Annotated in this window: 53 protein-coding genes, 2 tRNA genes and 1 riboswitch (2 of these 56 only partly in view); of the genes, 31 read left to right on the top strand and 24 right to left on the bottom strand. The window is 47.7% G+C overall.

Going from position 1 to position 57,671, the window contains the following annotated elements:
- The 4 genes from ASG16_RS17910 to ASG16_RS17895 form a co-directional block, all read left to right on the top strand.
- Positions 1-59, top strand: the 3' end of a protein-coding gene (locus ASG16_RS17910; RefSeq protein ID WP_056489801.1) for a hypothetical protein. Its footprint begins 208 nt before the window's first position; only the last 59 of its 267 coding nucleotides appear in the window; its start codon lies beyond the left edge, outside the window; its stop codon occupies positions 57-59.
- Between the two features lie 243 nt (positions 60-302).
- Positions 303-1,388, top strand: coding sequence for a ribosome small subunit-dependent GTPase A (gene rsgA / locus ASG16_RS17905; protein WP_082517220.1), 1,086 nt, complete (start codon positions 303-305; stop codon positions 1,386-1,388).
- A gap of 136 nt (positions 1,389-1,524) precedes the next feature.
- A riboswitch (purine riboswitch) is annotated at positions 1,525-1,626 on the top strand.
- A gap of 233 nt (positions 1,627-1,859) precedes the next feature.
- Positions 1,860-2,450, top strand: a complete 591-nt coding sequence (locus ASG16_RS17900) for a xanthine phosphoribosyltransferase (RefSeq protein ID WP_056489798.1) — start codon at positions 1,860-1,862, stop codon at positions 2,448-2,450.
- A 32-nt stretch (positions 2,451-2,482) separates the two neighbouring features.
- A complete protein-coding gene (locus tag ASG16_RS17895) occupies positions 2,483-3,793 on the top strand; it encodes a nucleobase:cation symporter-2 family protein (protein WP_056489795.1) in 1,311 nt (436 codons plus the stop codon).
- A 362-nt stretch (positions 3,794-4,155) separates the two neighbouring features.
- Here the strand turns inward: ASG16_RS17895 and ASG16_RS17890 are convergent, their stop codons facing one another.
- The 5 genes from ASG16_RS17890 to ASG16_RS17870 form a co-directional block, all read right to left on the bottom strand.
- A complete protein-coding gene (locus tag ASG16_RS17890; protein ID WP_056489793.1) occupies positions 4,156-4,473 on the bottom strand; it encodes a YciI family protein in 318 nt (105 codons plus the stop codon).
- On the bottom strand, positions 4,470-5,354 hold the full coding sequence (locus ASG16_RS17885) for a VOC family protein (RefSeq protein ID WP_056489790.1): 885 nt from the start codon (positions 5,352-5,354) through the stop codon (positions 4,470-4,472). Before ASG16_RS17885 ends, ASG16_RS17890 begins: the two co-directional genes overlap by 4 nt.
- Positions 5,355-5,378: 24 nt before the next feature.
- A complete protein-coding gene (locus ASG16_RS17880; protein ID WP_056489787.1) occupies positions 5,379-6,347 on the bottom strand; it encodes a fumarylacetoacetate hydrolase family protein in 969 nt (322 codons plus the stop codon).
- A 119-nt stretch (positions 6,348-6,466) separates the two neighbouring features.
- Positions 6,467-7,180: a FadR/GntR family transcriptional regulator gene (locus tag ASG16_RS17875; protein WP_056489784.1), complete on the bottom strand. Its 714-nt coding sequence runs from the start codon at positions 7,178-7,180 to the stop codon at positions 6,467-6,469.
- 120 nt (positions 7,181-7,300) lie between these two features.
- Positions 7,301-8,020 (bottom strand): SDR family NAD(P)-dependent oxidoreductase, encoded by a 720-nt coding sequence (locus ASG16_RS17870; protein WP_056489781.1) that lies wholly within the window; start codon positions 8,018-8,020, stop codon positions 7,301-7,303.
- A gap of 378 nt (positions 8,021-8,398) precedes the next feature.
- Between ASG16_RS17870 and ASG16_RS17865 the strand changes: the two genes are divergently transcribed.
- Both ASG16_RS17865 and ASG16_RS17860 read left to right on the top strand, forming a co-directional pair.
- On the top strand, positions 8,399-9,043 hold the full coding sequence (locus ASG16_RS17865) for an isochorismatase family protein (RefSeq protein WP_056489778.1): 645 nt from the start codon (positions 8,399-8,401) through the stop codon (positions 9,041-9,043).
- A gap of 545 nt (positions 9,044-9,588) precedes the next feature.
- Positions 9,589-10,698, top strand: a complete 1,110-nt coding sequence (locus ASG16_RS17860; protein WP_056489775.1) for a chymotrypsin family serine protease — start codon at positions 9,589-9,591, stop codon at positions 10,696-10,698.
- Positions 10,699-10,703: 5 nt separating this feature from the next.
- Here the strand turns inward: ASG16_RS17860 and ASG16_RS17855 are convergent, their stop codons facing one another.
- The 3 genes from ASG16_RS17855 to ASG16_RS17845 form a co-directional block, all read right to left on the bottom strand.
- Positions 10,704-12,425, bottom strand: coding sequence for a protoglobin domain-containing protein (locus ASG16_RS17855; RefSeq protein WP_056489774.1), 1,722 nt, complete (start codon positions 12,423-12,425; stop codon positions 10,704-10,706).
- Between the two features lie 154 nt (positions 12,426-12,579).
- Positions 12,580-13,005 carry a metallothiol transferase FosB gene (gene fosB, locus ASG16_RS17850; RefSeq protein WP_056489772.1) on the bottom strand — a complete coding sequence of 142 codons (426 nt, stop codon included), beginning with the start codon at positions 13,003-13,005 and terminating at the stop codon, positions 12,580-12,582.
- Positions 13,006-13,105: 100 nt separating this feature from the next.
- Complete coding sequence (locus tag ASG16_RS17845) at positions 13,106-13,330, bottom strand: hypothetical protein (RefSeq protein ID WP_007722024.1); 225 nt, start codon at positions 13,328-13,330, stop codon at positions 13,106-13,108.
- A gap of 134 nt (positions 13,331-13,464) precedes the next feature.
- On the opposite strand from ASG16_RS17845, the gene ASG16_RS17840 reads away from it, so the two are divergent.
- The 3 genes from ASG16_RS17840 (at position 13,465) to ASG16_RS17830 (ending at position 14,263) form a co-directional block, all read left to right on the top strand.
- Complete coding sequence (locus ASG16_RS17840; protein ID WP_056489771.1) at positions 13,465-13,971, top strand: hypothetical protein; 507 nt, start codon at positions 13,465-13,467, stop codon at positions 13,969-13,971.
- Between the two features lie 115 nt (positions 13,972-14,086).
- Positions 14,087-14,163: transfer RNA gene (locus ASG16_RS17835), tRNA-Pro, on the top strand.
- A 17-nt stretch (positions 14,164-14,180) separates the two neighbouring features.
- Positions 14,181-14,263: transfer RNA gene (locus ASG16_RS17830), tRNA-Leu, on the top strand.
- A gap of 177 nt (positions 14,264-14,440) precedes the next feature.
- Here ASG16_RS17830 and ASG16_RS17825 read toward each other — a convergent pair.
- On the bottom strand, positions 14,441-15,325 hold the full coding sequence (locus ASG16_RS17825; RefSeq protein ID WP_056489769.1) for a carboxylesterase: 885 nt from the start codon (positions 15,323-15,325) through the stop codon (positions 14,441-14,443).
- A gap of 377 nt (positions 15,326-15,702) precedes the next feature.
- Between ASG16_RS17825 and ASG16_RS17820 the strand changes: the two genes are divergently transcribed.
- Together ASG16_RS17820 and ASG16_RS17815 are read left to right on the top strand one after the other, a co-directional pair.
- Positions 15,703-16,227 (top strand): type 1 glutamine amidotransferase domain-containing protein, encoded by a 525-nt coding sequence (locus ASG16_RS17820; protein ID WP_056489767.1) that lies wholly within the window; start codon positions 15,703-15,705, stop codon positions 16,225-16,227.
- Positions 16,228-16,312: 85 nt separating this feature from the next.
- Positions 16,313-18,280: an AAA family ATPase gene (locus tag ASG16_RS17815; RefSeq protein WP_056489764.1), complete on the top strand. Its 1,968-nt coding sequence runs from the start codon at positions 16,313-16,315 to the stop codon at positions 18,278-18,280.
- A 221-nt stretch (positions 18,281-18,501) separates the two neighbouring features.
- On the opposite strand, the gene ASG16_RS17810 is transcribed toward ASG16_RS17815, so the two are convergent.
- The 3 genes from ASG16_RS17810 to ASG16_RS17800 are packed head-to-tail and all read right to left on the bottom strand — an operon-like array spanning position 18,502 to position 22,414.
- The gene (locus tag ASG16_RS17810) at positions 18,502-19,740 is read right to left on the bottom strand and encodes a Ger(x)C family spore germination protein (RefSeq protein WP_056489763.1); all 1,239 of its coding nucleotides are present in this window, start codon (positions 19,738-19,740) and stop codon (positions 18,502-18,504) included.
- Complete coding sequence (locus ASG16_RS17805; RefSeq protein WP_056489761.1) at positions 19,733-20,839, bottom strand: GerAB/ArcD/ProY family transporter; 1,107 nt, start codon at positions 20,837-20,839, stop codon at positions 19,733-19,735. The genes ASG16_RS17810 and ASG16_RS17805 overlap by 8 nt, the downstream gene beginning before the upstream one ends.
- The gene (locus ASG16_RS17800) at positions 20,840-22,414 is read right to left on the bottom strand and encodes a spore germination protein (protein ID WP_056489759.1); all 1,575 of its coding nucleotides are present in this window, start codon (positions 22,412-22,414) and stop codon (positions 20,840-20,842) included. It abuts the gene before it with no gap.
- Between the two features lie 221 nt (positions 22,415-22,635).
- Here ASG16_RS17800 and ASG16_RS17795 point away from each other — a divergent pair, with 221 nt between their 5' ends.
- Together ASG16_RS17795 and ASG16_RS17790 are read left to right on the top strand one after the other, a co-directional pair.
- A complete protein-coding gene (locus tag ASG16_RS17795; protein ID WP_056489757.1) occupies positions 22,636-24,309 on the top strand; it encodes a dynamin family protein in 1,674 nt (557 codons plus the stop codon).
- Positions 24,306-26,273: a dynamin family protein gene (locus tag ASG16_RS17790; RefSeq protein WP_111914446.1), complete on the top strand. Its 1,968-nt coding sequence runs from the start codon at positions 24,306-24,308 to the stop codon at positions 26,271-26,273. The genes ASG16_RS17795 and ASG16_RS17790 overlap by 4 nt, the downstream gene beginning before the upstream one ends.
- Positions 26,274-26,380: 107 nt before the next feature.
- On the opposite strand, the gene ASG16_RS17785 is transcribed toward ASG16_RS17790, so the two are convergent.
- The 3 genes from ASG16_RS17785 to ASG16_RS17775 form a co-directional block, all read right to left on the bottom strand.
- The gene (locus tag ASG16_RS17785; protein WP_056489753.1) at positions 26,381-27,244 is read right to left on the bottom strand and encodes a hypothetical protein; all 864 of its coding nucleotides are present in this window, start codon (positions 27,242-27,244) and stop codon (positions 26,381-26,383) included.
- 89 nt (positions 27,245-27,333) lie between these two features.
- Complete coding sequence (locus ASG16_RS17780; RefSeq protein ID WP_056489751.1) at positions 27,334-28,398, bottom strand: hypothetical protein; 1,065 nt, start codon at positions 28,396-28,398, stop codon at positions 27,334-27,336.
- Between the two features lie 317 nt (positions 28,399-28,715).
- The gene (locus ASG16_RS17775; RefSeq protein WP_056489749.1) at positions 28,716-29,285 is read right to left on the bottom strand and encodes a GNAT family N-acetyltransferase; all 570 of its coding nucleotides are present in this window, start codon (positions 29,283-29,285) and stop codon (positions 28,716-28,718) included.
- Between the two features lie 114 nt (positions 29,286-29,399).
- Here ASG16_RS17775 and pdxR (ASG16_RS17770) point away from each other — a divergent pair, with 114 nt between their 5' ends.
- Complete coding sequence (gene pdxR, locus ASG16_RS17770) at positions 29,400-30,821, top strand: MocR-like pyridoxine biosynthesis transcription factor PdxR (protein ID WP_056489747.1); 1,422 nt, start codon at positions 29,400-29,402, stop codon at positions 30,819-30,821.
- Here the strand turns inward: pdxR (ASG16_RS17770) and ASG16_RS17765 are convergent.
- The 3 genes from ASG16_RS17765 to ASG16_RS17755 form a co-directional block, all read right to left on the bottom strand.
- The gene (locus ASG16_RS17765; RefSeq protein ID WP_056489745.1) at positions 30,816-31,061 is read right to left on the bottom strand and encodes a DUF3951 domain-containing protein; all 246 of its coding nucleotides are present in this window, start codon (positions 31,059-31,061) and stop codon (positions 30,816-30,818) included. The genes pdxR (ASG16_RS17770) and ASG16_RS17765 overlap by 6 nt on opposite strands.
- A gap of 142 nt (positions 31,062-31,203) precedes the next feature.
- Entirely contained in the window at positions 31,204-32,667 is a 1,464-nt protein-coding gene (putP, locus tag ASG16_RS17760) for a sodium/proline symporter PutP (RefSeq protein ID WP_201265899.1), read from the bottom strand.
- 187 nt (positions 32,668-32,854) lie between these two features.
- A complete protein-coding gene (locus tag ASG16_RS17755) occupies positions 32,855-33,334 on the bottom strand; it encodes an outer membrane protein assembly factor BamD (RefSeq protein WP_056489741.1) in 480 nt (159 codons plus the stop codon).
- 124 nt (positions 33,335-33,458) lie between these two features.
- Here ASG16_RS17755 and ASG16_RS17750 point away from each other — a divergent pair, with 124 nt between their 5' ends.
- Positions 33,459-33,665, top strand: a complete 207-nt coding sequence (locus ASG16_RS17750; protein WP_048034192.1) for a cold-shock protein — start codon at positions 33,459-33,461, stop codon at positions 33,663-33,665.
- A gap of 116 nt (positions 33,666-33,781) precedes the next feature.
- Here the strand turns inward: ASG16_RS17750 and ASG16_RS17745 are convergent, their stop codons facing one another.
- Complete coding sequence (locus ASG16_RS17745) at positions 33,782-33,982, bottom strand: hypothetical protein (protein WP_007728714.1); 201 nt, start codon at positions 33,980-33,982, stop codon at positions 33,782-33,784.
- 117 nt (positions 33,983-34,099) lie between these two features.
- Complete coding sequence (pdxR, locus tag ASG16_RS17740) at positions 34,100-35,539, bottom strand: MocR-like pyridoxine biosynthesis transcription factor PdxR (protein WP_056489739.1); 1,440 nt, start codon at positions 35,537-35,539, stop codon at positions 34,100-34,102.
- A gap of 106 nt (positions 35,540-35,645) precedes the next feature.
- Between pdxR (ASG16_RS17740) and ASG16_RS17735 the strand changes: the two genes are divergently transcribed.
- The 7 genes from ASG16_RS17735 to cimA all read left to right on the top strand — a co-directional run bounded on the left by ASG16_RS17735 (position 35,646) and on the right by cimA (position 43,228).
- On the top strand, positions 35,646-36,440 hold the full coding sequence (locus ASG16_RS17735; protein ID WP_056489736.1) for a thymidylate synthase: 795 nt from the start codon (positions 35,646-35,648) through the stop codon (positions 36,438-36,440).
- Positions 36,437-36,913: a dihydrofolate reductase gene (locus ASG16_RS17730; RefSeq protein ID WP_056489734.1), complete on the top strand. Its 477-nt coding sequence runs from the start codon at positions 36,437-36,439 to the stop codon at positions 36,911-36,913. The genes ASG16_RS17735 and ASG16_RS17730 overlap by 4 nt, the downstream gene beginning before the upstream one ends.
- A 154-nt stretch (positions 36,914-37,067) precedes the next feature.
- A complete protein-coding gene (locus tag ASG16_RS17725; RefSeq protein ID WP_056489733.1) occupies positions 37,068-38,066 on the top strand; it encodes a histidinol phosphate phosphatase domain-containing protein in 999 nt (332 codons plus the stop codon).
- A 74-nt stretch (positions 38,067-38,140) separates the two neighbouring features.
- A complete protein-coding gene (locus ASG16_RS17720) occupies positions 38,141-39,334 on the top strand; it encodes a M20 metallopeptidase family protein (protein WP_056489731.1) in 1,194 nt (397 codons plus the stop codon).
- A 118-nt stretch (positions 39,335-39,452) separates the two neighbouring features.
- Positions 39,453-40,544 (top strand): YheC/YheD family endospore coat-associated protein, encoded by a 1,092-nt coding sequence (locus ASG16_RS17715; RefSeq protein WP_056489729.1) that lies wholly within the window; start codon positions 39,453-39,455, stop codon positions 40,542-40,544.
- 103 nt (positions 40,545-40,647) lie between these two features.
- Positions 40,648-41,487 (top strand): alpha/beta hydrolase, encoded by an 840-nt coding sequence (locus ASG16_RS17710; RefSeq protein ID WP_056489727.1) that lies wholly within the window; start codon positions 40,648-40,650, stop codon positions 41,485-41,487.
- A gap of 118 nt (positions 41,488-41,605) precedes the next feature.
- Entirely contained in the window at positions 41,606-43,228 is a 1,623-nt protein-coding gene (gene cimA / locus ASG16_RS17705; RefSeq protein ID WP_056489724.1) for a citramalate synthase, read from the top strand.
- 336 nt (positions 43,229-43,564) lie between these two features.
- On the opposite strand, the gene ASG16_RS17695 is transcribed toward cimA, so the two are convergent.
- The gene (locus ASG16_RS17695; protein WP_056489722.1) at positions 43,565-44,428 is read right to left on the bottom strand and encodes a helix-turn-helix transcriptional regulator; all 864 of its coding nucleotides are present in this window, start codon (positions 44,426-44,428) and stop codon (positions 43,565-43,567) included.
- 135 nt (positions 44,429-44,563) lie between these two features.
- Between ASG16_RS17695 and fabF the strand changes: the two genes are divergently transcribed.
- The 3 genes from fabF to ASG16_RS17680 all read left to right on the top strand — a co-directional run bounded on the left by fabF (position 44,564) and on the right by ASG16_RS17680 (position 47,518).
- Positions 44,564-45,796 (top strand): beta-ketoacyl-ACP synthase II, encoded by a 1,233-nt coding sequence (gene fabF / locus ASG16_RS17690; RefSeq protein ID WP_056489720.1) that lies wholly within the window; start codon positions 44,564-44,566, stop codon positions 45,794-45,796.
- A 125-nt stretch (positions 45,797-45,921) separates the two neighbouring features.
- Positions 45,922-46,470 (top strand): sigma-70 family RNA polymerase sigma factor, encoded by a 549-nt coding sequence (locus ASG16_RS17685; RefSeq protein WP_056489717.1) that lies wholly within the window; start codon positions 45,922-45,924, stop codon positions 46,468-46,470.
- The gene (locus ASG16_RS17680) at positions 46,445-47,518 is read left to right on the top strand and encodes a DUF4179 domain-containing protein (RefSeq protein ID WP_056489714.1); all 1,074 of its coding nucleotides are present in this window, start codon (positions 46,445-46,447) and stop codon (positions 47,516-47,518) included. Before ASG16_RS17685 ends, ASG16_RS17680 begins: the two co-directional genes overlap by 26 nt.
- 65 nt (positions 47,519-47,583) lie before the next feature.
- On the opposite strand, the gene ASG16_RS17675 is transcribed toward ASG16_RS17680, so the two are convergent.
- Together ASG16_RS17675 and ASG16_RS17670 are read right to left on the bottom strand one after the other, a co-directional pair.
- Positions 47,584-47,814: a DUF1128 domain-containing protein gene (locus tag ASG16_RS17675; RefSeq protein ID WP_015892616.1), complete on the bottom strand. Its 231-nt coding sequence runs from the start codon at positions 47,812-47,814 to the stop codon at positions 47,584-47,586.
- Positions 47,815-47,845: 31 nt separating this feature from the next.
- On the bottom strand, positions 47,846-50,338 hold the full coding sequence (locus ASG16_RS17670; protein WP_056489713.1) for a U32 family peptidase: 2,493 nt from the start codon (positions 50,336-50,338) through the stop codon (positions 47,846-47,848).
- Between the two features lie 181 nt (positions 50,339-50,519).
- Here ASG16_RS17670 and ASG16_RS17665 point away from each other — a divergent pair, with 181 nt between their 5' ends.
- The 3 genes from ASG16_RS17665 to ASG16_RS17660 are packed head-to-tail and all read left to right on the top strand — an operon-like array spanning position 50,520 to position 53,661.
- On the top strand, positions 50,520-51,848 hold the full coding sequence (locus tag ASG16_RS17665) for a sensor histidine kinase (protein ID WP_056489711.1): 1,329 nt from the start codon (positions 50,520-50,522) through the stop codon (positions 51,846-51,848).
- Entirely contained in the window at positions 51,808-51,981 is a 174-nt protein-coding gene (locus ASG16_RS30945) for a hypothetical protein (protein WP_173629375.1), read from the top strand. Before ASG16_RS17665 ends, ASG16_RS30945 begins: the two co-directional genes overlap by 41 nt.
- 3 nt (positions 51,982-51,984) lie before the next feature.
- Positions 51,985-53,661 (top strand): peptide ABC transporter substrate-binding protein, encoded by a 1,677-nt coding sequence (locus tag ASG16_RS17660; RefSeq protein WP_056489709.1) that lies wholly within the window; start codon positions 51,985-51,987, stop codon positions 53,659-53,661.
- Between the two features lie 38 nt (positions 53,662-53,699).
- Here the strand turns inward: ASG16_RS17660 and ASG16_RS17655 are convergent, their stop codons facing one another.
- Positions 53,700-54,293, bottom strand: coding sequence for a TetR/AcrR family transcriptional regulator (locus ASG16_RS17655; RefSeq protein ID WP_047071619.1), 594 nt, complete (start codon positions 54,291-54,293; stop codon positions 53,700-53,702).
- Between the two features lie 201 nt (positions 54,294-54,494).
- Here ASG16_RS17655 and ASG16_RS17650 point away from each other — a divergent pair, with 201 nt between their 5' ends.
- The 3 genes from ASG16_RS17650 to ASG16_RS17640 form a co-directional block, all read left to right on the top strand.
- A complete protein-coding gene (locus tag ASG16_RS17650; protein WP_056489707.1) occupies positions 54,495-54,968 on the top strand; it encodes an N-acetyltransferase in 474 nt (157 codons plus the stop codon).
- 122 nt (positions 54,969-55,090) lie between these two features.
- Positions 55,091-57,172: a methyl-accepting chemotaxis protein gene (locus tag ASG16_RS17645; protein ID WP_056489866.1), complete on the top strand. Its 2,082-nt coding sequence runs from the start codon at positions 55,091-55,093 to the stop codon at positions 57,170-57,172.
- Between the two features lie 133 nt (positions 57,173-57,305).
- Positions 57,306-57,671, top strand: partial view of a GTP pyrophosphokinase gene (locus ASG16_RS17640; protein ID WP_017250656.1) — the start only. It continues 366 nt past the right edge of the window; the window shows 366 of its 732 coding nt (coding positions 1-366); its start codon is at positions 57,306-57,308; its stop codon lies off the right edge, out of view.

The following is a 57,671-nucleotide window of genomic DNA, read 5'->3' as shown; positions in this document are numbered from 1 at the left end:
GTAGTGGTGGAGACAGTGGTGGTGGCGGAGATAGCGGAGGCGGCGGCGGGGGAGATTGACGCTGTTGCATTTTGTTTCATTATGGTACAATAACTGGGAAATATGATTCCAAACCTGAATGGTAGGTTTGCTAAAGGAGAGATGTTTTATGGTAGCCATCAAATTTGTTCAGAGTGTCGTAGTCGGGGTCACAGGAATCCTCCTTTCAAGCGAACAGTAATACCGTTCACCAAATGAGGATTCGACTGTGACTGGTTCTGGCTGATAGCCATATATTTAACCAATTGCAGGGGGAATCCGCAGTGAATCAACTAACCAATCAACAAGTATTGCAATCTATGGGCTGGAATGAGTATTTTGCTAATCATTTTGCCCCTTATGCCGAGCAAGGCTACAGTGTGGGACGTATCACACTCGAACATAAACGTATTTATCGTCTGTGGAGTGAGCATGGCGAACTTCTGGGCGAAGTAACGGGTAAGCTTCGTTATGAAGCTATCGGACGAGAAGATTTTCCGGCTGTCGGGGACTGGGTAGTGATCAGTGCTCGTCCAGAGGAAAAGAAAGCCTCCATCCACGGACTTCTTCCACGTAAAAGCAAGTTCTCCCGCAAAGTAGCTGGGGATACTGTGGAAGAGCAGATTGTGGCCGCTAACGTGGATACTGTTTTTCTCGTGAATTCCTTAAATAATGATTTAAATCTGCGCAGGATAGAACGCTATCTCATTCTTGCGTGGGAAAGTGGAGCCAATCCGGTGATTGTGCTTTCAAAAGCAGATTTGTGTGACGATCTGGATTCATGTATGGCAGAGATAGAATCAGTCGCAATCGGAGTACCTGTTCACGTAGTCAGTGCCGAGCAGGGAGAAGGACTGGATCAACTCGAGCCTTATCTGGGCGAGGGCCAGACGATTGCCTTAATGGGTTCCTCTGGTGTTGGCAAATCGACGTTGATCAATAAATTGAGCGGAGCGGAGATGCAAAAAGTCAGTGGCGTGCGTGAAGGCGATGACCGTGGCCGCCATACGACGACACATCGCGAACTGTTCCGATTGCCAAGTGGTGCTCTGATGATCGATACACCGGGCATGAGGGAGTTGCAGCTCTGGGAGGCAGATGAAGGTTTCCGCGGTGCTTTTGACGATGTCGAGTCCATTGCGGAAACATGCCGTTTCAATGATTGCAAGCATATGCGCGAGCCTGGCTGTGCTGTTCAAGCTGCCATCCAAGCTGGATCATTGGAAAAGGCACGCTTTGACAGTTATCTAAAGCTTCAGCGCGAATTGGCCCATTTGGCACGTAAAGAGGATGCAAGGCTTGCAGCCGCTGAAAGGGATAAATGGAAGAAGATCAACGTTCAAATGCGGCAGAAAAAACCGAAGAGATAAGTACGAGAGCCCTTGAGAAATCAGGGCTCTTTCCTTTATTTGGACAAGTAAGCGCTTCCTTTCACTTTCAAAAATTAACGCTTGCTCACAACGCGGGAGTTATGATAGATTTGGTCAATACTCGCTATTACACTTCGAAATAAATATATAGGTAGCTCGTATAATTTTGGGAATAAGGCCCAACCGTTTCTACCAGGTGACCGTAAATCACCTGACTACGAGTGAAAGTGCGTCTAGGGTTCCGTCTCTTTCTTTCCTATTCCAAGAATAGGGTTGGAAGAAAGCTGGTCCGAGCGACGCAGGCACCATGGATGTGTCACACCTAAGGGATAAAAGCCCAGAGGGACAGTTTCACTTGGCGTTGGTTTGTTACGTAGCCCGCTTGTGACACTGTCCGCTCTGGGCTTTCTATATTTCAGCAGGCCACAGGTATAAAAAGTGGCCGGAACCATATCCGAGGAGGAAGAATTGATGAAAGAATTACAAGAGCGCATCGTACAGGACGGCAAGGTACTGTCGGCATCCGTTTTGAAGGTGGATGCGTTTTTGAACCACCAGGTAGATCCACAATTGACGATGAAGATCGGACAGCGCTTTGCCGAGCTGTTCGCTGGTGAAAAAATCACAAAAGTCGTGACGATTGAGGCAAGTGGAATTCATTTTGCTATGGCGACTTCTTTTGCGTTGGGTGTTCCCTTTATCTACGCGAAAAAGAAAAAAGCTGTCACGCTGACAGAGGAAGTATACTCTGCTCCTGTTCATTCCTTTACCCGTCAGGAAACGTATCAAATCAGTGTATCCCGTCAGTATTTGTCCAAAGAAGACCGCGTATTGATTGTCGATGACTTCTTGGCTACGGGAGCTGCTCTGGTGGGGCTTACGAATATTGTTAAAGATGCTGGTGCTCATCTCGTCGGAGTTGGCGCTGTTATTGAAAAAAGCTTCCAGGAAGGCCGCGGTCTCTTGGAGCAAGCTGGCGTGCGAATCGAATCATTGGCACGTATTGAATCAATGTCACCAGAAGGCATTCACTTTATTGAAGAAGAGCCTGCACGCGTATAATCAAAAAATGAATAGGAGGTAAGGGTTCACTCATGCTAGCCAAACATAAGATTGTTACTTTGGGCTTACAGCACATTCTTGCCATGTATGCAGGAGCCGTCGTCGTACCGTTGATTATCGGTGGTGCTTTGAATCTGACTCCTACGCAAATCGCTTATTTGATTGCTGCCGATCTTTTTACATGCGGAATCGCGACGCTCTTGCAAGTCCTTGGCACACGTTATACAGGGATACGCCTTCCTGTTGTGCTAGGCTGTACGTTTACAGCAGTAGGGCCGATTATCGCGATTGCGTCTACGAGTAATCTAGCGACCGCCTATGGTGCCATCATTATATCGGGTATATTCGTTGTCTTGGCAGCTCCACTGTTTGGTAAGCTGCTGCGCTTTTTCCCAACCGTTGTACAAGGTTCGGTCGTTACGATCATTGGACTGTCACTCATTCCCGTTGCGATGAACAACGCGGCTGGCGGACAAGGCATGCCAGACTTTGGACAACCGCACAATCTGCTTTTGGCTTTAGGAACGCTGGTTATCATTTTGCTTATTAATCGTTTCTTTACCGGATTTATTCGTGCGATTTCGGTATTGCTCGGCTTGATTGTCGGTACGGCTGTTGCTTACATGATGGGGATGGTCAGCTTCGCGAATGTTGTGGAAGCCTCTTGGTTTAGCGTGGTTGAACCGTTTTACTTCGGTACACCACAGTTCAGTATTGTGGCCATTGTTACCATGATTCTCGTCAACATCATCAGCATGGCTGAGTCCACAGGCGTTTACTTTGCGCTTGGTAAAGTGACGGATACAAAAGTAACAGATCAAGATGTAGTCAAAGGATTGCGCGGGGAAGGGGTCGCAATTGTACTTGGCGGCATTTTCAACGCATTCCCTTACACGGCTTTTTCGCAAAACGTTGGTCTGGTTTCCTTGACTGGCATTAAATCGCGTGATGTGATGATTGGTGCCGGTGGAATCCTCGTTGTTCTCGGCTTACTGCCGAAGCTGGCTGCTTTGACAACGGTTATTCCTAACGCGGTATTGGGTGGAGCGATGATTGCCATGTTTGGGATGGTTGTTGCATCTGGTATCAATATTCTCTCGCAGGTTGATCTGAACAAAAACGAAAATCTGCTGATCGCTGCTTGCAGTATCGCTGTTGGACTAGGCTCTGCTGCGGTTCCGACGATGTTTGATCAACTGCCTACGTTGGCAAAAATGATGCTGCAAAATGGTATCGTGACAGGTTCTTTGACGGCAGTTATCTTGAACATTTTGCTCGTTCATACGAATAAAAAAGTAACTCAGACTGCTCCGGCAAATGTAACTGTTTCGGAAGCGTCTTAATCTCATCAAACAATGAACCGCCATTTCTTGGTTAAACAGGAGGTGGCGGTTTTGCGTTGGAAACGTGGCTGTGGTGGAGAGAAGAATATTTCCAGTCTAGGCTCCAGGCTCCGTCCTGCTGAGGGCTAAGACTGTCCGCTCCGAAGGGATTCGCGGGGAAACGCAAAAGTGGTAGCCGCTACGTCGTATGGGCACGGTTGCGTTTCTCTTGCCCGCGAATCCCTTCTCCGCTCGGTAGGACTCCACAAGTCGCTACGTCTGGAAATATTCTTCTCTCGTGTAGCTGTTCACATTCTTCAATCTTTTATGGCATTAATAAATCAGATAAACAGGAAAGCTCGTAGACAGCCCCTCTCATTTGTTCAGCCTATTCGTTGCAAAAAGCGGTGAATGCTGATTTGTTCCCAGACCTCGTTTACATAAAACGGATCATCGTGTATAAAAGCTTCCACATATGATTTGTTTTCCGCTTCGATCAGCAGGAAGCTTCCGATCATCGTTTCGCCGTGCTGTTCTTCCACCAACGGGCCAGCCATCACGATCTGGATGTTATAAGCTTCGATACGGGCCATGTGTTCCCTGTGCGCCTTGTACCATCTCAGGCGATCCTCACCATTCTCGCCCCGGTCGACCGCATGCACCAGAAACAGCATCTTGCTGTCTTTCACGCTTGAATTCATACATCCCCTAAATTGAACTCAAAATCAGTGCCCCATGAACTCAGTCCTTCCCACACTCTCGGCTTGAGTGGCAAATATTTGTGCCAGGGACGAGGCTCGAACATACCGAGCTCAGGGAGATACACATCCATATCCGTGTACAATTCCACCACGTTCTGATCAGGGTCGTAATGGTACGTCGCAATATTATGTCCGGCAGTATGACGAGACGGCCCCCAAAGCACAGGAATGTCGTTCCTTGCCAAAACATCTGAGCTAGCATAATGATGACTTGCATCCTTTAACTGGAACGCGATGTGATGCATTTTGGAAGTATGAGGGGAGGCCACGATGTTGATGACGTGATGATCAGTATTGCAGGTCATGAAGTGGCAGAAATTTTCATCAATTTTATCCGTAAACCAGAAGCCGAGAGCCTCTTCATAGAACGATACGCATTCCTTCACTTTCTTGGCATAAAAAGCAATGTGGCCTAGCTTGAGCGGAACGATACCCGAGGTTCCAAATCCGGGGGCTGTCAGCTCCATTTGGGCATACAACTGCACCTGGTTCCCATCCGGGTCCTGCAAGTCGAGATATTCCGGTATGCCTGGCTTCGCATCCGCTTTCAGGACAGAATGGATTCCTTTTTGCTTGAGCTGTTCCTGTACTTCCTTTAAAGACAGCTTGTTGTCCAACTGATAGCCGTAGCGCAGAATGCCGCTGTAATCGGATGGAGTCAACACAATATTGTGATGATCCAGCCCATTGCTCAGATAGACGCTTCCATTCTCACTGCGATCCGTGATCTTGTAGCCCATTGCCTCCGTATAATAGGAGGCCATTTTCTCCACATCCTTGCTGGCAAACTCCGCAAATCCAAGTCTGATTGCTTTAATCATCACGCTACCCCTCCCGATTTTGGGTTATGGTTGTTGTGCGCGTACCTGGTTCTCTTGGATGCCAAGATCAATTGAGCCATCGGCGCTTTTGATCTCACAACGAATGATGTCACCATCCCGCAAATACTTGTTACTGCCCATTTGACTTTCAACCAGCAGCTCCATCTTTTTCTGTCCAGGCACAAACGGATTCAGAATTTGATCCATCACCTCTGACTGGAGATGCAGGGCAACACCACCTGTCGTCCCGGTAAGAATCAGATCACCTACGGACAAATTCATGATCTCTGATAATTCCGTCAACGTTTCCGCTGGCTTATACAAAAGCTGGCTGGTATTGGAGGATTGTCTTAGCTCTCCGTTTACCCATAACTTCAAGTCCAGCTCATGGATAGATGGCATCTCGTCTTTTTCCAGCAAGTATAAATACGGCCCTGTCGGACAAAACGTGCGATAGCTTTTTCCTTTTAGCCACTGGCCTTGGGGAAGCTGGACATCCCGTGCCGATACATCGTTGGCAATCACGAGCCCTGCTACGTACTCATGCAAATTTTCATCTGAAATTTGGAGAGGCCCGCTGATATCCTGGCCCAAGACGAGCCCAAGCTCCAGTTCATAGTCCAGCAATTTGACATGCTTCGGGCGCATGATGTCCGAATCCGCTCCGCATAATGAGCTGTCGGCTTTGGTAAAAATCATGTTAAAGGGAGGGCGCTCCACGGAAAGACCTGCTTCCGCCCGATGAGAAACGTAGTTGGCACCCTGGCAGATGATGCGAGCCGGCTCCGTAACAGGACTTTTCAGCGTAATCTCGGGAAAAGAAATCCTGCTTGCATCCGCTGTTTTCAGTGCCTTCTTTGCTTCCTCCACACCTGTTTTCAAAAAATCGGCCAATGTACGGTAGTGACCTGCCAACACTACGATTTCGTCTTTCTCTACCACTCCCCAATGAACCTGCATCTCTTTCTCAAAACGGACCACTGGAATACCCATTTTTCCACTCCTTTCAAAATCAGAACGGTTTTTATAATATAATAATATTTATTTTTACCGAAATGAATCAGGCCATCGTCTGTGAATCAGCATCGATACTTCCCAGCCATACGTAACACTCAATCGCGTATAAGCTGGGCCACCCGTTTTATCAATTTATGCATGGCTTGACTGGCTCTCGCCTTATCGCGTACACGAATTGCTTCCATTACTTCCTTGTGCAGCAGGATTTCATCATAAAAATTCTCTTCAGAAGTATTCTTTCTTTGATTTTTCAGACGGGGAATCGTAACATGTCTGCTGTTTATCAATGTCGTCCGCAGCATGCTGACCAAACTGATCATCAGCACATTGTGTGATGCCAGCAAAATGCTGTTATGAAATTCGTAATCGGCTTTTGCCCATTCCTGCTCATCCGAAATGGAAGCCTCCAGCTTGTAATAGGCTGTTTCGATCTCGGCGATATCGCTATCGGTAGCATTGGCAACTGCCAGCTCAACTGCTGCGAGTTCAATAGCCAGTCGCACCTCAGTCAGTTGAAGCAAGAAGGACTGGTTATCTTTGGCATGAGAAGCCCAGACAAGTACATTGGGGTCCCACCATTGCCAGTCAGATCGCGGTCGAACAACTGTCCCAACCTTCGTGGTGGATTCAACCAGCCTGCGAGCTGTTAAACCCTTCAGAGCCTCACGCACTACCGTACGGCTAACTCCTCTTTGCTCGCTTAGCACTTCCACCTTGGGCAAAAATTCGCCCGGAAGCAATTTCCCTTGTACAATTTGTTTACCAAGCTCATGCAGGAGCTGATCACTCAAATTCAGATAAGTAGACACGAAAGAAATTCCCTTCCTTGGCGTTTCAATTGAGCCTTGACTCAATCAAATTCGTTTCTCTACATTATACCAAAACTGATAATTGGCTATAAAGGGATTTTCCCATATCTTCTTATGGCCTTACATTAATGGTTGCGCCCGCAATCCGCCATCCACATACAGCTCGATAGCATTGACTCCAAGATTGTCGAATAAAAAATCAACTGCCTTGACTACGTCTTCTGTATGCGTTATCCGCTTGGTCAGCGTCTTGGATGCGACTGTCGCCACATATTCGGTTTCATTTACCCACGTATGATTATCGCCGACCAGGCTGGGGTGAATGGAATTGACCCGAATGGGCGATAATTCAAGTGCAAGTGAGCGCATTAACCCGTATAAGCCCGCGTTTACCGTTGTGATTGTCATGGACCCAAGATATGGGGACTCCTTGGAAAGACCTCCGAATAGTACAATAGAAGATTCCACACTGCGCTTGAGCTTTGGCAACAAGGCATGAACTACCTCTGTATAACCGACCAGCTTCAGTGTGGTCAAACGAGCGGCTCGAGCCGTATCGTATTGCTCAATGGTATTTTTGTCTCTCTCAAGTGCTGCCAATACAATATGATCGACCTGACCAATATCTTGTACCGCCTTTGCGATACTCTCCGGCTGCGCCAAATCAAAACCAATCCCCGTTGCCAAGCTCCCAATGCTCGCAGCTATTTGCTTAGCTCGCTCCGGATCGCGTCCAGTAATTACAACCTGACAACCATTTTCCACGCAGAATTTGGCTACAGCAAGACCCAGCCCGCTGGTTCCTCCGACAATCACAACCGATTTCCCTGATAGGGACATTCATCTTTCCACCTTTCATTAGTTATCTGAAGCATTTGACTTTTTAAATAATATTATTTAATGATTTAAAAGTCAATTCCTGTTTGGTAAAAAAAGGTATTGGCAGTTATCTCTAATTAATATATCTTAAATTCAAGATAAATAACACAAACAAACAATCTTGTGGCAAGTATCCTGTGATAAACCAAACGACCCAGAGGTGCTAAAATATCTAGTTCTAGTATCTTTAATTAGAGATAATTTAAATGAAGATATTTATCTCTATTGAAAAATGGATCCACAGTGAATCTGCACAAGAGTCATGAGGGTGTGATTGTCATGTAGCCAATATGGCACCATCTTAATCCAAAACTAATAAACCTTTAGGAGGAATTTATCATGACAACGCAAAAACCAAGTGTCATTGATGTAAATGATGCAGCTCTCTTGTTGATCGACCACCAAAGCGGTCTGTTCCAAACAGTAGGGGATATGGACGTACCATCACTCCGTCGAAACGTGATTGCTCTTGCAAAAGTGGCAAAGCTGCTGAATATCCCAACACTCACAACTGACTCTGTACCAAGTGGACCAAATGGCCCATTGATTCTAGAAATCGCTGAAATCCTGCCAAACAATGTATATGTACCACGCAACGGTGAAATCAATGCATGGGATAACCCTAACTTTGTTAAAGCGGTTGAAGCAACTGGTAAGAAAACCCTGATTATTGCAGGTACACTGACCAGCGTTTGCATGGCGTTCCCTACTTTGTCCGCACTGGCAGAAGGCTACAAAGTATTCACTGTAATTGACGCTTCCGGTAACTGGAGCAAAATGGCAACAGATATTACACTCGCACGTGTAGTGCAAGCTGGAGCAGTTCCTATCGATACACTCGCTGTTATGTCCGAATTGCAAAAAACATGGAACCGCCCAGATACACAAGAGTTCGCACAAATTTATGCAGAAGTAATGCCAAACTATGGCTTGCTGATCGAAAGCTTCCAAAGAGCATTCAAAGAAGGCCAAGCAGCTAAGTAATCTGGCACTTACCAACCATTACAAATAAAAAGCGCGGATCTTCTTCTCAAAACGGAAGAAGGTCTGCGTCTTTTTTATTTTCTTCAAAAATTCCACGCAGCATGAATGAATGCGATCAGAAACTGAGTCGGACTCCACAAGTCGCTATGTCTTGGAATTTCCTTCTCAGACGTAGCTACTCGTTTATTTTCATCTTTTTAAGCTCTTGAAAAAACCACCAGCTCGTAGAGGAAACAGGAGAAATAAGCGAAGATCTTTGGGACTCCGACCGAGACGCAGTGCAAAAAGCGATGTGTTTCAGAGGTGGACGCTTAAAAGCGTGTCATTGGACGCGGTTTCGCTTTTTTCATGGAGCCGGGCAGTCAATCTCACAGCAGGTGGACCTAGAAGCTGAGCGTTTTCTCCTGTTTCCTCCCACCACTATAGCTCGAACAAGAGGTTTTTAAAAAAGGCTTCCCCGCAATGACAAGCGTCCAACAGTGCTGGCCAAGTTTTACATACGATGACCATGTAAAACAAACTACCTCCAGAAAGGAAGGGGTGCTATGGCAACCTTTCAGGAAGCGCTCCTGGCCAAGAAGCATTTGGTCAAAAGGTGGAAGCGGATGCCGGGTGTAATTGGCATCGGGATTGGCTACGCAAACGGAAAAAACAAAAAAGGCGGGGCCTGCATTGTGATGTATACTGTCAATGCAAGTGCCGCCGTGAAGAAGAGCTGCCCGAGCTGCGTCCTTGTCAAAAGACAGGTGGCGACAACTCCAACTCATGTATACGTTCCCGTTCGAACTGTCACCTCTGGACGATGCCATTGTCATCCTGCTGTACGTCCCTCTGCAACGAATTATCGCAGCAGAATCAGACCTGTGATTGCGGGATATAGCATCGGCTACCCGGGAGCGTCCGGAACGGCTGGGTTAATCGTTGCCCGAGGAGGCCAACGGTTCGTGTTGAGCAACAATCACGTCCTGAATCGTAACAATACGAGTGGCTATACCGAGACCATCCAGCCTGGTGGAGCAGACGGCGGCCGTTCAGGAAGAGACCGAATCGGGCGCTTGTATCGCTTTGTTCGGCTTCGGAGAAATGCAGCTAATCGAATGGATGCAGCGATTAGTATCCCTACTTCCAATCGACTCCTTGCCCCCCGCTATGCAACAGTGGGCAGAGTACCAGGTGTGATTCGTTCATATGGCATCGGGCGCAGATTGAAAAAAGTGGGCCGTTCATCGGGGCTGGCATGGGGAACGGTTGAATCGATCCACACCGATATTGATGTCAGTTACGGGAACTACGGAGGACTGGGGACCATCCGTTTTCAGAATCAGACGGTCATCAGAAGTACAGTTCCCGTCTCCTTGCCTGGAGATTCTGGCTCTGTTTGGCTGACTGCGGGCAACTATGCTGCAGCAGTGAATTTTGCTGGTTCGTCCAATGGTAGACTCTCGATTTCGTATCCTGTGGTCTGGGCATTGCAAGCGTTTGGCGTCGGAGTAGCAAGAGCAGCAGGGAGAACTGGCAAGTCAGTTGCCAAAGCCAAAGGAGTCAGGCGAAACAACGCTCGTACTAGACCATTGTCCGCCACTGAGTTAAACCGTGTCCAAACAAAAAAAGCTGCCTCCAACAGGCAGCCGGGCAAGAAAAAGACGAATAGATAATAGCATTAGGAAACTTCGTTGGCTAACTGATCCAGTACGTGGAGAATGCGTTGTGAGATTTCTTCTAACGTATCAAACGCAGCTTCTGCTTCCTCTAGTTTTCCTTGCTTGACGAGGTGGTAAATTCGCCGAACCGTTTCATGGAACTGTCGGTGAGGCGTATCCAATTGCTTGAAAGAGGGCAAGGTGCTCACGGATGGATTGTTCAGGGCCTCGTTATACCAAATCCCCAAGCGGCATTGATGATGGTCGACGAGTTCTTTTTCATCAATGTGGTGATAGCCAAGCATGAAGTTGTACAGCCACCATCTCCATAAGAGATGGTCGGTTTTAACGATTCGCAAGTAATGCTTAGTCTTTAAGTGGCTCGTTTGCGTGATGCTCAACTTGTGCAGGCTGTTAATGCTGGCGCCAACATCATAGACGTTTTTACCTACATTCGCGACGTGCGAAGAGACCTGCTCCATATTCGTCTGGACTTGCGATATGCGCATCGAAATATCATCGGTGGCAGCAGACTGCTCTTGTGCCAATGCTGCGATATGTCCGGTGGAATGCCCGACAGTCTCAATATTTTGCACAATATCTCCTAATATCCCAATTGCATCACGTGTCTGAATCACTTTATCGTTAAAATGGTCGCTCATGAGAGTGGCCGTTTCTTTTACCTGGACAGCTTCATTCTGGACATTGTTGATTGTCGCTGTAATGCTTTGCACGGATTGCTTGGTCTGTTCGGCGAGCTTCCGTACTTCATCTGCCACGATAGCAAAGCCGCGGCCGTGTTCGTTTGCTCGCGCAGCCTCAATTGACGCATTCAATGCAAGAAGATTGGTTTGATCCGCAATATTGCGTATGACTTGGACGATCTGGGAAACTTCTGCAATGGATGTCATTAGCTGCGAAATTTTTGTTTGCATCTCTTGGAATTCATCTGCCATGGAAAGAAAGCTGGTCAATGACTCTTGGATAATGTCCTTGCCGATCGTCGCTTGCTCGATGGTGGTGGAAGCACTCTCTGCGACAGAGACGGCTGATTGAGCCACTTTTTGCACAGATTCGCTTAGTTGCTCGGCAGCAGATCCCACATTGCCGGCTTCCTCGGTCGTATCCTCAATCGTGTCCAGCACATGCTTGAATTTATCGATCTGAATCACTAACTCCAGAACTTCGCCCAGACGATCAATGACTTTGAAATCATTGTCCTCCTGATACGATTGGAGGACGATTTGCGAATCAAGTGTGATGATCTTCATGAGTGCCAACAGGACGGAAGAAAGTTCTTGTGGACGTTTCGAATAGGTGTTGACGATTGCGGGAATCAAATACTCATAGACCCGCAAGTAAGAGCCTGTATACCATTCTGGAGCAAGTCCAATCTTGCTGTGGACCTCTCCGATTTTCTTACGTCCGGCTACATAGGCGTCGTCTAGCTTTGCATGTGGAAGCGATTGCAAATAGTGACGAAAGGATACGGCCAATCGATCAACCGTCGTATGCGTTTCGATGATCTGCATAAGATGGGAGTATTGGCGAAGCATGTGGTAATGACGCTCTGTAATAGCCTCTAGGTGTTCTGTTAAGAGTGGTTCAATTTGTTTCAACCGATCAAGGTCTGTCTGATTCATTTGCAAAAAATGCACTTTTCCTTGTAGCTGATCGGGCATTTGGACATCGCTTTTTTGAATTGAGGCGGTAACGGTTTGAGCGCCACGCTTACCAAACATAAAATCCCTCCAAATTTTTACGAAAAACGGGCCTATTCATGAAAGGAATAGGCCATAAGTGCTTTATAGATTATAGCATTCACGAAGGGAATTGAATCTTTGGAACTATTGTGATTTTGTGAAAAGTATATGAAGAAATGGGCAACATCATCGATTATTCAAAAAAGGTCATGTGATGCTTATCGTCCCGGTAATAGGCGAGACGGTCCTGGAGAGTGCCTGTATGCAATTCGAACTTATGCCCATCAGGGTCGGTGAAATAAATGGAGCGTTTATCCCGCTCCGAACGATCCCGTCCATGCAAAATGGTAACGCCATGCTTTTCCAAATGAGCATACCACTCATCAAATGACTCTTCTGTGATAGTGAAGGCCATGTGTGTATAGGAGTGAGCAATTTCATTGCGAGGGATGTCTGGTTCCTCATTCAGCGCTAACCAATAGCCATTCAGCTCAAAATAAGCCAGCTTGCGACCTCGTACAAGTGGATTGGCATGCAATACATCCCGGTAAAAACAAAAAGATTTCTCCAGATCAGAGACAGAGAAAAGCAAATGATTCAATCCTTGAAGTTGCGGCAATACATCCCCCACCTTTTTAGCAATAATCTTGCAACTATTGCTATTGTATGGGGAAAACAGGCAAACCACCAGTCTACCCCGGGTCTGCCTGCAATTTGTTTTAGGATTGACTTTGTTGAGCTTGCGCTTGGGTTTGTAGCGTGGATTGGACTTGGGATACCATCGTTTGTGCTTGGGCAATTTCCTGAGACGCTTGCTTCAGGGCTTCTTCGGCGAGCTGTGGATTGGCAGCAGATTGCTCGATCGCTTGCGTAATCATATTTTTTGCCAGCGTAGTGGCTACCTCTGCTTTTTTAAGCGAGTCGGTGTTAATTTGGCTCGGCATGATATACCTCCTGCGGGTTTTGATGATGGGAACACCGTATTAATTTGCCCCGCACGCTACGGTTTATGTATGTGGATACGCGTCCAACCGTTTTTCTCCTGCGATGCATAGTCTGACAGGGGGAGGGACGTTAAATGAAAAAGAAATGGGTGCAAGTCATTCGATTGGCAGAGCAAGCGTTCTTTACGATTATCTTTTCGGCGCATAAGCGGGTGGGGGATCGCGGAATCCTTTTGCCAAAGCGGTTTCATTCCAAATTGAAAATTCGCCGTTTCTTGCAAAAATTCATGACTCCTTGTCTGGCAAATCGAGTGATCGGCAATCTTGATTTGCGGCGAATAAACGGACGACTCGCGATTCCAGTAGGTGATACGATAGGGGCACCGCCAATTGTAAAATCAAAGGTCCTGTCTTCGGGTAGCAGATGTTCGACGCTTGTGGTATGGTTTGCCTTCGATCCAAGTGATCGATTTTTCCGTGTGTACCAGTTGAAAAAGCTTCCGAATGGGCGTTGGATCGTTGTAGGACGACATCCGCTCGACTATCCGTTTAACCTTCCGCAGGATTTCCTGAAACGACAAATACCCTGTGGAAAAATCTGTACACCATGGAGAGAGAAGTTAAAAACTAGGAAAAAATGACTATATTCCAAAAAATCCGGTATTGCTATTGGTTCAATTTGCCTGTATAGTATGTAAGTGTTGCAATACTTATCGGAAATTGTCGAATGAGAGAAGGTCCGATATGGCTGGAAATCGGGAAGTAGCTCAGCTTGGTAGAGTACTTGGCTTGGGACCAAGGGGTCGCAGGTTCGAATCCTGTCTTCCCGACCATGTTTTCATTTGAATAGGCCGGTATGGCGGAATTGGCAGACGCGCGCGACTCAAAATCGTGAGGGAAACCGTGGGGGTTCAAGTCCCTCTACCGGCACCAGCAATCTATACATATGGTTTTCGTTATAAGGTGGGGAACAGTGAGTAGGCCTGTTTCTCACTTTTTTTTTTATTCTTACCATCATTGTTCATTATTCCGGTTTACGCTGTATCGACTGGATGGAGATACTCTCACTTATGTGTATACGGGTCCTTCATACACCTATGAATTTAACTTTCATTTCTCTAAAAAACTCAATACACGTCCATTAACGTATTCTGGCTGTTCCATCGACAAAACGTGGCCAGCATTATGTACGATTTCCGCTTCAATACCCGGAACAAAAGACGAAGCACGATGTAAGGCAGATTGCGGGTCATAAATGACTTCGTACTCGCTCAGTAATAAGAGAATCGGAACTTTTACTGATTTTAATTCGTCGTCAGTAAAAACATATGGGAATCCATCAGCTTTAGGTTTTGGATTTCTTAATTCATCCTGCCACATAACGCCTGCATGAAACTGCTTTGCAAAATTTGGATGTAATACGTAACGATCCCCCATCATCCACTTTAAAAAATTCTCAACTCCGTTAGGCACAAAAAGGCCAAGTGCGTATTTGTAGAAATTTGGATGAAATGATACGAAAGTTTCCGCAGGACTAAGTAAAACTGCCTTTTCTACTCTCTCGGCCGCACGCAAAACAAAATTCATAACATGAAGCCCACCAAGCGAAAGTCCAAGCAAATACGCTTTTTTGATACCTAGATTATCAAACACTTCAAGAAGCCAATCGGCGTAACCCGTTCTCGTACCGGTTAAATCCGCAGGGATGCTTTTGTTCTTATCACCCATGATATCAATTGCATATGTTCGGTATTTGCTGCTCCAATCAGCAATGTTTGGATACCACATAGTGGAACTAAACATTGCTCCGTGCAGCAATACGAGCGGCGGTGCATTCTTTGGTCCACTTGCAATGATATGCGTTTGACCGAAACGGGTAGATACATAAAATGTTTCGTAATGAACTGGCCAAAGAGCAAGGCTTTCTTCATAGGTTTGATAATAGTGATTGCCGCTATCACTTAGTGATGGAATGATCGGTGCATGGTTAGACATACAAATCTTCCTTCCGATTCTGTTTATATTGATGGGGAAATACGAGGGAAATCTGACTTACGTTTGAAACAGATTCTACAAATAATATAGTACAGTATTTTTTTAACGTCAATTATTCTATGTATGACAATGGAATAATCGGATTATAACAGTGTTTAAAAAACGATATAACAGCGTGTGCTTCCTTAGCACACAAAGATTTTTTACGATTCCTAATTTGAAAAGCACGAAAAAGGTCACATGACGCTTACATTGTGGACGGAGGTCATTACATCAACGTCATGATCGAAGACGATGGGGTCGGCATTGTACCTGCTGTCTTTTCCTTTTGTACCTGCTACAATAGCGTAGTATAGAAGGAAAAGGAGGCGAGAACGTTGAGACTTGCAGGAAAACAAGTGGTTTGCTTCGTTGAAAGTGAATTTGAGGATCTCGAGCTCTGGTATCCGGTGATGCGATTGCGAGAGGAAGGCGCTACCGTCCATTTCGTCGGCCCGAAGGCGAATCACGTCTACATAGGGAAGTACGGTGTACCGTGTGAGGCTGACAAAGCGATGGCAGAGGTCAATCCTGCCGACTATGCAGGTGTACTCGTTCCAGGAGGATGGGCACCTGACAAGCTGCGCCGCTATCCGGAAGTGCTGTCGTTTGTGGTTGCGATGCACGAGGCGAAAAAACCGATTGGACATATTTGCCATGCGGGGTGGGTGCTTGCTTCCGCAAAAATTCTACACGGGGTAACCACGACATCGACGCCAGGCATTAAAGATGATATGGAGAATGCAGGCGCGATTTGGGTCGATGAAGAGGTTGTGGTAGACGGTCACATTGTTGGGTCCCGTAGACCGCCTGATCTGCCTGCGTACGCCAAAGCGTTTGCTGATTTGTTGGCACAACAATAGGGAAAGTAATAGTGGGCTTGCTCGGGTAAACGGGCAAGTCCTATCATAGAAGAAAGAATTTTCATTCTAGTAGGGGGATGATAAGGTGTTCAAAAATCGGGATCAAGTCCCACCAGGAAATGAAATGATGGCTAGCAACGCACATCTACCTGAAAATAAGTTTTTCCCACCCAATTCCCACCGAAATATGCCACCCGTTTTACAACTCGCCAAAAAAGTAGGAAACAAGGCAATGACAAAGCTTCTGCAAAATCAAAGGCAACCTTCCATGCCTGTCACCCAAAGGAAACTCGATCCAGACAGTCTCAATAAAATGAAAGCGGACAAGCCAGATAGATACGGAAAAAAGGATTTCGAAAATGCCGTTGGAGATGACGGGAAATTTACGGATGTGAAAGCGGATAAAGGGCTCCCCACCTTTTGGGGACTGCTAAAGGAAGTGTACGGGGAAGAAAATTTGAATCCATCCATTTTCCATTTTACAAAAGAATTGGGAGATACATGCGATCGACCCCATTCTGTTACTGCTGATATCACAAAAAATGGCTGGGATTCAGAACGTGATCCGTCAGCTCTAGTAACGGCTATCGGGAAACTTGGTTATGAAGAATCGCTCATACGTGATGGGAATGATAAGCGCCGAGTGGCCAGTTATAATGGGGGCCATTTGGTAGGCTATCAGATTCTGCGGGGAGAACAAGCAGACCAGCAATGGAATGTTGCTCCACAAGATAAGAAAAATAATCAGGAATCTTATAATAATACGATCGAGGTTATGCTGCGTGGGGCCAGCGTCGGAACAAAGTATGAGTACACCGTTGAATTGCAATACGATCAATATAACTTTTCCGTGGATCAGGATCAATTGAAGAAACGGGGCATATTGAAAGAAATCGACTCGGATAAACCTTGGGAAATTCAGCTTCCTGTAAGAATTCCGTTTAAATGGGATGCGAGAGCGATGATGATCAATGATGGGCAATTTGGTTCTCCGACAAACGGGACAGCTTCTTATGATCAATATTCGCAAACCATGGACGAAACGAATTTGGATTCTTCAAAAGCAGAGACCACTGCTAGATACAATCTATGGCTAGCAGATGAGAAAGACGACGAGTCCCTTTTTGACAAAGATTCCGAAGAGTTTAATGATCTTCACTGGGTGAAAAATATTCACTTTTCCATGCATCAAGCACTGCCAACTGATCGAAAAAAGAATAAGAATCCGATCGATTGGAAGGGAGAGGAAGGCAAGAAAACAGCCTTCTATGGTGATGTTCGAAAAGGACGGGCTGCAAAGTCTGCGAGCAGTTTAGAAAAGGCAGAAAAAATGCTGGAGCAAAACAAACACCTGATCCATGATATTGAAGCCATTGAAGACGTAAAACAACCTGAAGTATTTGAGCTGCTTCCTAAAAGAGAAATCAATAGGCAGATTGGGGATACAATAAAAGGATTCTTTATCACCCGATTACATAAATGTCAGATCAAAAACGAATATCAGAAGCTACGTGATGCCAATAAAGAATGGTTAAAGTTGTTTTCCGTTCAACATGAAGAATTGAAAATCTTTGAGTTGGGAAAGGAAACATGGAACGAACTAACCACGAAAATCAATAAAGAGGCGAGTCCGGTACAGATTGAAGAGTATATCCTATCGCTAATGGAACTGAAACGGACCCTCTTAAAAATAAAAGATCACCGAGAAAGTAGACGGTTATACAAGCAAGTCGTAGATACAAACTATCCTGTATATAAAGAGAAACTTGAAGATTGCATAAGTAAATCGATAACAGAATATCGGAGATTGGTAGGGCTGAAAGCGAGGGTTGACGAGCTTAGAGTTGAAGAGGAGAGTTTGGATAAACAAATAAAAGGCCCCAAAAAGAAAGTGAAAAGAGATGATCAAGAAAATAAAAAGATACAAGCAAAAGAACGCATGCAAGTACTCTTGCAAGAATTAGAAATGATAGAAAATGAAATCCAAGGACTCGAAAATCTGCAAAATAGTTATAGTCGTATAACGTATGAAGGTTTTTTAAATGGCAAGTGAAATAAGCAAGGGCTGGCTCGTCATGCTGAGTAGGCCCTTGCTTTTTATGTTGAGAAAGCTTTTGCTACGAATTGGAGTTATTCCGTTTCTTCCACGGCGGATCGCCTAACTCATGAATTTTGTTATTGATTTTAAAAAAAAGATAGGGAATCAAAAACGCCAAGATCGTCCCTGTGAAGGTCAAATAAGGAGGGACTACACCTAAAAATTTGAACATGGGATCACCTGTTATTTTGGCGTTCGGTACGGTTGATCGCGCCGATATTGCGTAAATACACCTTTGCTTGAACGGTTATTTCACTTTTTTCATACAGATGCTGCCCTGTTTCCCAATCGTGCCGAATCTTTTTCCACAGCGAAAAATGATGCTGCTTTAGATAGCTGCCAAGCTTGATGACATCCACTTTCATCTGCTTATGGACCTTCTTGACGGTATCATTACTCATTCGCTCGATTTCTTCGGCAAACACTTGTTCAAGCTTCCCCATTGCCGTGTTGTTCAAGGAATCCATTGTGGCGTAAGACTCCGCTAATGTGCCTTCACATTCGATATTAATCGTGAATTTCATGTGCTGCTGATCGCGTAAATCTGCTTTAATGCCATGCTTGATCCCTTGGATGTTCATCGAGACAAGATTGTTTTTAAACTTGCCTTTTACCATACCTCCCTTAACTTTTCCGGTGAGAAAATTCAGTCCCTCCGTCTCTTCTTCCCCGAGAAAACCAATCAACTGATTCTCATGGGTAAAAACAGCGGAGCCTGCTAATTTTACCTCCTGCTTTTCTGCTCTAATGCGCGGGACCACAAAACTGTACGAACTGAGAAGCTCCTCGTGGACATCACCTAATCGGACCTCTGGAAGCATGCGGGAATTTTTATTGACGTTTTCTCCAATCGAGTTAACGTAAATAGCGGGTAGCTTTTCTGTTTTCGGTTTGACTTCCAGTACTTCTTTGGCGAGGCCATTTGAGATAAATACTTTGCTGCTTCGTCTGGAATCTGGATCTCGCAGATAGAAATCGAGTGCTCTGGCAAAACCGTTTTTCGTACGGGCGATGTCTTCGGAGACGATCAGGATCTTCATATGTTGATAAAACGGAGTTCTGCTGGTCCGGGTAGCTAATTCGCGGGAAATCTCGAAAAGAGAATCTCCCTCGGATATGAGGTTGAGATAAGCCTCATTCGCTGTGTTTTGACCGCCGCCGCCGCCGCTTCCTTGGCCGCCGGAGATCAATCCACCGGGGACGACGAATTGATGTGTGACGAGAAAGCGTTCTTTTACTTGAGGCTTGTCTGGAGCCTCTTGTTTGGCTTGCTGCTCGGCTTCATTCGTACGAGGTTTATCAATCGCGACACCAACGACAAATCCTCGCTCCTCAATTTGAACCTGATCCCAGCATCCAGCCAGCAAAGTCGAAAGAAGCAGGAAGATGCAGAAAGCAGTGAGTTGTCTATTCATGCCCCTTTACACCTCGTATGAAAGCGATGAGGAGCAGCAAAATCGGACATAAATAGACGACGATCATTCCGAAATAAGTGATGCTGTCTGCAAACGTGAAGAAATCAACCAGGTTTTGCGGGAGCATCGCGACAAAATAAATCATGGGAGAAAGAATGAGCACCCAAATCGTTTTGTGTACCTTGTTGAACATGGATGACAAGTTGAGCACGGTAATATCGAGCCACATCGCACATGTGTTGAAGATCGTCATGATCCAGATGGTAAAGAAAATGGACTCCACCCGTTCAAAAAATCCGCCGGGGATTTCGACTTCTTTTGCCAGCTCGATGGTTGGATAGGTCAAGTTCGTTGCAACCTCCGCAGAGAATACTCCGATGGCGAACATGTAGATGGTCATGTAGAGCAGAATGGGGATCGAGAGACCTAACGCCACGGCCTTTGCCCCTTCCTGAGGCTTTTTCATTAGCATGGTGTAAAAAAGGATAATCTCAAAGCCAGAATAAGACAGTCCGACCACTCTGGAGCCTTCCAAGAGAGAACGCCAGTCAGAAGAAAAGAAGGGGCGAATATTTTCGATCTCAAACAACTGGGTAGTAAACAGCAGGACGACGAACATGACGACAAGCACCACAGGTAAAAACAGCAAGTTGAGCCGCAGCATGGCAATACGTGATCCAACCACAGAATACTGAACAATCAAGAGAAAGGAGAGCGTGATCATTTCCACCGGGGTATTGTAGAACAGGTACTGCTTGGCGATGTTTCCGATTGCCCTGATTTCAAACGAGACAAATAGCATCGTGTAAATACAGACGAGTAAGGTCAGGATGTAGGCGATCGGTTTGCTCGCGATGATCGAGCTGTATTCAAAGAAGGTTTGTCTCGGAAACCGAGCCGCCAGCTTGGCAAGCAGCCAGCCAACCAGGCACGCACAAAGACCGCTGATCACGACGGATATCCATCCATCGAATGCTCCGGTTGCCTTGGCCAAGGAGCGGGGAAAAGTCAGGATGCCGACGCCGATTGTGACTGAGGCAATGTTAATCCCCATATGATTTTTGCTGATCATTTTCTCCGCCAAGGTTTGTGCACTCACTTACGACCCTCCTGTACTCATTCTGTTTTCATCTTTCGTGTGAAGGGCATCTGGTCGGGTTTTCAAGAAGGTAACAGGTGCGCGTAAAATCATATCCTTCCAATCCCTCGGCATCTGTGGGGCAAGAGGAGCCAAATAAGGGTACCCGATGCTAGTCAGATTGGATAAATGAATCATAATGGTAATCAAGCTTAACACCACGCCATAAATACCAAAAATGGCTGCCATAAACATGGCGAAAAAACGAATCATTCGAAAGGCAATGGCAAGGTGATAAGAAGGGATGGCAAAAGAAGCGATGGCAGTGAGGGCGACGACTATAACCATGACAGGACTGACGATACCCGCAGAAACCGCTGCGTCACCGATGACGAGACCGCCGACGATTCCGATGGTCTGGCCGATCGGTTTCGGTAAGCGTAACCCGGCTTCCTGCAACAGCTCCATCGTCGTCACCATCATGATCGCTTCTACGAATGCCGGAAACGGAACACCATCACGTGTGGCTGCAATCGAAAAGGCGAGATCAGACGGAATCAAGCCAGGGTGAAAGGTCACGAGGGCGATATAGAAAGCGGGCGAATAGACGGCCAGAAATGCTGCCAAATAGCGCAACAGCCTCGCCAATGAACCGACAATCCAACGTTCGTAGTAATCCTCTGGCGAATGCAGGAGCAAGCCAATCGTCACAGGCAAAATGAGCACCATGGGAGTCCCGTCCACCAATATCGCAATGCGGCCTTGAAACAACGCTCCACTCACTTTATCAGGACGCTCCGTGTTATGGATTTGCGGAAAAGGCGATAGAAAATCATCTTCAATCCATTGCTCGATAAAACCGGACTCTTCTAGCTCGTCGACATCGATTGTGGAGATTCGCCGTCTCACTTCATTCAGTAGTTCCGGATCAGCGATGTTTTCAATGTAAGCGATGATCACATCTGTTCGGCTGCGTCTACCTATGATGGACCCTTCAAAGCGCAGGTTCGGGTCTTTGATACGTCTGCGTATGTGAACGGTGTTGTCCCGGATACTCTCTGTAAAGCCATCCCGCGGACCTCGCACCAAGCCTTCGGAGACCGGTTCCTCAATGGCCCGAGTTTTCCATCCCTTGCTGTCGATAATAATGACTTCGGTCGATTCATCTACCAGAAGCGCTGTATCCCCGGAAAGAATGCCTTCGAGTATTTTTGTCAAATCCGTTGCTTTCGATATTTCAACGACAGCAAGGACTTCCTCATAGAGCATCCGGACAATCTCATCTGGCTCAGTCGGTACTACTTTGGAAGCAGTCGAGATCATCAACTGGATTTGTCCGAGGACTTGCGTATCCAGCATATCGCAGTTCGCCAATCCATCAATCGCAATAACGGCACAGGAATGATTGGTGTTGCCGATCGTAAAGGAACGAATTAACAAATCGTGCGGGCTGCCCAGCACGGTCTTGAACGTCTCCATGTTTTGCTGCAAACTGGTCGATAGCGTAAGCGCAGGATCATTTCGCTGCTGCAAACGTTGCGCAATAAGAGAGGGAGTTTTCTTTTGGCGACGCTGGGACAAAAATCTGCGCATCATTTGAAGTTCCTCCCGTTCAGAAAGCGAATATCATGTTAGTGCGATTTTTTCCAGATAGGAGGAAAATTATGCGGAAGAACAGGCGAATGCTAAATCTTTCATAGTTTTGAATTGAACTCATCTGTGACCTATGTTACATTCGGCATGGTAGAATAGAGTGTAGGAATAAGGTAGTTCAAAAAATCGTCTTTTTTGAACAGGTATTAGTAGAGAGAGTAGGAATGATGGAGAAGGGTGGAATAGAAGTGCTTGACAGTCAAGTATTGATCCGGGAAACGGACTTTTCCCGACTGGCACATACATGGGAAGAACTCGCGGAAGTAATGAAATCGCAGGGAGACGAAACCACACCACACAAGCTCATTCAACTGGCCGCGAAAACCAAGCGCGCTGAGTTGAATATTGCGTTTTGCGGACATTTTTCCGCTGGAAAATCAACGATGATTAACACGCTTCTGGGTGTCAATTTACTGCCGTCCAATCCGATTCCGACTAGTGCGAATGTCGTCAAGATTCGGGGCGGAGAAAAAGCGGCTCGCGTCTTCACCATGAACAGCGGAGTCCTTACTTTTGATCCAGATACGGAGATGGAGAAGCTCAAGCAGTTTGCTGTTGACGGAGATACGGTTGAATCCGTAGAGGTATCTTACCCGGGAACATTCCTTGACGAATACGCCAGCTTGCTCGATACACCGGGCATTGACTCCACGGATGCGGCACACAAAATCGCTACGGAATCTGCGCTGCATTTGGCTGACGTCGTCATTTATATGATGGATTATAACCATGTTCAAGCCGAAGAGAACTTCAACTTTACAAAGACGTTGAAGGACCGTGGCAAGCCAGTCTATCTGGTTGTGAACATGATCGATAAACATATTGATTTCGAATTGGATTTCGATAGCTATAAGGAAAGTGTCGAGGAAGCATTCTCGACTTGGAACATTCATCCGGATGGTATTTTTTACACGTCGCTTGCAGAACCCGATCATCCTGAGAATATGTATGAGGAATTTAAGGGCATGCTTGCGCAGTTGATCGCTGATCGTGAAAAGCTGGTTGGCACGAGCGTTCGCAGTGCTGCCGAGCATTTGATCGACGAACACATTCAAGTAGTAAGAACAAGCCAGGCAGATCAACGCCAGCAGTGGGAAGCCCAACTGGATGGTCTGGAAGTGGAAGGCATCGACAGTCGTAATGCAGCAGATGTTCAGAAAGCGCTTGAGCAGGAGGAAGCGGCAGCAGCGACTCTAGAGCAGCGTGCAGAGGATGCCCGAATGCAGATGGAAAAAGAGCTGAGTGTACTTTTGGACAATGCTCGTTTGACTTATTTCAGCACGAACGAAGCAGCACGGAGCTACTTGGAGAGCCGCAAGCCGGGCTTCAAGGTGGGGTTGTTGTTTGCAGGCAAGAAGACAGAAGAAGAACGCGCACGTCGCGAAGAAGCCCTTCTCGTTGAGTTCCGCGAAAAAGTGGCGGGAAATCTCGACTTCCATTTCAAAGAATGGCTCGGCAAGCAGCCGCAAGTATTTGATTTGCGGAGCGAAGAATATCACGCCAGCGTTCACGCTACCAAGATCGAGATTACGGGCGAGTTCCTGAGCAAGCACATCAAAGAGGGTGCGGCTTCGAGTGAGTACGTCCTGAACTACTGTGCGGATATTTCCAACGGGATGAAGCTGGAGTACAGACGCGTGGGCCTGTCCTTCATTGCACAAGTGGTTGAGATGATCAAAGAGCAGGTGCGTGTAGACAGTGCGGCTCAAGGTGAGCGCCTTGGCGTATTGCGCGAAATGGCAGCATTGCATCAAAAGCTGGCAGGACTGGCAGCGAGAGAAGAAGAAACCAAGGGTCGTCTGTTGGCGATTATGCGTGGAGGAGAACAAGTAGCATGAATCAACTACGAGACAAACTAATTACGGCAGCAGAGCGTCTGCGACGCGCAAGTGAAGAAGTCGTTTCCGTACCGGGGATGCAAGCACAGGCACAGGCGATGCTGGATCGAGCAGATCGCCTGACCGCCAATCGTTTTACTGTTGCACTGTTTGGTGCTTTTAGCGCAGGAAAATCCTCGTTTGCCAACGCCTTGATGGGCGATCTCGTACTGCCTGTATCGCCGAATCCGACGACAGCGGCGATCAACAAAATTATGCCGCCTACAGACGAGCGCCCGCATGGAACTGTGCGTGTCGTTTTGAAGGAGCGCGAAGCAATCGAGCAGGATGTTATCCGTTCACTCGCTGTGTTTGGGCTGATTGCATCTGATCTGGATGGCGCGTTGGCCGAGCTGGGCAAGATCGATGTGGCCCAAATCCCGCCTACGGCAAAACCTCACTACACCTTTTTGAAAGCTGTTACAAAAGGCTTGCCAGAAATGGCTGCTCATCTAGGTGGAGAACTGCTCGTGGATATGCAGGCATTCAAAGGCTTCGTAGCCAAGGAAGAAAAAGCTTGTTTTGCGGAATACATCGAGCTGTTCTATTCCTGCCCGCTGACAGACCAGGGCATCGTTCTCGTCGATACACCTGGTGCGGATTCCATCAATGCACGTCATACAGGTGTGGCGTTTGAATACATGAAAAACGCGGATGCCGTGCTGTTTGTGACCTATTACAACCACGCGTTTTCACAGGCAGACCGTGAGTTTTTGCTGCAAATGGGACGGGTAAAGGATACGTTTGAAATGGACAAAATGTTCTTTATCGTCAATGCTTGTGACCTCGCAGCAAACGATGAGGAATTGCAGGGTGTGATTACCCACGTAGAGAAAAACCTCCTCTCGTGCGGAATTCGCCTCCCGCGTATTTATCCGGTGTCCAGCCAGACTGCTCTGTTGGCACGGATGCATGAAAAAGGCAAACTGGCAGCTTCTGCGGAAAAAGTATACCGCCAGCGCACGAATACGGCTGAAGGCGAGCCGCTCATGCCAGCAGATGAAGCATTCAAGTTCTCTGGAATGGCGTCGTTTGAAGCAGAGTTCCTCCGCTTTACGATTGAAGAACTGACGCAAATTGCTGTGAATGCTGCAATCGGTGAAATCCGTCGCGCCCATGATACCATGACAGAATTCATGCGTATGGCACAGTCCGGGGAAGACGAGCGTCTGTTGCGCAAAGAAGCAGCAAGCAACGCTAAAACACAGGCACTGTCAGCGGTTGAAGCACTATCTACCGCTTCGTTTGAGCGCGACTTGACAAAAGAGCGCGAGGAGCTGCTCTACTACGTTCGCCAGCGCCTGTTCTTCCGTTTCAATGAGCTGTTCAATTTTGCTTTTAACCCGGCTGTCATCAAGGACGATGGACGCAACATGAAGCAAGCACTGCAAGGATGCTTGACTGATCTTCTGCGTTCGATCAGCTACGACTTGGCGCAAGAGCTGAGAGCGACTACCCTTCGTTTGGAAAAATTCACGAACAAGCAGGGGACGACACTTGTTGCGGCGTGGCAAAAGGATGTACAAGGCTATGCAGCGGGTCTGACCTTGGCGCCTTATCAGCAGCGGCAGGTGGAAACACTGTCCTTTGCTGATGAACTGCCTGTAGCCGAATCTGCATTTGCATCAGCGATTTCCTTGTTCAAAAACACCAAAGACTTTTTCGAGCAGGATGGCAAAGCGAAAATGCGTGAAGAACTGGAAAAGCGCATGCAAGATCCGGTGAGCGCGTATGTAGAAATCGGAAACAAGCAGTTGGATGAGCAGTTTTCTACGCTGTTCCAAGAGCTGGTGGCGAGTGAGCGCAATCGCGTCATCGACCAGATCAACGAGTATTTCACAGGTCTGTTTGCGGCTCTTGAGATGAACATCGATCTCGACGAGCTGGCTGCAAAAGTAAACCGTGTGGCGGCTGAGTTGGAGTAATCAATTTTTCTACAAGTAAAAAGGGCAGTCCCTACGTCTTGTTTAGACCAGGGATTGCCCTTTTTTACGGTAAAGTGGGAGGAGTGCATAGAGAGTCTGCGCATTTATTACTCTACCCTTAGCAAAATATGCTTGAATCCATCTTCGTCTCGTTCGTGCTGAAAAATAACTGTCCACGTCAATGTCTCATCAAAAATATACATATCCAAGGTGAATCGCGTGTAGTTTTCAAGCAGTTGCTTTGCGTCCATCTTCATTATTTTGTCGCGAATCATCTCTTTACCAAACGTGCTGTACCCTTCCCAAAATACGAGTACCTCGCCTTTTTGGAGCAAAAATGTTGCAGCTTCATTTTTTGAAAGACCCTCTCTGATGATACCCTTATCGTTGTTATTGAATCTCGCTAATTCCCAGAGAAAACCTCTGTACTGTGAAACATATCGCTTATATACAAATCGGCGAAAGCTGCAGCTTTCTGTATCAAAAAAGATGGAAACATAGCGTTCTTTTAGCGACTTAGAACGTTCTTTCTCTAAGGACGGAATCGTACGTGTATTCACAACATCAGGACGATACTGAACTGGCCGATAGGAAAATTCTTGTTTATCGCCATTTTTTTTCGTCACTTTGGTAGAAAATCCATAGCTCATTTCTTCGAGATAATTTGTCCGAGCAAACATATCTAGCGTATAATCCAGTTGGCTCGAATGAAGTTTGGCATATTCTCCTGCGGGTATTTTTTTCACAAAGCACCCGTCTGGAATATGCCCGATATGGCTCACTCTCTTTCCGATGATGGTACTCTGTAAATCCCACACCTCAAATATTTTTTCTGGCTCAAGTATATGCTCGATTTCGGTGAGATGAGGATTATAAAATTGAGCGTAATCATTATCGTGAGAGTCGAAATCGCAATCTTCTGGGACCCCAATGACGATCACCTCGTCGAGTTTACATATGTCCAGCCTCATAGTTCCTCCTGTAGTGTGCAACGATTTGATTTTAACATCCAGTATAAGTAAGAGATGACGTAACTGTAAATACAGTTACGTCAAAAGGATTAACCCATCGATTTCCACGGATAGAAATGATGCCCGCCCATTTGTTCCCAATTATTGTTTTTTTTCTTTAGCATGTGATAGTGAGGGAGATTGGCTGGACGAATTCCCCGGCTAGAAATATGATGTGGATCATGTTGCATAGTTTCATAACCAGTTTGCGTTACTACTTCTTTTGCAAGGCTCTTCCGAACACTAAAAGTTTCTTCTTCATTTTTGGCCGCCAGTTTAGCTGCTGTAAGGGATAGTGGTGTGGTAACGAGGACTCCTCCAGAACTATTCAATCGTGCTCGAAAGTGTTTAACATTATTCTTTTTAATTTCATCTGCAATTTCACTAGTCATTGTTACACTGTCTGTGATAACTCGGGCATAAGAACGTCCTTCATTCTCTCTAATATTTCTCTCCAAGGCTGCTTGGTTTTCTATATAGTTATCTAAATACTCACTCACAATAATGGCACCTGTAACTAACGCTACAAAGTCTCCCACAGGGAGAGGGCCATCAATTGCTGCTAGAGCTCCTAATGTAACCAATCGAGCTGCTAATTGCCGTTCCGTCATTTTAAGTCCAGCGTTGCCTAGAGCCTTTATTGCAGCACTTTCTGACATAGAACTTCGCAAAGTCATATCTTCCTCTGGGAAGCTTTGATGGATTTGATAGTATTCGTAGTATTCTTGTGCAAGCGCATCTATTCTTGCAAAGTCTTCCTGCAAGTCGTTATAGTCAATATCCTCTGATTGTTTTGCTTTCATGTTAGATGTTCGTGTAGGCTGATGTTTATCAATTATTGATGCAACATCTTCGAAATAGTATACATCATGTTCATTCATATAATCTTTTATTTCTTCTACCATCTGGATTCTATGCGGTTTTTCTTCAAAATCTTCTTCAGTGATACCAGTAATGAATGCCTCGATGTCACTTCGCTGAATTTGTTCCTTCTCTACTATTTCCTCATTGGCAAACGCATTGTTAGAGTTTGAAAAAAACAACCCAAAAATCAGTAGTAATTTAACCCAAAGTAATTTTTTCATCACGTATTTCGTTTGTACTACTGGTGCCAAGTAGTTACAAACTTCACTCCTCTCAAATGAATTAATTTCTAGTACCTTAAGGTTGTTAAAAGGTATATTTTGTAAATATTTACAATTTGAATATTAGCATAACATTGAATTTATGTAAAATATTGTTTTTTAATAAATGATAAGGCAATTGATAAAATCATGTCGTCAATCAATGAACGCCTGCATGGAGCTGTGAGTGTCTTCTTGAAGGAGCGTGAAACCATCAAGCATGATTGCGGCTGAGTTGGAGTAATCAATTTTTCTACAAGTAAAAAGGGCAGTCCCTACGTCTTGTTTAGACCAGGGATTGCCCTTTATTATTCCCGATTCTCCCATTCCTCGCGCAAAATCCCCATCTTAATCGCATCGTAATATTCACCGCGAACAATCCTTGCTTTGCGTACCCGCGCTTCTTCGACCATTCCCATGTGAGCAGCCAGCTTGATCATCCGTTCGTTGCCTGACCACGTACCAATGCCTAAACGTACCGTATCCATGTGGGTAAACAAGTAGTCGATCCACATCCGAAACGCTTCTCGACCATAACCATTCTGCCAGTAGCGGGAGTCGTAAATGACGATTCCGATTTCGCACCAGTTCGTCTCCTCGGATATCCAGTAGCGACCGACACTACCTTTTAGCTCGCCGTCAATCTCAATCATCAGCTCGGTTCTTGGTGCATCTGTCCCGACGAGAGCGAGAGACTCCTGGTAGCTTGGGAGGGCACGATACTCTTCTTTTGTGTACGGATCAAGCGGTTTGTAGGGGCCATTCCAATTGAGATGTTCCCGATCCATTGCTTCATACTTCCAATAGTAGATCGTATCTATATCTTCTACTCGAATATCTCGCAGAACGACCTTTTCTCCTTGCAAATGAATACGCATGACTTGTTCTCCTTTCGCGTGGGTGAATCTGGTACAATCATTGTAAAAGAGAACTGCTCCTATACATAGTGACAGTTTGGGAGAGTTGGATGGGAACAGATTGGAGGGCCGCTGATGGAGTACATGCCGATTATGGATGCACAGAGCAAAGAACCTCTGTATCAGCAGCTATACAAGCAATTGAGCAAACGGATTGCATCAGGAGAGATACCATCCGGAACCAAGATGCCGTCGATCCGTCAGTTGATGAAAGCAAGTGGCGTCGGAAAAAATACGATTGAGGCAGCCTATCAGCAACTGCTCGCAGAAGGCTACATCATCAGCCGGGAGCGGAGCGGCTTTTACGCTGCCGAGATCGAGAGATGGTCAGAGCCAGTGGATCAGGATGAGGAGATTGCTTTATATTCGTCCATCTTGAAAAAGAAAAAAGGGGAGCATCTCACTTGTCGTTACAACTTTCACGGTTCAGTCATTGATACGAAGTCGTTTCCTTACGCTGCTTGGCGCTCGTGTATGCTGGAAGCGCTGTCTGTCTATCCGGAGGATTTTTCTTTTTACGGGGATGATCAGGGGGAGTGGGAGCTGAGAGCGGAGCTCTGTAAATATTTGCGCGGAGCACGTACGCTCATTTGTCGGCCTGAGCAAATCATCATCGGTACCGGATTACAGCAGGCTCTCAGCTTTTTATGTCTGCTCTTGGCCGATCGGCATCGTGTGGTTGCGATCGAGGAGCCTGGCTATGCAGATGCACGAATCGTCTTTTCCCATCACGGCTATGAGGTCGTGTCAATCCCGCTTGGGGAAGATGGGTTGTCCATTGAAGCCTTGGAAAAAAGCGAAGCAACGGTCGTGTACACGACGCCTGCCCATCAATTTCCGTATGGGATGGTCACGCCAGTCGGTCAGCGTCAGCAATTGCTGCAATGGGCAAAGAGAAGGAACGGAATCATCATCGAAAATGATTACGATGGCGAATTTCGCTACAATGTACACCCTACGCCATCTTTGCAAGGGATGGATCGGGACGGATGTGTGGTTTATATCGGCAATTTTTCCAAAGCATTTTCTCCAGCACTTCGCTTGGATTACACGGTGCTCCCGAAGCAATTGCTCGAGCGATATTGGGAAGCATTCCAGGCGTATCCTTCGCCGGTTTCCCGTCATTTGCAACGGACCATGCAGTTGTTCATGCAAAAGGGCTACTGGGAAAAGCATGTCCGAAAAATGCGCACCGTTTATCACCGCAAGCACGATGCATTGCTTCGGGCGATACAGACCTGCATGCCCCCGGAAGTACGAGTATTGGGACAGTCAGCAGGGCTGCATATTTTGCTGGAGGTGGATACTTCCCGAACGGAGAGGGAGCTGATCGAGCTGGCGCGTGCGGCCGATGTTCGCGTTTATCCGAGCGGCCATAACTGGGCCAATGATCCGACGAATACACGGCCGCGCATCATCGTTGGATTTGGTGGAGTGGAGGAACAAGACATTGCAGTAGGAATCAGTCGTTTGGCAGAAGCTTGGTTTTCGTTATGATCTGCGCTTTTGCCGGATCTTCTCGTTCTTATCCTTGTCGTCCCCTTCCTCTTCCTCCGATTCTTTTTTTTCTAGCTTTTGCTCATGGAATTCAACTGACGTTTGCCCGAACACGTGATCGAGCGGGGTATAGTAGTGCTCGACGGGTTTCTTTTGGATAAAAAAGCGGTAGCAAGCCATTCCGAGCATGCCAATAATCAAAAGGGATACGCCAATAATCAAGCCGGACATCATCATCATCTGTTTTTTGTTCCTCCTTTTGTGAGGTTATGGATGATTTACGATGAGGGGTCCAAATAGTTTCAACAGAAAAAAAGCAGCCTATGGCGTGGGACAGGGCAGTTGTCCAGCACATAGACTGCTTGGCTTTTTTCAGTAAGGATTATTTCATACTTTTTTGGTACTCATCAAACTGAGCAGTTACCTCATTCGACGGCTTGCTGGTCAAATGGCTCACAATCACGATGGCGAGCAGACTAATGGCAAAGCCGGGAACCATCTCATAAAGGAAGTCCTTCAGCACATCAAAGCGAGTCCAGATGATAACGGTAAATGCGCCGGCGACCATACCCGCGAGAGCACCCCATTTGTTCATGCGCTTCCAATAGAGGGAGAGCAGAATGACAGGACCAAACGAAGCGCCGAATCCGGCCCACGCATATCCGACAAGATCAAGGATCGTGTCATTTTTATTCAAGGCGAGCAAAAAGGCGACGACAGAGACCAGCAAGACGGACATGCGGCCAAAGGTGACCAGTTCTTTGTCGGTTGCAGAACGCTTGAAAAAGGTTTTGTAAATATCCTCAGTCAAGGAGCTGGACGTGACGAGCAACTGAGAGGAAATCGTACTCATAATCGCTGCCAAAATCGCCGCCAGCAAAAAGCCAGTAATCAGTGGATGGAACAGGATCGTACCCAGTTGGATAAAGATCGTCTCAGGATCGCTCAACGTCCAGCCTTGCTTGGAGTACAGGGCGATACCGACCAGCCCTGTCAGCATGGCGCCAACGACGGAGAAAATCATCCAGCCCATACCGATGCTGCGTGCTTTTTTAATCTCGCTCGTGGACGTGATCGCCATAAAGCGAACGATAATATGCGGTTGTCCGAAATAGCCGAGACCCCACGCAAACAAGGAAATGATGCCCAGCAGGCTCGTCCCTTTAAAAATATCGAGCAAAGAGGGATCGACAGCGTGAATTTCCGTAAATGTTTCTCCCAATCCGCCAGTTGTAAGAACGGTCACGAGCGGGACGAGAATGAGCGCGATGACCATAATGAGTCCTTGTACAGCGTCCGTCCAGCTTACAGCGAGGAAGCCGCCAAACAATGTATAGGCGATGGTGACCACTCCGACAATCCATAGTCCCGTTTGATAACTCAGGTGGAAGGTGTTTTCAAACAACACGCCTCCAGAAACGAGACCAGATGACACGTAAAAGGTAAAGAAGATCATAATAACAAGTGCCGAGACAAGACGAAGCATCCGAGACCCGTCCCCGAAACGATTCTCCAAAAAGGCAGGAATCGTAATCGAGTTGTTGGCAACCTCCGTGTACGAACGAAGGCGGGGAGCGACATAAAGCCAGTTGGCATAAGCCCCGAGAGTCAGACCGATGGCAATCCAGGATGCACTAAGACCTTGAGCAAACATGGCACCTGGCAGACCCATCATCAACCAGCCACTCATGTCGGATGCACCCGCACTGAGAGCGGTTACAGTTGGACCGAGCGACCGACCGCCGAGCATGTAGTCTGTCAGATTGGAGGTACGTTTGTAGGCATAATAGCCGATCAGGAGCATACCTGCCATGTACACAATAATAGATGTGAGCAGCATATTCATGGTCATCACCTCGTTGTGTTTAGTATTTATGAATTTTATATGAACATCTTACACGTTATCATGCCCGATTATAAAAATCTATAAGGAAACACAGAAAATTTTGTAGAGCCTCAATAAAAAGTTTTTTAATAACACGAAAAAGCCCGCGATGATTGATCGCAGGCATTTCTTGAAATGTTTTCCAAAATTACTGAACTTGAACCTGACCGTTTCCGTCGAGGGTTACTTTGAATTCCTTTACGACAGTAGGCTCTGCGCTTTGGTTGTTCAAATCGTGCTTGAGCACTTTGAAAGTACCATCGGCAGAGAGCGTGCCTGTATATTCAACACCAAACATGTCAGATTTGTAAAAGCTGAAGTTCGCTAGCTCGGTCTTTTGCAATTCTTCTACGAGCAACTGCCCATCTCCACTGAACATGGCATTACGCAATGCTTCAGAGGATTCGTATTTTTGTTGGAGGTATGTTTGTAGCTGTTTGGCGACTTCAGACTCAGCCAGTTGCTTGCCGGCTTCGAGAACTTGTTGGCCCGCTTCGACAGCCTGTTTACCTGTCTCAATCGCTTGTTTACCTGTTTCTACTGCTTGCTGAGCGGTTTGGACCCCTTCGGATATTTCAGAGCAGGCAGTGAGCAGCAACGCGCATGCAATTATCCATACTTTTTTCATGTGATTCACTCCTTTCTGGCGTGACGATTCATACTTTATTTATTTTACCGTATATCCACTGACTTCGCATCCGCATATGATGAGGTAAGCGTAAGAGCTGCACTGATTACAGGGAGGAAACACAATGATTCAAGGGAAAGTAAAATGGTTCAGCAAGGAAAAGGGCTATGGGTTTATTGAGCGCGATGGAGGACCTGATGTATTCGTACACTATTCTGCGATTACGGGGTCAGGTTACCGGAATTTGGAGGAAGGCGAGCAGGTGGTTTTTGAGATTGTGAATGGACAGCGGGGGCTGCAAGCCGCCAATGTAGCGAAGAAAATCGTGTAAAAGAGGTATCATCTTCTAAAAACACATGACGAAGGACTTCCTTCGATTCAAAAACGCCGTCATACCTATACAAGGCAGACGGCGTCTTATTTATGTCACGTAGCGTTCGGGAGTGATCAAAGGTTGTTGTAGAGAAAGACTGACAGCGCAATGACCAGAGCGATCGTAATGATGCCGTAGATGATCAACAGATTGCGGGAACGTTGTTTAAAGCCCCGCACTTTGGATTCGGATGGGTTAATTCCGATTTTTATCGTAACGACGAGACCTATAAGAACAAGTACGATAATAGCAATAATGAAAGGCAAAATACTCATAACAGCCAGTCCTTTCTGTATGGCACAGTCATCCTGCTACATATACGCAAGGATGCATACGGTAGCTTACTTCGATCATATACCGACCGCACAAAAATGTTGCCATCCACTTGGGGATTATTTTGCCCATCCACTTGCCGTGAATGCATCCGATAAGCGCGAAACTGCCTCAGGGATCTGATCTGTGGTAGCTCTGCCAAAGGTGAAGCGGACATATCCTTGCTCTGCCCCGAAAAGATGCCCCGGAACGAAGACAACTCCCCGTTGGACTGATTCTGTGAGAAGAGTTTCGCCGCTCCATTCCCCTTTGAATTTACACCACAGGTGAATGCCTCCTTCTGAACCGACCATTTCTACTTGATCACCGAACTTGTCTTGAAGCGAGGAGACTAACTGATCGTGCCGCAAGGACAGCTCTGTTCGCAAAAGATCGATGTGGCTCGCAAACTGAGGCGATCCGAGAAAGCGATTCGCTAGCCATTGCGGAAAAATGCTATGTCCAAAATCAAACTGCTGTTTCGCATCTGCTAGTCTTTCCATGACAGTAGGGGGCCCGACGATCCAGCCGATGCGCAGACCTGAGGCGACGATTTTGGTCAGCGAGCTGATGTAGAGTACGGTTCCGTGTTGATCCAGCGCTTTTAAGGTTGGGACGGGCTCTCTCGAAAAACTGGTCAAGCTATATGGATCATCCTCGATAATCGGAATCCCGTTTTCATAGGAGAACGCGAGCAATTCCTGGCGACGCTCCAATGAAAGCAGTGTCCCTGTCGGGTTTTGATAATTCGGATTGAGAAAAACCAATTTGATGCGGTGCTGGCGATGCAACTGGGCCAAGTGCTTTGGGTCGATTCCGTCCCGGTCAACAGGCAGCGAGAACGTACGCAAGCCAGCGGAATGAAAAAGCGGCAAGGAATAACAGTAAGACGGCTCCTCAATGGCAACTGCGTCCCCTGGTTTTAACAGACATTGAACGACGAGATGAAGGGCCTGCTGCGCTCCAGAGGTGATCATGATCGAGGTAGCAGGTGCTTGGATGCTTCGCCATGTTTTCATATGGAGACTTAATGTCTCTCGCAAAGCCCAATTGCCCTGCGGATGCTCGTAGCCGAGATGAGCCGGGAAGTCATCGGGGGTCATGAGCTGCTGGAGTGTTTGACTGGGGACGAGATCGGTCGAGAGCTCGCCACTCGCCAAATCGATCAAGTCATTTTCCTGTGTTTCACGACGGATTTTGCGAATCAACGGTAAATTCGGGCGAAACGACCCTGACTCCGTCAAATGACGCCAGTTCGGAACGCGGGTCCGTGCCAGTCCCCAAATATCTTGGCTGACGATGGTGCCGCTTCCTTGTATGCGCTCGATCATGCCTGCTGCTTGCAGCTCATCGTAGGCCGCGACGACAGTCGAACGGTTGACGTTCAGTTCTTTGGCCAACGTGCGTTCCGAGGGCAAGTAGCTGCCAGGACCGAATTCACCACTGCTGATTCTTTGTTCGATTTGCTCTGCTATTTGTTTATATAAGGGCTTTGTAGCCACAGAAGATATGCCATCCATCACAAATCCCGCTTTCTACATTTATCCATTTATTATATCATGACATTCCGTCTTTCATTTTTGTCTGGGTCAGGTAAAATAGATGAGATGGAAGGAGAGATGGACGATGAAACAATACCTGGATTTGTGCCAGCGCATTTTAGATGAGGGTGTCACAAAAGAGGATCGGACAGGCACCGGAACGACCAGTGTTTTTGGACATCAGATGCGTTTTGACTTAAGTGAAGGCTTTCCCATGGTCACGACGAAAAAGCTGCATATGAAATCGATCATCCACGAATTGCTGTGGTTTTTATCAGGTGATACCAACGTCCGCTACTTGCAGGAAAATGGCGTGCGGATCTGGAACGAATGGGCCGATGAAAACGGAGATTTGGGCCCGGTATACGGAAGCCAATGGCGTTCCTTTACTGGACGCGACGGCAAAACAGTGGATCAGATTCAATGGGTCATTGATGAGATCAAGCGCAATCCAGACTCTCGCCGCTTGATTGTTAGCGCGTGGAATCCGGCCGAATTGGATAAAATGGCATTGCCGCCTTGTCACCTGCTGTTCCAGTTTTACGTAGCGAATGGCAAGCTGTCCTGCCAGTTGTATCAGCGCAGTGGCGACACGTTTTTGGGTGTGCCGTTTAATATCGCCTCCTACGCTTTGCTGACGCATATGGTGGCGCATGTCACCGGGCTGGAAGTGGGCGATTTTGTTCATACGATCGGAGATGCTCATCTGTATCTCAACCATATCGAGCAGGTCAAGCTACAGCTCACTCGCGAGCCGAAACCACTGCCGAAGCTCGTACTCAATCCAGAGGTTACCTCGATTTTTGACTTCAAATACGAAGATATTGAAATCGTCGGCTACGAATCCCACCCGCACATCAAAGGCGAGGTGGCCGTATGATCAGCCTGATTGTTGCCTATGCCCGCAACCAAGTCATCGGAAAAGATGGCGACATGCCTTGGCATTTACCTGCTGACCTGAAAAATGTGAAGGAATTAACGACAGGCAAAACGATTGTAATGGGGCGTAAAACGTTCGAATCGATCGGCAAGCCGCTGCCTAACCGAAAGAATGTCGTCCTGACACGCAGCCAGGACTTTCACCCAGAAGGTGTAGATGTTGTCCATACGAAGGAAGAAGTGCTCGCAATGGGTGATGTCATCATCTTTGGCGGTGCGGAAATTTATCGTCAGTTCCTCGATGTCGTTGATCGTCTGTACATTACAGAGATTGATTTGGAAACAGAGGGCGATACGTTTTTCCCGGCTTGGGATCGCGATGCTTACATCTTGGTGGACAAGCGTGAGGGTATCGTGGATGAGAAGAACGTTCATCCGCATGCGTTTTACGTGTATGAGCGAAAAAATAGCTGATAAACAAAAATGCCTCGATGCTGAGGCATTTTTTTGTTCTTTTTTACCTCTTCTACTAGGTCGTTCGTCATGTGAATACTCGACATATGTATGAAGCCAACCGCATATATAACGATAGAAAATAGCAGGGACGAACCCAAGGGAGGTGATCGGGATGAAGGTAGACTTTCACGTCCATCTGGAGGAAGGGCCGTATTCGCTGGACTGGTTGCTCAAGCAAGCGGAATCTTTGCGCCCCCTCGTGGAGCATGCCGAAGAAAAGGGGAGCCGAAAATGGGCAAGTATGCTGACCAATGGGTTGGCAGAACGCCTGCAACAAGGCCCGTATTCACGAGATTGGCTTGAATTGTATCGAGTACGTGCCAAACAGGCGGGAATTCAGCAAGTATGCGTGGTCGAGCACTTATATCGTTTTCTTGAGTATCGGTCGTACTACGAACAGCATGTGCACATCGGCTCTGATCGCTTGGGGATAGCGCAGCGCAAATGGCTGAGTCAGGTCGCAAACGACTCTCTGGACAGCTTTGTTGTTTTCCTACAAAAAGAGCGGCTTCGTTGGGCGGAGGATGGAATTGAGCTACGTGTCGGGATTGAACTGGATTATTTTTCAGGTGGAGAAGAGACACTGCGGCATGTCATCAATCAATATCCTTGGGATGTGTGCATAGGGGCTGTGCATTTTCTGGAAGGCTGGGGCTATTCGATCCAGGATGCACGAGAACGTTTTGGAAGACAGGAGCTAATCGGATTGTACAGCCTTTATTTTGATAAGCTGGAGCAAGCGATCGAATCGCAAATATTCGATGTGATTGCCCATATCGATGGCATCAAAGCGTTTGGTGTGCGACCAGATGAAACGGCCCTCTTGCCGTATTATCAGCGTGTGGCCCGAGCTCTTGGGCGCAGGGGGATTGCGACGGAAATCAATACAGGCTACGGTCTGGCGAGTCAGCTCCGGGAGTTTTCGCCCAGCTATCGTTTTCTGGAAATTTTGTTCCAGAATGAGGTGCCCATCACCTTGGCGTCTAGCGCTACTGCCCCTGATCAAGTCGGTCAGCAGTTGGACGAGGCTCGAGTGCAGTTGAAGCGGGTAGGCTATACGAGCTTTGCGGTTTTTGAGAAGAGAAAACGCAGCATGCTCGCTCTGGATTAGTCAAGCTCCCCTTTTGGCCCATGATTCTGCTATGATGGGAGAAGAATGGTGCACCCAGGGGAGGAGTAAGAACCATGGCCTTGCAGGATCAATTAAAAGAGCTACTCAAACAGATGGAGCCGCAAATCATTAGCTGGAGGCGTCATCTGCACCAGCATCCCGAGCTTTCCTTTCAAGAGGAGAAGACGCCAGCTCTCATTGCCGAAATATTGAGAGGACTTCACTTTGATGAGGTTCGCACAGGTGTGGGGGGTAGAGGAGTTATCGGCGTTTTGCGCGGAGGGCGCCCGGGTAAGGTTGTCGCGTTGCGTGCGGATTTTGACGCACTGCCGATTCAAGATCAAAAAGCAGTGCCGTATAAATCTACTGTCCCTGGTGTCATGCATGCGTGTGGTCATGATGCGCACACTTCCCAGCTATTAGGACTCGCTTCTGTTTTAGCAGCACATCGTGAGCAGTTTGCCGGCGAAATTCGCTTTGTCTTTCAGCATGCGGAAGAAGAAAATCCGGGTGGAGCTACCCAAATGGTTCAGGATGGTGCTATAGATGGCGTCGATGCGATCTTTGGCGTTCATCTCTGGTCGATGTTCCCTGTGGGGAAGGTGTACATTAGTGCAGGTCCGCTCATGGCGAATACGGACGACTTTTCCATCGAGATCAAAGGCAAAGGGGGACACGGAGCTGTTCCAGAAGAAACCGTCGACTCCATTGTGATCGGTTCGCAAATCGTCGGTCATCTGCAAACGATTGCCAGCCGCAACATCAGCCCGTTAGAAAGTGTGGTCGTGACCGTGGGAACGTTCCACGGCGGAGACAGTACGAACATCATCGCAGATAGCTGTCGTTTGACAGGGACTGTCCGCACCTTTTTGCCAGACGTCCGCGATCGTGCGGAGCAGCGCCTGACAGAAATTGCGGAGGGGACAGCTTCCTTGATGGGAGGCAGCGCTACGGTTGTCTACGATCGCGGGTATCCAGCCGTCATTAACCACGAGAAAGAAACAGCGATCGCACAGGAAGCAGCCATCGCAGCATTTGGAGCTGGCCGTGTAGAATCGATGAAGCCGTTGATGGGTGGCGAGGACTTTTCTTACTACTTGGAAAAGGTGCCCGGCGCTTACTTGTTCGTTGGGGCAGGCAATCCAGAAAAACTGGCGGCCTATCCGCATCACCATCCCCGTTTTGATATCGACGAGGATGCCATGTTAATCGCAGGCGAGCTCTTGGGACGAACAGCGCTTCACTATTTGGAAACACATCAACGATAAGAAAATTCATGAAAGATGCGCTTTTGCCTACATAGGACAAAGGCGCTTTTTTTTGCTTTCAGCCATAAGCTATACGAGGCTAGCTAGAAAATCGAACAAGGGAGGGAGTGGCCTTTCGGTGAGAAGACGGATAGGCGTACTGACCTACCGAGGAGAATCAGGCTTTGTCGAGCCCGGCTATTTGCGAAGGCTGGTTGAGGAAGGAAGGGCTATGGGGGCAGAGGTTTTTTTGTTTAGCCCACAAGATGTCCGTTATGCAGAAAAGCGGATCAACGGTTATGTACCAGATGGCAGGAAGTGGAGACGAGAGTGTTTTGCCTGGCCCGATATCGTCATCGACCGTTATCGCTACTATCCATTGCCTAAGCATCGTGCCTATTTGCCATTTCGCAAGCAAGATTGGTTTCGTTATGCGAATAACCGCTTCTCGAACAAATATGTCGTTCATCAGATTTTGATACAAGATCCAGAGCTACAGCGCTGGCTTCCCGAAACACTTCCCTACGACAGAAAAACGCTTGCTGCGATGCTTGCTGATCATCGTCTGGTTTATCTCAAGCCGACAAACGGCACAGGTGGAAGAAGCATACTGCGTGTGGAGAAACGAGCAGGTCGCTACCTTTTGCATGGCAGGACCAAGCAGCAAGCCAAAAGCTGTGAAAAAATGGCGACGCTCACAGAGGTGTGCGAGCGGCTGGAGCATTGGATGAAGAATGAGAAGAGCGGAAACGAGCAGTTTTTTCTTCAACAGGGGCTGCGGTTGTCACTGGTTCCCAAGCGAACAGTAGATGCTCGCCTGCTCGTGCAAAAGGACGGGAAGGGTCAGTGGTGTTTGACCGGGATGGGCATTCGCGTTGGGCCAATGCAATCGTCCACCTCGAATTTGCATGGAGGGGGAACCGCTTTGCCTGCTGTTTCCTTTTTGGTCAAACGATTTGGTCCGGAAATGGCGGAGCGGATTGTACTGGAATGCAGGGAGCTCGCGATCAAGACTGTCACACGCATTGAAGAGCATTTTGGCCTGATGATGGAGTTTGGCTTTGACTTGGGGATTGATGTTAACGGGAAGGTTTGGATTATCGAAATCAATCCGAAGCCAGGCAGAGAAATTTTCAAGCAGATACGTCAGCACAAGCGATATGCGACGGCGGTTCGACGACCGTTGGAGTATGCGTTGTATCTTGTTAATAAAAACAGCGCAGTTAACTAAAGGGGATCTTCCAAAGAGGAAGGTCTTTTTTTTGGCATTTTCGTTTCTTTTAAGAGGGGGACACGGCATAATAATAAAAAAATGCACAAGAGGTGAAACGCACATGCAAAAGCAATCCTTTTCCATCGCACTCGACGAGGAGTTGACGCTACGAGGAGACATTCATACGGAGGAAGCGGCAGGCTCAGCACAGCCACTACTGCTGTTTTGCCATGGTTTTAAAGGCTTCAAGGATTGGGGAAGCTTTCCTTACGTAGCCGATGAGCTGGCCAAGCAAGGCATCACCACGATTCGCTTTAATTTTAGCTGCAATGGCGTAGGGGAGAGCTTGACGGAGTTCGACGAGCTGGAGAAATTCGGGCGCAATACGTATGCGCGTGAACTGGCTGATTTGCAAGCGTTGACGGAACGGATTTTGTCAGGCGAGCTTCCAGTACCCGATTATGTGGACAAAACGAAGCTGTACGTATTGGGACACAGCAAGGGCGGCGGTGACGCGATTCTGTTCGGAGCAAACAACCCGCATGTGGCAGGGATTGTGACCTGGAACGGAATCGCTCATGTTGATTTGTTTGACGAGAAGCTACGCCAGCAAATAGAAGAGACGGGCGTGGGGTACATAGCGAATGCGCGGACTGGTCAAGACATGCCAATCACGAGGGTCGTGATCGAGGACGTGGACAACAATCGCCAGAAATACGATATTCTAGAACTTGTTTCTGCGATGGATCAACCACTGTGCATCATCACAGGAGAAAAAGATTATGTCCGTCTGGTAGAGGGTGCAAAAAGAATTCATCAGGCTGCCAAAAATAGCGAGCTGCACTGGATAGAAGGCGGAGATCATACATTTAACACGCGTCATCCGTTTGCAGGTACATCGGCTCCACTGGAAGCAGCGATCAAGCAAACTGTCGCATTTGTCCGCACCCCACGGACATAGAAAAAACCTCTATTTTCCTGCGTTTTCAATCCATTTGGGCTGTGGTATACTGGGAATCGTCTAACGGTTAGAAAGATGTGATTATTCAGAAAAATAACAGAACAGGTGGAGAAGAAACATGAATAGCAAGGTGTATCTGTATGATACGACCCTGCGAGATGGTACGCAGGGAGAGGGGATCAGCCTGTCGGTAGAAGACAAGATAAAGATCGCACTGCGGCTGGACCAATTTGGCATTGATTTTATTGAAGGCGGTTGGCCGGGCAGCAATCCAAAGGACATGGCTTTTTTTGAGCGTATCCGGGAGATTTCGTTGCAGCACGCTAAGGTAACGGCTTTTGGCAGTACCTGTAGACCGAATGTAGCTGCTTCCGATGATGACAATCTGCAAGCGTTGATCTTAAGCGGAGCCTCGGCAGCGGCGATCTTCGGGAAATCATGGGACTTGCACGTGACGGATGCTCTTAAGACGACATTGGAAGAAAACGTGCGCATGGTCGCTGATTCGGTCGCATTTTTAAAAGAAAACGGACTGACGACTCTCTTTTTGGCAGAGCATTTCTTCGATGGCTACAAGGCGAATCCGCGTTACGCATTGCGAGTGCTGGAAGCGGCAGAAGAAGCTGGAGCTGACTGGATCGTTCTCTGTGATACAAATGGCGGGACACTGCCGCATGAAGTCTATGAGATTGTCAAAACGACTGTGGGCCATCTGCGGACGCCTGTAGGCATTCATCCGCACAATGACAGCGGAGTGGCAGTTGCCAACGCGCTAGCTGCGATTCAGGCGGGTGCACAGCAAGTACAAGGAACCATTAACGGCATCGGTGAGCGCTGTGGAAACGTCAACCTGATCTCAGTCGTTCCGAATTTGCAGCTCAAGCTGGGCTATCACTGTGTGAGTACCGATCAATTGCAGGAGCTGACACAGTTGTCTCGCTATGTAGCGGAAATTGCCAACATGACGATGCCGAACAACCAGCCGTTTGTCGGGTACAGTGCTTTTGCTCACAAGGGTGGTATTCACGTAAGCGCCGTTATGCGCGATCCGAAAACGTACGAGCACATCGAGCCGGAAAACATCGGCAACAAACGTCGCGTACTCGTCTCAGAGCTCGCTGGGCAAAGCAATTTGCTTGCCAAAATGGAAGAGCTGGAGATCGATCTGTCACTGGATCGGGAAAAGGCGAGAGAAATCATTACACACATCAAAGAGCGCGAATTCCAAGGCTATCAATACGAGGGAGCAGAGGCTTCGCTAACGTTGATGCTGCTGGAAGCCTCCGGCAAGCTGAAAAACCTGTTCAAGCTGGACTCCTTCAAGATCATGCTGGAAAAGGCAGCCGTCCAATCGATCACGTCAGAGGCGACCGTGAAGCTGCGTGTGAATGGGGAGTCAGTCCATACGGCGGCTGATGGCAATGGTCCGGTGAATGCGTTGGACAATGCGATGCGAAAAGCATTGGAAGGCTACTATCCATGCATTGCAAAAATGCAACTGGAAGATTACAAAGTGCGTGTCTTGGACGAAAACGGTGCGACAGCCGCAAAAGTACGTGTCCTAATCGAATCCTCGAGCAACGGCGAAAAGTGGAGCACAGTCGGCGTCTCCACCAACGTCATCGAAGCGAGCTGGGAAGCGTTGGCAGACAGTATCCGTTACTTGCTGTGGAAAGAGGGCTGCGAGGAAGTCGGAAGCCTTGCTTCCTCGGGGACGCGCGTAGGGATTGTGAATCATTAATAAAAAGACCAGCCCGAGCATTTGCCGTTGGGCTGGTTTTCTTTGGTATACAAGGTTTAGAAAATAACGATGAACAAACAAAGCTGGTGAGAAGAAAAAGCACAGGGCTCGCAGACCTTGACAACGCCTACCCAGTCGGAACTTCAAAAAGGGGACCACGCTTGTCGAACACTTCTTCCTCGAGAACCTTCCGCCCGTAGGGTGGCTTTGGCTCGACGGTCCCCTTTTTGAAGTGGAGACGGCCAGTCAATCCCCCATGCAGGCCTGTCAGAGTCGAAGAGAACTGTGCTTTTTCTTCTCCTACACTATGTTGACTCAAACCAGAAAAACCTTCGGTCACGGTTGTGCAGAAGAAACCGGACGATCAATCAGCTGACGCAGCTTCGTTTCCGTGGCAGAATTCGGGTCAGGCGTGTAAATGCTGCATCGCAAATCCGCATTCCCGGAAACTTGCAGTGAAGTCAGATGAAAGAGCATTTTCCCTGCCTTTGCATGACGGAATTCCAGTAAAACCTCCGGGGCTGAGCTGACACGGCTCTGCTCCCATAGTTCGTGAAAGTCGGGATGAACCTGCCGCATCTCGCTTAAAAACTGCTCGTACCATTCGTCCTCTACATACTGACCGTAATTGGCACGAAAAATTGCAAGAAAGCCGCTGACGAAATGCTCCCAGTTAACGGCCAGCCGTCGTAATTCTTTTCGCGTAAACACGAGACGGATCAAATTCCGCTCTTCGTAAGGGATTTGTTCAAAATCGAGAAAGACATGTGCGGCTGCCTCGTTCCAGCCGACAATATGACTGCGCCGATCTGTAATGATGGCTGGACACGAGCGCAATTCTTTCAAGATTCGTTTCAGGGCCGGATTGATCTGCGGCGGTTCATCTTTTTGCACGTCTTGCCCGACTCCCGTGCCTGTCTCCAGTGCCAGCGCATACAAATATTTTCGCTCATCGACGGTAAGCTGCAAGGCTCTCGCTACTGCATCCAGAACAGAAGGCGAGACCTTGATGTCGCGGCCTTGTTCCAGCCATGTATACCAGGTGGAGCTAACCCCCGCGAGCTGTGCAACTTCTTCTCTTCGCAGTCCAGGGGTTCTTCTACGCGTCCCGGGAGCCAGTCCGACCGATTGTGGCTGGATTTTGGCGCGCTGTGCTTTCAAAAAAGTAGACAGTGCCTGCAAACGCGTTTGCTGATTCATGGTACACTCTCCATTTCCTCAACTGGTTAAGTTTGTTAGACTAGTACTCATTATACTAGGATAAACAACAACTTGTAATAGGATAACCCATGTGACAAGATGATCTCCATAAGGCACTCGAATTGGAGGCTTACCATGGAAAAAGTCGTTGTTACAGGTATGGGTGTGATCTCCCCGGTAGGGAATACAGTAAATCAGTTTTGGAACAGTCTCGTGCAAGGGAAGTCTGGTATCTCACCTATTGATACTTTTGATACAGCACGCAATAAAACGAAAATCGCAGGTTTGGTGCGAGATTTTGATCCGGAGGAGCGTTTTGGGCGCAAAGAAGCGCGGCGAATGGATCGCTTTTGCCAGTTCGCTCTTGCTGCTGTAGAAGAAGCGCTAGAGGATGCAGAACTTCGGTTGGACGAGTTGGACCGCGAGCGAATCGGGGTATATGTAGGCTCTGGCATTGGTGGGGTAAAGACATTGCTTGAGCAGCATGATGTCCTGCGTGAGCGAGGTCCTGAGAGGATCAGCCCGACGCTGGTTCCCATGCTCATCTCCAACATGGCAGCAGCGATGATCAGCATCAAGTACGGTCTGTACGGGCCGACGATGTCCCCTGTTACTGCTTGCTCGATTGGGAATACGTCTATCGGAGAGGCTTTCCGGCTCATTCGGGCGGGCGCGGCGGATATCGTCATCGCAGGAGGCTCTGAGGCCGCAGTGACGGATATATCTCTCGCCAGCTTTAGCAATGCGACGGCATTGTCCACGAGAAATGATGATCCAGCAGGAGCGAGTCGGCCATTTGATGCAAAGCGGGATGGGTTTGTCATGGCAGAGGGTGCAGGTATTGTGATATTGGAATCAGAATCACACGCCAAGAAAAGAAACGCCAGGATGTATGCCGAGGTGATTGGCTATGGGGCAAGCTCTGACGCCTATCATATGGTGGCGACACATCCAGAAGGAATCGGTCCCTACCGCGCGATGAAATGGGCACTCCAGGAAGCGGGGGTGCAAACGACAGACGTCGATGTCATCAGTGCGCACGCAACCAGCACAGAAATCGGAGACCGTTCCGAGACATTGGCTATCAAAAAGCTGTTTGGCGAGCATGCGTACCGTGTGCCGATCACCGCCAACAAATCGATGACCGGTCATATGTTTGGTGCAGCAGGGGGGGCGGAGGCGATCGCCCTGATTAAGAGCTTGCAGGAAGGAATCATTCCCCCGACGATCAATCAGGAGGAGCAAGACCCGGACTGCGATCTGGACTATGTGCCAAATACAGCACGCAAAGCCACGCTCGACATCGGCATGTCCAATTCCTTTGGCTTTGGCGGTCATAACGCAGTCATCGTATTGAAAAAAGTGTAACGGATAGAGCCTGTTTCCGTAGTCTCCGGTAGACTATGAGAGCAGGCTTTTTGCATTTCGGTAAAAAATGTGAAACGTTTTACAGTCCTGATTTCTCTAACTGGGGAGAAAAGGAGGGGAGCAGATTGAACAAAACGCTTGGTCTCGTTGCACGCGCCAAGGCCGGTGATTCAGAGTCATTCCAAATGCTCATGCACCAGGAAAAAGCCAATTTGTACAAAATGGCTTTCGTGTACACACGCAATGAAGAGGATGCGCTGGAGGTTTTTCAGGAAACGGTCTATAAGGCTTTGATCTCCATTTCAACCCTAAAGGACGATCAATATTTTACGACATGGCTGATGCGAATTTTGATCAACACGGCGATTGCCTATTTGGCTAAAAAGCGAAAGGTAATTTCGCTGAGTAAAGACATGATCGAAAATATGCGAGATACAGAAGGTGTAAGGCTGGAAGAACGAATCGACCTTTTGGAAGCAATGGGAGAGCTCGAAGAAAAGTATGTAACGGTTCTCTTGCTGCGATTTTATAAGGACTATTCTGTAAAGCAAATCGCAGCCTTGCTAGATTGCCCGGAAGGCACCGTGAAAACGAACATACACAGAGGTCTTTCTCTATTAAGGAAGAAGCTGAAAGGGGAGTATTTCCATGAGAGAAAAAATTCATGCCTATAAAGAGCAAGTAGATCGCATTCCGGTCCCTACAGAAAAGCTAGACGACATTATCACCAAAACGGTTCGAGAAGCAGCGCCACAAAGAAAACGCCTAAACAAAACGAAGCTGGTGTATAGCACAGGGGCTGCAGTCGTTGCTCTAGGTATCTTGTTTAGCTCAGCGACTGTCTCACCCGCGATGGCAAACCTAGTCTCCAAGGTACCATTGATCGGATCGATATTCGCGACTTACGGTGACAGCGGATTGAAGCAAGCGAGCGAAAAAGGCTTAACGACTGTCATCGGAGAGTCGCAGGACGTGGGTGGCAATGCGATTACCGTCAATGAAGTCTACTATGATGGGACACGCTTTACAATTGGGTACACATTGGAAACGAAGGAGGCAGTCGGAGAGCATTATTTAGGCTCCTCACCAGATTTGACAGTGAACGGGGAAGCGTTTGGATATGCAGGAAGCAGCAAGCAAACACAAATCACACCGACGCTTGCGACCGGAATTGTCGATATCGACGCAATGAATGACTTGCCTCAGGAGTTCAAGCTAGGGTTGAGCTTCCAGGGGGAGGACGGCAAGAAGTGGAGCTTCTCCCTACCAATCAGTAAACGTACAGATACGAAGCGCATTCCGATTAATCACCAGCAACAAGCTGGAGGCATTGACCTGACCGTTTCGGATGTCACAATGGGTCCAGCAGGGCTGGTTGTGAGCTTCCAGGCAGTAACCGAGGAAATTGGGTATTTATCGAGCTATTTGGAATTCAAGGTGGTTGATGAAAAAGGGAACGAGCTGGGAGCGTACTCAGGTGGCAGCCAAGGCAAAAAGTCCGAAGGCAAAGAGTATCTCACGGGTACAAGACGTTTCGACCCGGTGACAGCAGATGTAAAAGAATTAACGATCACGCCATATATGTCATTGCCTACGAACGGTGGCGGTGTCGAAATGGATGGCAAAGGGAAAGAAACACTGATCCAATCGGCAATGGAGACGATACACAAGCATGGAAAGAACATCAAGTTCCATACGTTTACCATTTCCTTGCAAAAATAAAACCACACAAAAAAGCGTCCCTCCACATACTGGAGCGACGCTTCTTTACTTGATCAGGGCAAAAACTAGGATTGCTTTCTCATCGCACCCAGCTCTTCAACGATGGCGGTCATTTCATTGATGCCAAACGCCGCTTTTTTCTGCACCATGTTGTACAGGTACAGCAAATCCTCGTAATGAACGAGATCGAAATCCTCCGGGCGCATCACCGCCGTATTCGCCATGTTCAGCTTTGCTTTGATGCCCTCAATGATAATGGCCAAGTTTTCTACTGTCGGTTGATTCAGGTCAGCCATACTTACTCTCTCCTCTCTACAAAGCTGGTATTTATTTCGTCAGTTGCCCACGTGTGACGCCCAACTGGTTGGTTGCCTTCAGGGTACGCCATACGTGTGTACCGCTAACTTCTCCACGCAATGCCTTGCGATACAGACTGATTACTTCTTTCACACGCTCTGGCTCTTCTTCCAAAAACTCGATGCGGTAGCTACCGACATTCAGAGAGCGGAACTCACTCAAGTACTCAGCACCGGACTGGTCAATCGCGTTATAAACGGTATTGCGGCAACCGGTATCCACACGTACAGGGTGAGAGAAACCGACGCGGTCTTTCAAAGAAATACGGGAGGTCTCACATGGAGTTCCGCAGTTTGTATGATCCGTACCTTCACTCATGAATGTGCAGTATACGCAGTGCTCTGTGTGGAACATCGGCATGTGCTGATGGATGACCAGCTCCATATTCGCAGCGTTCGAACGGCTGAGCAGATCGACCATCTGCTGGATGTTCAGATCGTACGATGGCGTTACGCGCTCAAGACCTGTTGCAAGGAACAGCTCAACTGCCTTGTGGTTCGCGACATTCAAGGAGAAATCGCCAATCAGCGGAATGTCGATTTCATCACGACGGGACAAGTAGTAATAGAGTGCTCCCGTATTGCGCACCAGAATAGCGTCTGGCTTGCTTTTCGCGATCAGGGCAAGGACACCGTTTTCATCCGGCATATGAATGCGCATCGTAGCAATCCCGATCTTTTTCCCGTACTTATGAGCCAGCTTGACACCCTCTGGATACTGCTTGACGAATTCAAAGTCAGCGTAGAGAAAGTCCACATCTGTTTGCGCAGCTGCTTCCAATTGCTCAAGCGAGCGGCACAGAGCTGTCAGGAGCGGCTTTTCCACTGGTTTTCTCGTTGGTACGTCCGCGTATACATTGATATCGTGATGATGGTAAATCGGCGGCTTGGAACGCAGGAACACGAGCTGCTCTACTGCGTCACGGCGCATCCGGTTCAACTCACTGACAGGTACGATGAGATCCCCTTCGAGATCGACAGTCAGGTCGTGAGCTTCCAGGTGGAAAATGGTTCCGCCCAGACGGCTGAGTTGATCGTGCAGCAACTCAGCCGTCAGAGGACGCTTCAAAGCAGTCTCCAGCAGTACCTCAGAAGGAACACTGACAGCGTGATTCGCCTGTTTATCCACCCAAGTAACGCTGAGCTTTTCACCCAGCTTGCCGCTTACGTGAACGGACAGCGGGAAAGTGCGATAAGGCTTTTCTGTCTCAAATGTTTTGCGCAGGCGACGATCGAGCTCAGGATCGCTCGTCTTCCATACGCGGTCACCGACATGGAGACGCTTCAGATTCACGTCATTGCGTCCCATGACGATTTCGTACAGGCCTTTGGATACTTCGCCTTCTACTTTTTTACTGCGGCTCAAAATATCGTAGATGCGACCACCTTCTTCTTTTTGCGTGGGGTCACCCGCGTCGAACACGATTCCGTCTCCGCGTTTGACAGGAGCAGTGATTTCCACCAAAACGCCTGTAGGAAGCAGTTTTTTTACGGTTCCCAAAAACACACCGCGGCTTTTCGGGAACGAACCATCTACGAGCTGCTTGTTGTTTGTCCCGGTCAAAAATCCGTGTGTAAACCCGCGAGAGAAGCTTTGTTGCAGCTCACGAACTTCTACCTCGGATGGTCCCGTATCTTGTCCGGCAAAATAACGCTCGATGGCGGCATTGTATTTGCTCACAACGTTTGCCACGTATTCAGGTGTTTTCAGGCGACCTTCAATTTTAAAGGAAGTCACGCCAGCCTCGATCAGCTCAGGAACCAAATCGATAGCAGCCAAGTCCTTCGGGGACAGCACGTAAGCGATATTCCCCATTTCCTTCTGCACACCGTCTACCATCAGGTCATACGGCAAACGACAGGCTTGGGCACACTCGCCGCGGTTTGCCGAGCGTCCACCCCACATTTCCGAGGTCAGACATTGTCCGGAATAAGAAACGCACAAGGCACCGTGGACGAATACTTCCATCGGCAGCTTTGCTTTTTCTCCAATTTTTTTGATCTCTTTTAATGAATTTTCACGACCGAGTACGACGCGTTCCATATCAAACGGCTTCGTGAACTCCACCGCTTCTGGCGAAGTGATCGTCATTTGTGTAGAGCCGTGAATCGGGAAGTCTGGAGATATCTCGCGGATCATCTTTACAAGACCGAGGTCTTGAACGATCACAGCGTCTACTCCAGCGTGAATACAGGCGTCTATCAGCTCGCGTGCATCCTCTAGTTCATTTTCAAATACGAGAATATTAAAGGTAAGGAAGCCCTTTACCCCGTACATGTGCAAATAAGCCATAATCTCAGGCAGTTCTGCCATTTGGAAGTTCTCAGCACGAGCACGCGCGTTGAACTTTTCTACCCCAAAAAAGATGGCATTGGCTCCGTTGGCCACGGCTGCCTTCAAACAATCCCAGTTACCAGCAGGTGCCAACAGCTCGATATCTTCACGCTTTATACCATTTCGCATGTGTATGTCATTACCTCCAAGGTCTTCAAACAAGCTCTTCTTCATCATAGGGAAATGTGCTGGTCACCGCAACAAAAACATCCTTTCTGGCAGATGTTGAAAATGTGCCTTCCAGAAAGACACCTGTGATGTTATTCTGTAAGAAAAATCGAAATATTCTAAGAGCCAGGGGAACCGATATATGTTAATCATCAAAGACATTTTGCTACAGTTACTGTTCGTTATCGTCCCTGTTTTGCTGTATAGAAATGTTTGGCTGGGGCGATCAACCTCGAACAAGATGAGCGTCAAGTCATCCATGGTTATCGTTTGTAGCTCGATCAGTGTCATTTTTGCCATGAGCTTTCCAGTACAACTCAGTAATGGTATGGAGTACGATTTACGCTCGATACCGATCATTATTACCATTTTATACGCCGGTTATATCCCGGGCATTTTGACGATTTTGGTGATGTTTGTCGTAAGGATCGTTTTGGGTGGCGATGGCGTTCTCATCACGATTCTTGGAACGATGGTCTACGCGATCATTCCGTTTTTGTTGGTCAATCGTTGGTATGGCTACTCTTTGCGAAAAAAACTAGCGGTCGTTCTCTTGATCGGATGCTTGAAGCAGCTATCCATCATCGGTGGAGGGATGGTTGTTTTGATCTGGAAAGGGTTCTCGTTGTCCATCATTAACGATTATCTGGAGCCGCTAGTGGAAATCGGCTACCTCGCTTTGATCGTACAAGGTGGAGCCGTTTATTTCATCGAGTTTATTCGAGAATCTCATATTATCCGCAAGCAGGTCGAACGCTCGGAAAAGCTGAACCTGATCAGTGAGCTGGCAGCTAGTGTTGCCCATGAAGTGCGCAACCCACTCACAGTGGTACGAGGCTTTGTCCAATTGTTGCGTGAGGAGACGAATCCGAAAAACATTGAATACATCCGATTGGTTTTAAATGAACTCGATCGGGCTGAATTTATCATTTCCGACTATTTAAATCTGGCCAAGCCTCATTCTGAGACGCTGGAGCGACTGGAGATTGCGCATACCGTGAAAGAAGTGACCGCCATCATGTCCTCTTACAGCGTCATGAACCGAGTGGAAATCGCCTGTGAGACCGAGCCGGGCCTATTCGTTGAGAGCAACGCCGTTAAGCTCAAGCAAGCATTGATGAATCTGATGAAAAACGGCATCGAATCGATGGGACAAGGTGGCGTACTGCACGTCACCGTACAAGCAGCCGGGAACTATCATGTGATTTCCATCAAGGATGAGGGAGAGGGGATGACGCCGGAGCAGATTGAACAGATTGGGTTGCCTTTTTATTCTACAAAGGAAAAAGGGACAGGTCTCGGTTTGATGGTAACCTGCCGGATTATCGAGGCGATGCAAGGGACGATCCACTTTCAGAGTGAACACGGGCACGGAACGCAGGTGACGATTCAACTGCCTGCTGTGTATACGACCGAAAAAGGAGGCGAACATGGACAAAGAACAAGAGGTGTGGGAGCGACTCTTTCATGAGTTGGCTGTCATCAGAAGTGAATTAAAAGCGTTCAAGCTCGAGACACGTGCAGAGCTCTATCAAATCAAAAGCGAGCTGAAAGAATGGCAGCAGCGTGAAGAACAGCGAAGGCTCCCGAACGAAGGGGAATAAACCATGCAACGTTACGTAACCCGATGGTGGCAAAAAACAGGAAAAGCTGTTTTCGCAGCAGGCTTTGCTTTAGCGCTTGCTGCATGCGGACAACCACAGGAAGCAGCAAAGCCTGCCACACAACCAACGACAGAAGCTACACCGGCTAGTGCATCTGGGCAATCCGAACAAATACTCAGACTGAATAACTTTACAGAACCGCTTTCTCTTCATCCCGGACTCATTTCGGATGTTTGGTCATCCAATGTTATTTTTCAGACGTTTGAGGGGCTGACTCGCATTGACGACAAGGGCGTTCCACAGCCTGCCATGGCACAGGAAATCAAGGCATCAGATGATTTGCTGACGTACACCTTCACGATTCGCGACAAAGCGAAGTGGTCGAACGGAGATCCTGTGACCGCGCACGATTTTGAAAACGCCTGGAAATGGGCACTCGATTCCAAAAACGGTTCCCAGTATGCCTATCAGCTATTTTATGTAAAAAATGCAGAAGCGGCCTTTGCAGGCAAAGCGAAGCCCGAAGAGATCGGGGTCAAGGCAACAGATGACAAAACATTGGTCGTCCAACTGGAAAACCCGACGCCATTTTTTCTGGAGCTGACGGCTTTTTACAGCTACTTTCCGCTAAATACCAAAGTGGTGAAAGACAATCCGGACTGGGCGAAGGAAGCAGGACCAGCCTACACCTCAAATGGACCGTTCAAGCTCGATACGTGGGAGCATAAAACCAAGCTGACGCTTGTGAAAAACGAGCATTATTGGGACGCAGACGCTGTCAAGATGACCAAAATCGAAATGAATATGATCAATGACGCGAATACAGAGCTGGCGATGCTGGAGGGTGGCGATCTCGATTGGGCAGGTGCCCCGACAGGCAATCTTCCACTCGACGCGATGCCGACCTTGAAGGAAAAAGGATTGCTGGTAATCACACCAAAAGCCGGGACGTATTGGTATGAATTCAACACAGAGCAAAAGCCTTTCCACAACAAAAAAATTCGCCAAGCCTTTTCATACGCGATCAACCGGAAAGACATCGTGGAGAACATCACACAGGGAGGGGAATTGGTTGCGACAGCCGTAGTGCCGCCTACTATGTTTGCTGAGAACGAGCAAGGCTTGTTTACAGACAACGACATAGAAAAAGCCAAGCAACTGTTGGCGGAAGGCATGAAGGAAGAAGGTTATGCCAGCGTCGACCAGCTCCCGCCGATTACACTGTCCTATAATACGGAGGAAGCACAGACCAAAATCGCGCAAGCTGTACAGGACATGTGGCAAAAAAACTTGGGTGTGCACGTCAAGCTGGAGAATCAGGAATGGAATGTCTACTATGAAAACGTGAAAAACGGGAAGTACCAAGTAGCGCGGATGGGGTGGACAGGGGATTTCAACGATCCGATCAACTTCCTGGAAATATTCCGAACGAAGGAAGGCAACAACCATACTCGTTGGGAGAATCGTCAATATGCCGATCTATTGGCGGCTTCTGCCAAGGAGAAGGATGCTGCCAAACGAAAAGCGATCTTGCAAGAGGCGGAGAAAATCCTGGTGGACGAAATGCCAGTCATACCGTTTTACTTTAAGTCTACGGTGTATGCGCAGAACCCCAAGTTAAAAGGCGTAGTCATTTCAGGTTTGGGACACGCGCAGTACAAATGGGCGTATTTCGAATAAATCACAAGCAGTCACATTCGAAGGGCTGGTCAGTCGGATTATTCCACGACCAGCCCTTCGAATACGATAGAGACCTTCTCTTCCATGATTTCTTCGAGTGCCCAGGCGCCTTCACTGCGTACCCAATCATAAAGAGCGTTATAGTAGATATTTTCCAACATATTCGCAGCGACAAGAGGGTTGAATTTGCTTTTCAATTGATTCTTTTCTTGTGCTTCTTCAATCAGATCAGCGAACAGTTGACGCAATTCAAAGTACATATTCTTTTCATTCTCAAGCACTTTCCGATGTTTCATCGAGGATTCTACGACGACTTTGATGAAATCGAAATTGGTGATGGTGACTTCATTCATGATCTTGTAGATCCGCAGTACCTTCGATTTGCAGTCGTTACCATAGTCCCACTCTTCCCGACGCTCTTCGATTTCATGCAGACGTTCATATCCCCAGTTAGCGAGAATGGCTTCCTTTGAAGTGAAATGCAAAAAGATCGTACCGCGAGCAACATCGGCTTCTTCGGAAATCATGTCGATGGTGGTTGCTTCAAAGCCGTGCGTTTTGAAAAGCTTGATGGCAGCATTGAAGATTTTTTCGCGGGTTTCGCGCTTTTTCCGTTCCCGTCTCGTCGTCAAATTATGTAGCACCTCCTTAAGAACTCGTACGCTTGATTATAACACAACCGTTACCTAACAAAAGAATAGTTCATGCAATTGAGCATAATTTAGGTGAAAAAAGGATAGACTTCTGCGCAGTGTGAATGTATATTTATATACTATAATGAATAAATATTAAATCATACCAGGCTCGAGATGCATGGGGTGGAGGAGAGTAAAATGGGTGTTGCAAAGGCACTGGCAGTACGTCAGGCTACGATGAAAGACGTGGATGCCATGTTGGAGATTGTTAATGAATATGCACAACAAGGCTTGATGCTGCCACGTACGAAGCTGTCTTTCTGTGAAAACTTGCAATCCTTTATTGTCGCTCATGATGGAGATTCGGTCGTAGGTGTCGCAGGCCTACATATTTTGTGGGAGGATCTGGCTGAGATCCGCTCCTTGGCTATCTCGGAAAAAGCGAAGGGGATGGGTGTTGGGAAACATCTGGTTCTTCATTTGGTTGAGCAATGCCGCCTTCTGGGAATTAAACGTGTATTGGCGCTGACCTATCAACAAGTATTTTTTGAAAAGTGCGGGTTTTGGGTGGTTGCCAAGGAAACGCTGCCGCAAAAAGCTTGGAAGGATTGCATTAACTGCTCCAAACTGCCGATGTGCGACGAAATTGCTATGATTTTCGAAACAGCCTGATACATTTGGTCTAGCCTTCCTTTTTTCTTTTCTGGTACTATATTCATATAAATAGTAGAAATATAAACAATATTCTACAAGTATACCAGAAAAAGAGATTGGCAAAAATGGGGGGCTTTTCCATGAAGCTAGGCGCTCGTATATTGCTCGTCCTACTACTGGCAGGAAGTGTACCGTTGACAGCAGCGGGAGTGTTTGCTTATCAGGAATCCAAGCAGGAATTGTTGAATGGAAGTGCCGCTACACTGGAAGCGCTGCGTCACAGCAACAAGGAACAGGTGGAAAATTACTTTCGCGAGCGAGCCAGGAACGTGGATACATTGGCTGCATCGGGAACAGTAATGTCTGCCCTTTCTTCGTTTGAGGACGTGTGGCGGCATGGCCTGGAATCGCCTGCTTATGAAGAAGTGCAAGCGCGGTATACGAACGAATTGAAGATGGAAGTCGCGCGCTACGGCTTCGTAAATGCTTTTTTGTTAAATGCACAAGGGGACATCGTGTATGAGACAAAGCCGCAGGCCGATTTTGGCACCAATCTCCTGACTGGCCCACACGCTGACTCTGTACTTGGCCAGACTGTGCAGCAAGTCAGGAAAACCCAAAGCGCAGAAATGTCAGATCTCGGCCATTACGAACCATCAGGAGGGGCGCCAGGGGTATACATTGCAGCGCCGATCTACGAACGAGGCTACATCATCGGGCAAATAGCCGTCGAAGTATCCATGGATTATATTTCAAGAATATTCAACCAACGAGAAGGACTAGGGGAAACCGGGAAGATTTACTTGGTGGGCGGTCCGGACAAGCTCATGCGCTCGCAACTGGGTAGTGGACCAAATACGTTGTTACAGCAAAAAGTAGATACGCCCATCGTCGATCAAGTTTTGCTCACCCAACAATCCGAAGGAACAGTCGAAAGCATGGATTACTTAGGACAGCAAGTACTCGTATCCTACGATCAGGTCAAAGTGGGGAAGAAGACGTGGGCGATTTTGGCAGAGATGAATATGACTGAAATACTGGAGGGCCCAACCCGCATTCGGGATGCCATGATTGCCTTTAATGGTGCCGTCCTCTTGCTCATCGTCATCATCTCTTTATTTACAGCAAACTGGCTTCGTCGCTCGTTTCGCGGCATGCTTGCCGTGGCAGAGCGGATTGGGCATGGGGATTTTTCGCGAGAGATACCTTACAAGCTATTAAAACGAAAAGACGAATTAGGGGAGCTTGCAGGGTCTCTCGTTACGATGCAGAAGCAACTGCGCAAAATTTTGTTTCAGATTCAGCAGGCAGCCGCTTCTGTTTCCGGTGCCGTACGCAATATTCAGGGAAACACCAGTGAGATTGCCGCTTCCAGCCAGCAAATTGTCCTCGTCGTCGATCAAGTGGCTGCTTCTGCCGACAGTCAAGTAGAAAAAATGGGACAAACCTTGAATCTGGCTGTTGATTTGACGAAAGATGTGGCGGTTGTAACGGAAAATGTAGAACGGGTGACCGTATCTGCGGAAGAAATGAAGCAGCAAGCACATGCTGGCAGACGCGCGATCACAGATGTGATGGACAGCATGGACGAAATCAATCGTTCGGTAGAAGCTGCAACGGATGTCATTCATGTATTAGAAGGGCGCTCGAAGGACATTTCGAGAATTATCTCCGTCATTACAGAAATTGCCCGACAGACCAATCTGCTAGCCTTGAATGCTGCGATTGAAGCGGCCAGAGCAGGAGAGCATGGCAAGGGATTTGCAGTCGTCGCAGGAGAAGTGCGCAAGCTGGCAGAAGATACCAACAGTGCTGCCCAGCAGATTGTAGGGATGATTGGAGACGTACAAAAGGATACAAAGGAAGCGGTCGCCAGGATGGTCGAGGGTGCCCAAACGACCGCCCGCGGCATGAAGACAGCACACCAATCGCAAGAGATGTTCCAGCATATCGAGGAAAACATCCTCGGGGTGTCGCAGGAAATTAACGGTGTCAGTGAAGCCTTTAGGCGTATGGCGCCAGATGCCCAACAGGTAGCCGTTGTCGCTGGGGAAGTATCGTCTGCATCGATGCAAGCCGCTGCCGGTGTTCAAAGCATCTCGGCTGCGGTAGAGGAGCAGAGTGCAGCGATGGAGCTCATTGCTGATGCTGCGACTCAGTTGGCCATTCTAGCAGAAGAGCTGAGAAGCTCACTTGCAGCCTTTGTTTCGCGCGAAAATTAAGAAAAAAGGGACGGAGCAAAAGCCGGTGACAACTGCCTTTTCTCCCGTCTCTTTTTGTATTTTGGAAGGATATCTCACACAAAATGTTGAATGATAAGGACGATGGAGAGTTTCAAGCCGGAGGGACGTAAGCGTGCACAAACTAGATTGGGAACTATATCTGCTACCGTTCGAACAAGCTGTAGAAGAAATCAAAGTCAAAATTAAAAATATCCGTAATGAGCTGCGCAAACGCAAGGAGCATTCACCGATTGAGTTTGCGGTGGGCAGGGTTAAATCGATCCCGAGTATTTACAACAAGGCAAACCGCTTGCAGTTTCCGATTGATGAGAATATCTGCTGGGAAATTCGTGATATCGCGGGCATCCGCGTCATTTGCCAGTTTATTGATGATATACCTGCAGTCGTTGAGATGATCCGCAATCGCGGAGACATGCGTGTGTATTTGGAGAAGGATTATGTCTCTACGCCAAAAGAAAGCGGATATCGCGGTTATCAC

Source organism: Brevibacillus sp. Leaf182 (assembly GCF_001423865.2).
Classification (GTDB): Bacteria; Bacillota; Bacilli; order Brevibacillales; family Brevibacillaceae; genus Brevibacillus; species Brevibacillus brevis_C.
Note: the sequence above shows the minus strand (reverse complement) of the source record. Positions and strands in the feature narration are given on the sequence as shown.

Coding starts and splice junctions, on each gene's coding strand:
- ASG16_RS17900 (WP_056489798.1), top strand. CDS start 1,860: ATGAAAGAATTACAAGAGCGCATCGTACAGGACGGCAAGGTACTGTCG.
- ASG16_RS17895 (WP_056489795.1), top strand. CDS start 2,483: ATGCTAGCCAAACATAAGATTGTTACTTTGGGCTTACAGCACATTCTT.
- ASG16_RS17890 (WP_056489793.1), bottom strand. CDS start 4,473: ATGAATTCAAGCGTGAAAGACAGCAAGATGCTGTTTCTGGTGCATGCG.
- ASG16_RS17885 (WP_056489790.1), bottom strand. CDS start 5,354: ATGATTAAAGCAATCAGACTTGGATTTGCGGAGTTTGCCAGCAAGGAT.
- ASG16_RS17880 (WP_056489787.1), bottom strand. CDS start 6,347: ATGGGTATTCCAGTGGTCCGTTTTGAGAAAGAGATGCAGGTTCATTGG.
- ASG16_RS17870 (WP_056489781.1), bottom strand. CDS start 8,020: ATGTCCCTATCAGGGAAATCGGTTGTGATTGTCGGAGGAACCAGCGGG.
- ASG16_RS17865 (WP_056489778.1), top strand. CDS start 8,399: ATGACAACGCAAAAACCAAGTGTCATTGATGTAAATGATGCAGCTCTC.
- ASG16_RS17860 (WP_056489775.1), top strand. CDS start 9,589: ATGGCAACCTTTCAGGAAGCGCTCCTGGCCAAGAAGCATTTGGTCAAA.
- ASG16_RS17855 (WP_056489774.1), bottom strand. CDS start 12,425: ATGTTTGGTAAGCGTGGCGCTCAAACCGTTACCGCCTCAATTCAAAAA.
- ASG16_RS17845 (WP_007722024.1), bottom strand. CDS start 13,330: ATGCCGAGCCAAATTAACACCGACTCGCTTAAAAAAGCAGAGGTAGCC.
- ASG16_RS17840 (WP_056489771.1), top strand. CDS start 13,465: ATGAAAAAGAAATGGGTGCAAGTCATTCGATTGGCAGAGCAAGCGTTC.
- ASG16_RS17825 (WP_056489769.1), bottom strand. CDS start 15,325: ATGTCTAACCATGCACCGATCATTCCATCACTAAGTGATAGCGGCAAT.
- ASG16_RS17810 (WP_056489763.1), bottom strand. CDS start 19,740: ATGAATAGACAACTCACTGCTTTCTGCATCTTCCTGCTTCTTTCGACT.
- ASG16_RS17800 (WP_056489759.1), bottom strand. CDS start 22,414: ATGATGCGCAGATTTTTGTCCCAGCGTCGCCAAAAGAAAACTCCCTCT.
- ASG16_RS17795 (WP_056489757.1), top strand. CDS start 22,636: ATGATGGAGAAGGGTGGAATAGAAGTGCTTGACAGTCAAGTATTGATC.
- ASG16_RS17790 (WP_111914446.1), top strand. CDS start 24,306: ATGAATCAACTACGAGACAAACTAATTACGGCAGCAGAGCGTCTGCGA.
- ASG16_RS17785 (WP_056489753.1), bottom strand. CDS start 27,244: ATGAGGCTGGACATATGTAAACTCGACGAGGTGATCGTCATTGGGGTC.
- ASG16_RS17775 (WP_056489749.1), bottom strand. CDS start 29,285: ATGCGTATTCATTTGCAAGGAGAAAAGGTCGTTCTGCGAGATATTCGA.
- pdxR (WP_056489747.1), top strand. CDS start 29,400: ATGGAGTACATGCCGATTATGGATGCACAGAGCAAAGAACCTCTGTAT.
- ASG16_RS17765 (WP_056489745.1), bottom strand. CDS start 31,061: ATGATGATGATGTCCGGCTTGATTATTGGCGTATCCCTTTTGATTATT.
- putP (WP_201265899.1), bottom strand. CDS start 32,667: ATGAATATGCTGCTCACATCTATTATTGTGTACATGGCAGGTATGCTC.
- ASG16_RS17755 (WP_056489741.1), bottom strand. CDS start 33,334: ATGAAAAAAGTATGGATAATTGCATGCGCGTTGCTGCTCACTGCCTGC.
- ASG16_RS17750 (WP_048034192.1), top strand. CDS start 33,459: ATGATTCAAGGGAAAGTAAAATGGTTCAGCAAGGAAAAGGGCTATGGG.
- ASG16_RS17745 (WP_007728714.1), bottom strand. CDS start 33,982: ATGAGTATTTTGCCTTTCATTATTGCTATTATCGTACTTGTTCTTATA.
- pdxR (WP_056489739.1), bottom strand. CDS start 35,539: ATGGATGGCATATCTTCTGTGGCTACAAAGCCCTTATATAAACAAATA.
- ASG16_RS17735 (WP_056489736.1), top strand. CDS start 35,646: ATGAAACAATACCTGGATTTGTGCCAGCGCATTTTAGATGAGGGTGTC.
- ASG16_RS17730 (WP_056489734.1), top strand. CDS start 36,437: ATGATCAGCCTGATTGTTGCCTATGCCCGCAACCAAGTCATCGGAAAA.
- ASG16_RS17725 (WP_056489733.1), top strand. CDS start 37,068: ATGAAGGTAGACTTTCACGTCCATCTGGAGGAAGGGCCGTATTCGCTG.
- ASG16_RS17720 (WP_056489731.1), top strand. CDS start 38,141: ATGGCCTTGCAGGATCAATTAAAAGAGCTACTCAAACAGATGGAGCCG.
- ASG16_RS17710 (WP_056489727.1), top strand. CDS start 40,648: ATGCAAAAGCAATCCTTTTCCATCGCACTCGACGAGGAGTTGACGCTA.
- cimA (WP_056489724.1), top strand. CDS start 41,606: ATGAATAGCAAGGTGTATCTGTATGATACGACCCTGCGAGATGGTACG.
- ASG16_RS17695 (WP_056489722.1), bottom strand. CDS start 44,428: ATGAATCAGCAAACGCGTTTGCAGGCACTGTCTACTTTTTTGAAAGCA.
- fabF (WP_056489720.1), top strand. CDS start 44,564: ATGGAAAAAGTCGTTGTTACAGGTATGGGTGTGATCTCCCCGGTAGGG.
- ASG16_RS17680 (WP_056489714.1), top strand. CDS start 46,445: ATGAGAGAAAAAATTCATGCCTATAAAGAGCAAGTAGATCGCATTCCG.
- ASG16_RS17675 (WP_015892616.1), bottom strand. CDS start 47,814: ATGGCTGACCTGAATCAACCGACAGTAGAAAACTTGGCCATTATCATT.
- ASG16_RS17670 (WP_056489713.1), bottom strand. CDS start 50,338: ATGCGAAATGGTATAAAGCGTGAAGATATCGAGCTGTTGGCACCTGCT.
- ASG16_RS17665 (WP_056489711.1), top strand. CDS start 50,520: ATGTTAATCATCAAAGACATTTTGCTACAGTTACTGTTCGTTATCGTC.
- ASG16_RS30945 (WP_173629375.1), top strand. CDS start 51,808: ATGGACAAAGAACAAGAGGTGTGGGAGCGACTCTTTCATGAGTTGGCT.
- ASG16_RS17660 (WP_056489709.1), top strand. CDS start 51,985: ATGCAACGTTACGTAACCCGATGGTGGCAAAAAACAGGAAAAGCTGTT.
- ASG16_RS17650 (WP_056489707.1), top strand. CDS start 54,495: ATGGGTGTTGCAAAGGCACTGGCAGTACGTCAGGCTACGATGAAAGAC.
- ASG16_RS17645 (WP_056489866.1), top strand. CDS start 55,091: ATGAAGCTAGGCGCTCGTATATTGCTCGTCCTACTACTGGCAGGAAGT.